This is a genomic window from Luteitalea sp., assembly GCF_022842525.1.
GTDB lineage: Bacteria > Acidobacteriota > Vicinamibacteria > Vicinamibacterales > Vicinamibacteraceae > Luteitalea.
Genome location: NZ_JALHPM010000022.1, coordinates 1 through 53,231 on the forward strand (window position 1 = coordinate 1; position 53,231 = coordinate 53,231).

Genomic DNA, 53,231 nt, shown 5'->3' on the forward strand with positions numbered 1-53,231 from the left:
CCGCCGCCCGCCCCGCCAGCCATCCCGCCGCCCGTCGCCGGTCAGCGGTCACGCCCGCGTCGGCACCGCCGTGCGCGCAGGCAGACCAGCTCTGGGCGTATCTGGACGGGGAGTTGCCCGCGGCTCGCGCCCGCGCCATCGCCCGGCATCTCGCCTCCTGTGAGCGCTGCGCCGCCCAGGCCCGCCGGCTGCGCGCGATGCTCGAGACCTGCCGCGCCGCCGGGTGCCGGGCGCTTCCGGCCGACGTCCGGGCGCGGGCCCGTGAGCGCGTGAAGGCCCTGATGGCCGCCGCCCGCAAGGATGTGTGAAGAAGTGCGCATATCCGAATCGGCGCCAGGGGTCGCGGCCCAAGGCCAGCGCGAATACTGATTCTGAGATTCGGTCTCAGGATTGATACAATGGGCGCGTTACACCGATGACGCCCCCGGTCACGTCCGCCGCCCCGCCCCGCCCCGCCGCCGCCGTCCCGCTCACCACGGTGCCCGTCGGAGTCGTGGCCACGCTGCACGAAGTGACCGACGCCGACTCGCGGCCGGTGCTGCGCTCGCTCGGTCTCACCGACGATTGTGTGCTGCGCCTCTGCCAGGTGGGCGATCCCTGCATCGTGCAGGTGAAGTCCACGCGCATCGGCCTGTCGAGCGCGGTGGCGCGCTGCCTCTACGTCGTGCCCGAGCCCGGCAACCGCTGACACGACGATGGTCCCGGCTGTCGAGACGCCCGATCGCGCGCCCTCGCCGCCGGCCGTGCCCGTGCGGCGCATCGCCCTCATCGGCAACCCGAACACCGGCAAGACCACGCTCTTCAACGCACTCTGCGGCGCGCGCGCGAAGACGTCGAACTTCCCGGGTACGACCACCGCGATGCGCACCGGGCATGCCGAGGCGTCCGGGCACGGCACGCTCGACGTGCTCGATCTGCCGGGCGTCTACGACCTCGAGATCGACGCCCCGGAATCGCGCATCGCCGCCTCGCTGCTCGACGGCGCGCGCGGCCCGGCGCCCGATGCGGTGGTCGTCATCGTGGATGCGTGCAACCTGCCGCGCAATCTCGTGCTCGTCGGCCAGCTCCTCGCGCGCCGTGTGCGCATGGTCGTCGCGCTCAACATGGTGGACCTGGCGGAACGGCGCGGCCTCGCAATCGACGTGGCGGCACTGGCCGCGCGGCTCGGCGTGCCGGTCGTGCCGATGGTGGCGCGCAGTGGACGCGGCCTCGATGACCTGCGGCAGGCGCTCGGTCGTATGCACCTCACGGACCCGTCCGGGGGGCAGACCGCCGCGGCCACGGTCAGCCGCTGGGCTGACGACATCGCGGCCGCCGTCTCGACCGACAGTGGATCTGCCCAGGCCCACGATCGCTTCACCGAGCGGCTCGACGGCGTGCTCACGCACCCCGTGTTCGGCCTTGCGGCGTTCATCGCCATCATGGGCACGCTCTTCTGGATCCTGTTCGCGCTGGCGACGGTGCCGATGGATCTCATCGAGGCCACGTTCGCCGAGCTGGGCACACTCGTCGAACGGCTGCTGCCGGAAGGGCCCGTGCGCGATCTCGTGGCGCAGGGCATCGTCGGCGGCATCGCCGGCACGGTCGTGTTCCTGCCGCAGATCTGCCTGCTCTTCTTCCTCATCACGCTGCTCGAAGACACGGGCTACCTGGCCCGCGCCGCCTTCGTGATGGACCGCTGGCTGTCGCGCTTCGGCCTGCCGGGCCATGCGTTCGTGCCGCTCCTCACCGCGCACGCCTGCGCGCTGCCGGGCATCATGAGCACGCGGCTCATTCCCGACATGCGCGACCGGCTCACGACGATCCTCGTGGCGCCATTCATGAGCTGCTCGGCCCGCCTGCCGGTGTACGTGCTGCTCACCACGCTGCTCTTCGCAGACCGGCCGGGGCTGGCCGGCCTCGCCTTTGCCGGCTGTTACCTGCTCGGGGGGCTCGCCGCGCTCTTCACCGCGAAACTCTTCGGCAGCACGATCCTCAAGGGCCGCGCCAAGCCGATGATTCTCGAGCTGCCGTCCTACAAGACGCCCTCGTTGCGCAATGCGCTGCTCACCGCGCGCGACCAGGGACTGTCGTTCCTCTCGACGGCCGGCACCGTCATCGTCGCCATCTGCATCGTGATGTGGTGGCTGAGCGCGTATCCGAAGGTGGAGCCGCCGCCCGAGGCCGCGCGGCTGCGCGCCGCCGCCGAGGCGCCGGCGCTGCCGAACGAAGAGGCCGCGGCACTGCTTGCCGAAGCCGACGCGCTCGAGGTGAAGTCGGCGCAGGCCGGCAGCTTCGCCGGCCGCATCGGCCACACGCTCGCGCCGGCCTTCGAACCGCTCGGCTTCGACTGGCAGCTCACCGTGGGGGTGCTCACGAGCTTCCTGGCGCGTGAGGTGTTCGTGTCGACCATGTCGGTGCTCGCGGCCGGTCAGGCGGCAGACGACGTGGACGACGGCGTGGTGGCGAAGATCCGCGGCATGACCCGCGACGACGGGCGGCCCGTGTTCACGCCGGCCACCGCGGCCTCGGCCCTCGTGTTCTTCGTGCTGGCGATGCAGTGCCTGCCGACGCTCACCGTGACGCGGAAGGAAACCGGTGGGCTCAAGTACGCGGCGCTGCAGCTCGGCTATATGTCGGGCTTGGCCTACGCCGTCGCGTTCGTGCTCTACCAGAGCCTGCGCGCGGCAGGTGTGGCATAACAGGGATGACGACGATGTCGCCCATGCTGATACAGGACGTGATCGTGGCCCTGACGGCGCTTGCCGCCGCGTGGGTCGTGGCCCGCCGCGTCATCGGCTTCGCGGCCGCGGAGCGGTCGCCGAAGTGCGCGAGCTGCGAGTCGGGCGGATGCGCGCCAGCCGCGCCGTCCGCCGGCTCGGTGGGCCGGCCCGCCGAACATCCGCTCGTCTTCGTCCGCCCCACTGAGCGCTGACGCGCCACGCCGACGCTTACGCGCCGGGCAGCGCGTCCACGTAGTCGGCCATGCGCTTGCGCATCGCCGCATCCGGCAGCCGGCCCAGACCGCCGCCGATGTTGTCGGCCATGTTCTTCGCCTGGCTCGTGGCCGGCGTCGTCGCGGTGATGGCCGGGTGGCTCACGACGAACTTCAGGAAGAACTGCGCCCACGTCGTGGCGTCGAATTCCTTCGCGAAATCTGGCACCGGGCGGTTGCCCACGCGCTTGAAGAGGCGCGTGCGGCCGAACGGCGCATAGGCGAAGACGCCCATCTTGCGCTCCTGTGCGAGCGGCAGGATGGTGGCTTCGGCGTGGCGGTTGTCGATCGCGTAATCGACGCCGATGAAGTCGAGCGTCTCCTTGCGCATGGTGGCCACGAGGTCCGCGTACTGGTTCTCGAAGGTCGTCGTGAGGCCGATGTAGCGGATGCGGCCCTGCTGCTTGTACTCGCGCAGGATCGGGATCTGCACGCCGACGTCACCCATGTTGTGCACCTGGATGAGGTCGATCTTCGCCTTCTTCACCCGGGCGAACGACGTCTCGACCTGCTGGCGGGCCGCCGCCGGGTCGGCACCGCCGCCGCCGCGTCCGGCCACGTTCAGCTTGGTCGCCCAGAAGAGCTTGTCGGCGATCTTCAGCTCGTTCACGATCTTCCCGGACGCCTCTTCCGAGGCGCCGTAGCCGGGCGCGGTGTCGAACACGGTGGCGCCGCCCTCGACGAGCGCCTTGAACACTTCGCGGAGCGCCGTCAGGTCTTCGCTGCGCGCGACCGAGGCGAACGTGGCGGAGCTGCCGAGGCCGATGACCGGCAGGCGTTCGCCGCTCGACGGAATCGCCTTGGTGTTCATCTTCCCCTGCGCCAGCAGCACGCGCGGATCGAAGGAGAGCGTGGCGCCGGCGCCCATGGTGAGCGCGAGCCAGTCGCGGCGGGTCAGTTTCGAAGTCACGGTCGGTCCTCCGCTGCCATCGTTTCCTGCCGGCGGCCGAGCCACCAGGCGTTGGCCACCCACGCGAGCGCGAGCGGCACCGCGGCCCAGGCGATGGCGCCCGTGCCGAGGCCGGCCATGGCGACCAGGCTCGACGCCCACGCGCCCACCTGATCGCCGAGGCGATAGACCACAGTATCGATGAAGTTCTTCGCCTTGTACTTGTCTTCGCGGCTCACCACCGTGAAGAGCACTTCGCGCGACGGCCGCGCGAAGGCGAAGTTGCCCGAGCGGCGCAGCATCAGGAAGCCCACGACCACCGCCACCGTGGGCGCAAGACCCAGCCACAGGAAGCCGACGGCGGTAATCGCCGGCACGACCGTGAGCGTGGCCGGCACGCCGAGCCCGCGCGTGACGCGGCCGGTCAGGAACACCTGCGCGCCGAGCGTGAGCACGTTCACCCAGAAGTCCACCCGCGCGAAGAACACGCGCCGCGCCGCCCGATCCGCGAACGACGCATCCACGATCGCCGCCTGCTGGAAATACAGGAAGGTCGACAGGATCGTGTAGAGCAGCATGTAGAGGCAGATGTTCAGCAGGTAGGGCGAGCTCAGCGCGTGCGTGAGACCGCTCAGCACGCCGCCGCCAATCACCTTCGTGCCCGCGTCGGCAGCCGGCGCCGGCTCGACGCCCTTCGCCGGCGTGGCCAGCGCCGGGGCAATCGCGCCCAGCCGCTTCGAGGCGAAGACGCCGAGCTCGAGGAGCAGGGCGGCGCCGAGGAGCAGCGCCGGCACACCCAGCGACTCGACCGCGCTCGCGGTCACGTACGAGCCGACGATGCCGCCCACGGTGGCCGCCGCGGCGATGAAGCCGAACACGCGCTTGCCCTGTTCGTTCGTGAACAGGTCGGCCATGAACGACCAGAAGACCGAGACCACGAACAGGTTGAAGACCGACGTCCAGATGAAGAACGCGCGGCCCACCCACACGTTGGCGTCACCAGTGGCGACCTGGAAGAGCACCAGGAACACCGCCAGGTTCAGCATGAAGAACCGGTAGGTGAGCCCGATGAAGCGCTTGCGGGGCAGCGAGGCGACGAGCGCGGCAAACGGCGGGTTCACCGCCATCATCGCGACGAGCGTGCCCGAGAAGAGCCACGCCAGGTTCTCGACGCCGCCCGCCACGCCGGCTTCGTCGCGGATCGGCCGGATGACGTAGTACGCCGTGAAGACCGAGAACAGGTAGAGCCACGCCCAGGCCACGAGGGCGCCTTCGCCCGGACGGAGCGAGACGACGCGGCTCAGCAGTGACGGCGAGGCGGCAGGCGACGGTTCGGCCATGGGTGGGTCGGGCGCGCGGCCCGCACAGGGTATCCCACTCCCATTACGATCCACGCGGCCGGCTGCTTACCGGCGCATGCGCGCCTGGAGGGCGGCCCATGACGGCGGCGCATTCCGCACCGGATGGACTTGACAGCACATCATCCGCCGCCGGAAAGTTCCCCCACCCCCATGCGTCCGGACACCCCCGGCGAGACCGGCAGCCTCGCACGCCTTCAGCATCTGCCGCAGTTCCAGAGCTACGCCCTCGGGCAGGCCTGGGACGAGATGTTCGACGGCCGCGGCGTGACGCGCGAGCACTACGCCGCCCTCTACGAACGGCTCGGCGCCGTCGATCCGCAGGAACTCCGCCAGCGCCAGACGGCGGCCGACCTGGCCTTCCTGCACCAGGGCATCACCTTCACCGTCTACGGACAGAACGAGGGCACGGAGCGGATCTTTCCCTACGACCTCATCCCGCGCATCCTGACGGCCGGCGAGTGGGACACGATCGAGCGCGGCCTCACGCAGCGCATCACCGCGCTCAACCTCTTCCTGAAGGACCTCTACGGCGACGCGAAGGTGCTCGACGACGGCATCGTGCCGCGCGAGCTCGTCTACAGCTGCAAGCACTTCCGACGCGAGATGCAGGGCGTGGCCGTGCGCCACGACATCTACGTGTCGGTCGCCGGCACGGACCTGGTGCGCCTGCCCGACGGCAGCTTCGCCGTGCTCGAAGACAACCTGCGCGTGCCGAGCGGCGTGAGCTACATGCTCACGAACCGGCAGGTCATCAAGCGCATCTTCCCGCTGCTCTTCAGCAGCTACGACGTGCGGCCGGTGGATCACTACGGGCAGTCGCTGCTCGCGACGCTGCGGGCGCTGGCCCCGGCGCACCGGCCCGACCCGACGATCGTGCTGCTCACGCCGGGTGTCTTCAACTCGGCCTACTTCGAGCACACGTTCCTGGCCCGGCAGATGGGCATCGCGCTCGTCGAGGGCCGCGACCTCTTCGTGCATGACAACGTCGTCTACATGCGCACGACCGCCGGGCCGCAGCGCGTCGACGTCATCTACCGGCGCGTCGACGACGACTTCATCGATCCGCTGGCGTTCCGCGCCGATTCGACGCTCGGCGTGCCCGGGCTCTTCAACGCCTACCGCTCGGGCAACGTGGCCCTCACGAACGCCATCGGGACGGGCGTGGCCGACGACAAGGCGCTCTACGTCTACGTGCCGCGCCTCATCAAGTACTACCTCGATCAGGATCCGATCCTCGCCAACATCGAGACGTGGCAGATGTCGAACGACCACGAGCGCCAGCACGTGCTCGATCGTCTCGATGAGGTGGTCGTGAAGGCGGTGGGCGAATCCGGCGGCTACGGCATGCTCATCGGCCCGCACAGCACGGCCGCCCAGCGTGACGAGTTCCGGCAGGCGATCCTGGCCGACCCGCGCAACTACATCGCCCAGCCCACGCTGGCGCTCTCGGCGGCGCCGTGCTTCGTGGACGGCAGGGTGGAATCGCGCCACGTGGATCTGCGCCCCTACATCCTCTCGGGCGAGCAGGTCGTCATCGTGCCCGGCGGTCTCACGCGCGTGGCGCTCAAGAAGGGCTCGCTCGTCGTCAACTCGTCGCAGGGCGGCGGCAGCAAGGACACCTGGGTGCTGCACGCCAACGCCGCGCCGCGCCCGGGCACGTCGCCGGCAGGAGGCCTCTAGTCATGCTCTCGCGCGTGGCCGACAGCCTCTACTGGATGAGCCGGTATCTCGAGCGCGCCGAACACACGGCCCGTCTCGTGAACGTGAACCTCAACCTCACGCTCGATCGCGCGCCGGCCGGTGCCGCGCGCCACTGGGGCCGGCTGCTCGCCAGCCTGCCGCAGCCGCCCACCTGGCAGATCCGCGCCACGCCAGACGTGGTCGAACGCGCCACGGTGGATCTGGCCAATCGCGAGTCGATTGCCGCCTGCGTGGGCGCCGCCCGCGAGAACGCCCGCCAGGTGCGTGAAGAGATCAGCTCCGAGATGTGGGAAGAGATCAACCGGCTCTACCTGGCGGTGCAGAAGCGCCAGCCGGTGGATTCCGAGTGGACGGCCGGCACCCACGAGTTCCTGAGCGCGACCATCAACGGCGTGCACCAGATCCAGGGCGTGACCGACGCCACGATGACGCACGGCGAAGGCTGGCACTACATCGAGCTCGGGCGCTACCTCGAACGCGCGAGCGCCACGGCGTCCCTGCTCGACGTGCAGTTCCGCGAGGCGCCGCCCGATGCCGGCGGCCTGCCGGGCGTGAGCGAGTTCGTCGAGTGGGTCGGCCTGCTGAAGAGCTGTTGCGCCTTCGAGGCCTACTGCCGGCACTACACGGCCGATGTGCGGCCGCAGCGCATCGCCGAGTTCCTGGTGCTGAACCCGGAGTTCCCGCGCAGCATCCACTTCGCCGCCGCGCGCGTGCAGGCGGCGCTCAAGGCCATCGCCGGCCTCACCGGCCGCACGAATGGCCGCAGCGAACGGCTGGCCGGCCGGCTGCTCGCCTCGCTCGACTACGGGCAGATCGACGAGATCATCGGGGAGCTTCCGTCGTATCTTCAGGACATCGTGCGGCAGGCGGCGCTCATCAACTCGGCGGTGCACCAGCAGTACATCGCGTATCCGATCGACATCGGGCTCGCCTGATCCCCTTCGTGGCCACCCACTACGCCATCCGGCATCTGACCCGCTTCACCTATGCCTCGCCGGTGAGCGAGAGCGTGATGGAGCTGCGCATGCGTCCGGCCTCGGATGCCACGCAGCGCTGCCTGCAGTTCGAGGTGGACCTGCAGCCGCGGGCGCGGGTCTTCGCCTACCGCGACTTCCTCGGCAACTGGGTGCATCACTTCGACCTGCCGCGGCGCCACCTGCGGCTGGCCGTCACCGCGCGGGCACAAGTGCAGCTCGATCCGCCGCCCGAGCGCCCCGCCGCGCTCGGCATGGAGGCCTGGCGCGAGGTGGACCAGTGGGCCGATCGCGGCGACCACTGGGACTTCCGGCAGCCGAGCCACTTCGCGGTGTGGAGCGACGCGCTCGTCGGCTTCGCGGAGGAACTCGGGCCGCTCGCCTCGCGGGCCGCCGACCCGCTCGGCACCGTGCGGGCCCTGAGCGGCGCCATGCATCGCGCGTTCGCCTACGCGCCGAACACGACGCGCGTCGACTCGCCGATCGGCGAGGCGCTGGCGTCGCGTCGCGGCGTCTGCCAGGACTTCACGCACATCATGCTGGCGCTGCTGCGCCGGCTCGGGCTGCCGTGCCGTTACGTGAGCGGCTACATCGCGCCGCGCGCCCTCGGTGAAGACGACGGCCCCACCACCATCGCCACGCATGCCTGGGTGGAAGTGCTGCTGCCAGGACTCGGCTGGGTGGGCATCGACCCGACGAACGATATCGAGGCCGGCCTGCGCCACGTGCGCGTGGCCGTGGGGCGTGACTACGCCGACGTGCCGCCGACGCGCGGCGTCTACAAGGGCGGCGCCGCCAGCAGTCTCGAGGTGAACGTCGAGGTCACGCCCGGCGAGGCACTGCCCACGCTCGACACGGCGGTCGTCACGGCGGCGTGGGTCTCGGAGGTCGCGGCGCCGGAGGCGACCGCCGACCGGCTCCAGCACGAGCAGCAGCAACAGCAGCAGTAGGCCGCGGCGCCCGGCGTGAGGCGCGGCCGGTGCAGCCACGCGTGTGATTGTAGAACCGTGGGTCGATGCCGGTCATGGCGCGCACGGCCGAATCCTCACTTCACGTGTCCGGTCCGCCAGATGCGATAGTCTGTCACCTCATGGCTCGGCCCATTCAAGACCTGCGTATCACCGGTGTCAGGCCGCTCATTCCTCCCGCCATCCTGATCGAAGAGCTGCCCATCGGGGAATCTGCCGCCGAGCTCGTGGCCGACACGCGCCTGGCGATCTCCCGGGTGATTCGCGGCGTGGACCCTCGCCTCGTCGTCGTCGTCGGTCCCTGCTCCATCCACGACACCGGCGCGGCCACGGACTACGCCGAGAAGCTCAAGACCCTCGCCGATCGCTACCGGGAGGCGCTCATCGTCGTGCTTCGTTGCTACTTCGAAAAGCCACGGACGACCGTGGGTTGGAAGGGGCTCATCAACGACCCTGACCTCGACGGCAGTTTTCGGGTCAACAAGGGCCTGCGGATGGCGCGCAAGCTGCTCCTCGACGTGAACGACATCGGGCTGCCGACCGCCTGCGAGTTCCTCGATACCCAGATCCCGCAGTACATCGACGGCCTGACGTCCTGGGCGGCCATCGGCGCGCGAACCACCGAAAGCCAGGTGCATCGGGAACTGGCCTCGGGGCTCTCGATGCCCGTGGGCTTCAAGAACAGCACCGATGGCAATGTGCAGCCCGCTGTTGATGCCGTCAGCGTGGCGGCGTCTCCCCACTGGTTTCCGGGAGTGACCGTGCAGGGCGTCTCGGCCCTCTTCCACACGGCCGGCAACGACACGTGCCACGTGATCCTGCGAGGCGGGTCACAGGCCGGTCCGAACTACACGGCGGCGCACGTCGACGACGTCTGCGCGCGCCTCGCCAGCCGAAACGTGCCGCAGTCGGTCATGATCGACTGCTCGCACGGCAACAGCCAGAAGGACTTCCGGCGCCAGCCCGAGGTGGCGATGTCGGTTGCCGAGCAGGTCGCGTCGGGCTCGTGGCGTGTGTTCGGCACGATGCTCGAGAGCTTCCTCGTCGAGGGGCGCCAGGACTACGTGCCTGGACAGGCGGCGCGGTTCGGGCAGAGCATCACCGACGGGTGCCTGTCCCTCGAGGCGACGGAGCCGCTTCTCGAGCGGCTGGCGGAGGCGCAGCATCGGCGCGGCAGCAGGCGGGAGGCCGCCGCCGGGCGCTGACCTCGACATCGCGTCCGCCACGAACGGCGGGCGCCAGGGAGACGAATGATGACGCGCAGAATCTGGACAGGACTCGTGATGGGGCTCGCGTTCGTGCCGGCGCTGGCCTTCGCGCAGGCGCCGGCGGCCCCGGCCGCCCCGCCCCGGCCGCCCCTCACACTGACCACCACTGCCTTCCCCGACGGCGGCATCATCCCGAACAAGTACACGCAGGCCGGCGAGCAGGTGTCGCCGGCGCTCGCGTGGAGCAACGTGCCGGCCGGCACGTTGAGTTTCGTGCTGCACATGCGCGACCCGGACGTCGCGCGCAACAAGACCACCGAGGATCAGGTGCACTGGCTCGTCTGGGGCATTCCCGGCACCGCGACCGGCATGGCGGAAGGGCAGCCGAAGGGCGCGACGCTGCCCGACGGCAGCCGGCAGGTGAGCGCCAGCGGCGAGGTCTACCGCGGGCCTGGCGCGCCGGCCACTGGCCCGCTGCACCACTACACGTTCGAGCTCTTCGCGCTCGACACGAAGATCGACGTCCCGGCCGGCGCCGATGCCTGGGCCACGCGCACGGCGGTCTACAACGCCATGCAGGGCCACATTCTCGGCAAGGCGGTCTACGTCGGCCTCTTCCGGCGACCGCAGTAGACCGTGGCGAGTGACAATAGGCCGATGATCGTCGTTGGTGCGAGCGGAGGACGGCGCAGCGCGGCTGCGGCCGTGGTGCAGGCCGGGCGGCTCGCCGGCGTGTGCGCGCAAGAACGGGTGACCCGGGAGCGCAACGCTGGCGTGAATCGCTCGGGGCTGCCCGACGAAGCGCTCGACGTGCTGCTGTACCGCCTGGGCCTCATGCGCGGTTCGGTGGGCCGCTGGCTGGCCGCGACGGGCGACGGAGACAGCTTGCCCTCGCAGGTCGAGCGCGTGGAGCACCACTTTGCTCACGCCGCCACCGCGTACCTGACATCGCCGCATGCTTCGGCCGCCTTCGTGGTCTGCGACCACGACGCGCCCGAGGTGAGCGTGTGGACCGGCGAGGGCGCGACGCTGTCGCGCGTCGAGTGGCCGTGGACGGGGCCCGGCTTCGCGCGGGTGCTGTCGCGCGCCGGCGGCGCGCTTGGCCTCACGCCCACGGACGTCGACCGCCGTCTCGCGGCCCTTGCCCAGCTGCGCCCATCGAGCCGCGACGCGCGTGTCGATGCGCTCGTCACGCGCGGCGCCGACGGGCTGGTGCTCGCGGACGATTTCGACCAGCGGATCCGGACGCTGGCCCAGGCCGAGGGTCCAGTGCCCGCCGCGCTCGCCGCCAGTGTGCTGGCGCGCGTCACGGAGCTGCTCGTGGAGTTCCTGGGCGAGGTGCGCGCGCGCACGGGGCACGCCCACCTGTGTGTGGGCGGCACGCTCTTCTACAGCCCGTCGGTGAATACGCGCGTGAAGGCGTGCGGACACTTTGCCGGCGTCTTCGTACCGCCGGATCCGGGCGACAGCGGCAACGCCGTCGGCGCGGCGCTGTCGGCGAGTGGCGTCCGCATCCCCGGCGCGTCGCCGTTCGTCGGACCGTCCTATTCGGCGCAGGAAACCAAGGAAGTGCTCGACAACTGCAAGCTGCAGTACGAATGGGTGTCGGAAGACGGCGCCATCGCCGCGGCGCTCAAGGGCATCGAGCAGGGCCACCTCGTGGGCTGGTTCCAGGGCGCGATGGAGTGGGGCCCGCGAGCCCTCGGCGCCCGCAGCATCCTGGCCAATCCGCAGGCGCCGTACGTGCTCGAGAACCTCAACCGCTTCCTGAAGCAGCGCGAGAACTGGCGCGGCTACGCGGTGAGCGGCCTGCAGGAGGCGGTGGCCGACCATTTTGTCGGTCCGGCCGAGTCACCGTTCATGGAGTGCGACTACGTGCCGCGCGCTCCGGCCACGTTCCGCAACCTGCTGCCGGAGCACGACGCGGCGATGCGCGTGCACACCGTGGCGGCCGACGCGCATCCCATGTTCCGCCGCCTGCTCGAGGCGCAGGGGCAGGCCACCGGCCTGCCATTCCTCGTGAACACGTCGTTCAACGGCTTCCACGAGCCGATCGTCTGCAGCCCGCGCGATGCGGTGCGCGTGTTCTACGGCTCGGGTCTCGACTTGCTCGTGCTGAACCAGTTCGTCATCCGCAAGTAGCACGACGCTGCTCAGTGCCGAGACACCCTGTTGCAGATATGCCCAAGAGCCGACACTTCGTGCATGTGCGGCCAGCGCCAGGCACGGTGAGCAGGGACGTGCACTTCACGTCGCGGAAGGCGTGGCGATGACGGGACGCCTCGATGGCTTGACCATCCTGAGATTCGCCCGCGCCTACGAACAGGGCGGCGGCGTCGAAGGACACTTGGCCGATCTGAATCGAGCACTGGGACGCAGAAACCGGCTGACCACCATCCAGATGCAATTGGCGGTCGATCCTGCCCGGCTGGCGCCGACCGAACAGGTGCTCGGCGCCGGGCGTCTCATCACCGTTCCCCTCCTTGAGAGGGGAGAAGCACTGGCGTTGACGCGGGCCTCTCGACTGAAGTCGCGACTGCTCGACATCCTGCTTCCAACCGATCGCCTCAACACGCTCGCCATGCGACAACTGTCGAAGTGGCGGAAGGTGCCACGACGCCCTGGGTGTGCTGTCGACGCCGGATCGAGGGCCGCGGCGCTCCTGCGACAGTACCCGGTCGACCTCGTCGTCCTGCACGCGTGCGGCGGCGCTGACGCGTCGGAGATCATCGACGTGGCTGCCGCGGCCGGGACGCCCGTCGTCATCGTGCACCACTTCTCCAATGCCAGGCTCGGCGACTTGAGCGTCCGTCAACAGGTATCGCGTGTTCACGGAGTGGCTGGCGCGTCCGCGGTGGGTGTGCCGCGATACCTTCGCGGCGCATTCCGCAACCTGTCTGACTCCGTGGACACCGAGTTCTACAGTCGCGCGAATGCAACGCCGCTCGACGTGGACACTGCTGATGGGCTGATCTACGCGCCGGGTCGGCTGACGCCCGACAAGGGCCAGACAGCGGTCATCGACGTGGCGTATCGATTGAAGCAGCGGGGACTCGCCGTCAAGGTCGTGTTCGCGGGAAGAGCGGACGTTCCCGACTTCGAGGCGCACCTGCGACGCCTGGTCGCCGAACGCGGATTGTCAGGCGCCGTGACGTTCCTCGGGGCACTATCCCTGGAGTCCTACCGCGACTGGTATGGGCCGGCGACGGTGATGGTCATGCCCACCCGACACAGCGAAGGCATGCCTCGCACGCTCATCGAGGCCCAGTCGATGCAGGTGCCCCCGGTGGTTTATGACATCGGCGGCACGAGCGAGGGCGTGCGCCACGGGCACACCGGCTTCGTCATCAACATAGGCGATATAGAGGCAATGACGACAGCCGTCGAATCGCTGCTTCGCCAACCGGCGCTGCAACGGACGATGGGCGAGGAGGGCCGGAGATTCGTGGTGAACTCATTCAGCCCGGCGGCGCTGGCGGCGCGGCACGAAGAGTTCTACACAGACGCATTGGCAACCCGCGCGTCGCTCCGCTCCCGATAGCTCTCCAGCCAGTGCAGCGGGGTCAGATCCGCACGAGCGGCGCCTTCCGGATCGGCAGTTCGCGGACGCGGATGCCGGTGGCGGCGTGAATCGCGTTCGTGAGCGCCGGAGCGAGGGGCGGTACACACGGCTCGCCCAGGCCGCCAAGCGGCGCGTCGGAGCGGACGAAGGCGGTCGTTACCTTCGGCGCGTCCTTCAGGTGGATCATCGGGTAATCGCGGAAGTTCGTTTCGACCACGCGGCCGCCCTCGATCGTGATCTCGCTCAGGAGCGCCGCCGAGAGCGCGAAGACGATGCTGCCTTCGACCTGCGCCGTGGCGCCGTCGAGATGCACGACATCGCCGCAATCCACCGCGGCGTAGACGTGCAGCACCTTCAGCACGCCGTCGGGTGACACGGCCACGTGCGCCACTTCGGCCACGATCGTGCCGAAGCTTTCGCAGATGGCGATGCCGCGGCCTTCGCCGGGCGGGAGCGGTGTACCCCAGCCCGAGATCTCGGCCGCCTTCTCGAGCACGGCCTTGACGCGCGGCTGCCCGGTGAGCAGCGCGCGGCGGAAGCCGAACGGATCGACGCCGGCGGCGTGCGCCATCTCGTCGATGAACGATTCCTTGAAGAAGCCGTGCTGCGAGTTGAGCACCGACCGCCACTGCCCGGGCCGGATCGGGTGCTTCGCCTCCTTCTCTTCGGCGGTCTTCTCGGCAATCGCGTACGGCATCGCCACCGCCTCGCCATTGCCGCCACCGGTGTAGAAGGAATGGGCGGCCAGGGGCACGCCGCTCGCATCGAGCGCGCCGGCATGTCGCGACAGCGCGGCGCCGCGGTAGTAGTCGTGCTGGATGTCGTTCTCGCGCGACCAGATGGTCTTGACCGGCACGGGCGCCATGGCGCGCGCGATGCGCACGCCGAGGTCCACGTAGTCGAAGGTGAAGGGCAGGCGACGGCCGAAGCCGCCGCCGAGCAGGAAGTTCGTGAGCGTCACCTGCTCGACGTCGATGTCGAGGGCCTTGGCGGCGACCTTGCGCGCGTTCAGCGGATCCTGCACGCCGGTCCACACCTCCACCCGATCGCCCTCGACCTTCGCCGTGCACACCATCGGCTCCATCGTGGCGTGGGCGAGGAAGGGCACCTTGTAGTCGGCGGTCACCACCTTCGCGGCGCCGGCGGGCACCTCGGGCGCGGCACCGATGGCGGCATCGAAGGCCGCGAAGATCGACGCCGTGGAGACGCCGCCGTGCCCCGCGTCCGTGAACTCCGGCGCCAGCGCGGCGAGCGCCTTCCTGGCGCGCCAGAAGCTGTCGGCCACGACGGCCACGGCCTCCTTGAGCTGCACCACCTTCTTCACGCCGGGCATGGCTTCGGCCGGCGCCGGATCCACCGAGACGAGCGTGCCGCCGTGCACCGGCGCCATGCTGATGGCGGCGTAGAGCATGCCCGGCACGGTCACATCGATGGCGTAATTCGCCGTGCCGTTCACCTTCGCCGGGATGTCGAGGCGTCCGGGCGACGTGCGGCGCAGCGTGAAGCCGTCCGGCGCCTTGAGCGCCGGGCTCGTGGGCACCTTCTGCCCGGCCGCCGCGCGTGCCAGCTCGCCGTAGGTGGCGCTGCGGTTCGAGGCGGCGTGGGTGATGCGCGAGCCCTTCGCCACGCACTCCGATGCGGCCACGCCCCACTCGGCGGCCGCGGCCTGCACGAGCATCTCCTTCGCGGCGGCGCCGGCCACGCGCATGCCGTATTCGCCGGTGCTGCGCACGGCGGTCGAGCCGCCGGTGACCTGGAAGCCGAACCATTCGGCGAGCTTGAAGGCGGAGTAGTCGATGCCGCGTCCGAGCATCGCCGGCACGTAGTCGCCGCTTGCCGCGCGCACGATGTAGCCGTTGGCGTAGGCGTCGAGCGCGGGCGCTTCCTGCACGCGCACGAGCGCCCAGTCTGCCTCGAGTTCCTCGGCCGCCATCATCGCGAGCGCGGTTGGCGTGCCCTGGCCCATCTCGCAGTGCGGAATGAGGATCGTAACCGTGTTGTCGGGTGCGACGGTGATCCACGTGGTGAGCTGGCCGTGCGCCGCCGCGTCGTCGGCGACGAGCGAATGGCGGCTCGGCGCCAGCGCGAAGCCGGCCACGCCGAGCAGGAAGCCGCCGCCGGTGATCGTGCCGGCGCCGATGAAGGCGCGCCGTGTCCACTTGTTCACGACGTCGCCCCGGCCTTCACCGCGTCGTGGATGGCGGCGCGCACGCGGGTGAACGTGCCGCAGCGGCAGATGTTCGTGATGCGCGCGTCGATCTCGTCATCGGTGGGCGCGGGTGACTGCGCGAGCAGGCCGGCCACGGCCATGATGAGGCCCGACTGGCAGTAGCCGCACTGCGGCACCTGATGCGCCACCCAGGCCTGCTGCACCGCGTGCAGCGCGCCGCCGGCCGCGAGCCCTTCGATGGTCGTGACGCTCTTGCCCTCGGCCGCCGACACCGGCAGCACGCACGACCGCACGGCACGGCCGTCGAGGTGCACCGTGCAGGCGCCGCAGGCGGCGATGCCGCAGCCGAACTTCGTGCCCGTGAGCCCGAGCTGCTCGCGCAGCGCCCAGAGCAGCGGCATGTCGGGCTCGACGTCGAGCGACTGCGGCGTGCCGTTGACGGTGGTCGTGATAGCCATGGCTCTCCTGATTGACGTAGGCAAACTAACCCTGTATGGTCGAGCCAGGTTCCGACTGAAGCGATCCTGCGCAGCTTTTCGACACCCCAGTGCCTCCGACGGAATCGCGTATCGCGGTTCGGCGACCTGAACACGGCCCTGTGCCGTCGTCGCCGGCCCTCATCGAATGTACGAACCAGTCCTCTTCGGCGTGTAGCTCCGAGAACGCCCGGCCGATACAGATGTAGTAGGCGATGCCAGGAGGTCGAGCAACCGGAAAGTGCCAACCTGTGGCACCGCTCGCCGATTGGAACTCGCGTTGGGCGCCGTAGGCTGTCACAATGAATACCTCCGCCAACGAGCGGAAGCAACTCTGGCGATGAGCGACCAGTATATTCTCGGCATCTCAGCCTTCTACCATGACAGCGCCGCCGCCCTCCTGAGGAACGGCGCCATCGTGGCGGCCGTGTCGGAAGACCGCTTCACCCGCAAGAAGGGCGACGCGACCTTCCCGCACCGAGCGGTCGAGTTCTGCCTGAAGCAGGCGAAGATCGATGTCGGCGACCTCGCGGGTGTCGGTTTCTACGACAAGCCGCTGCTCAAGTTCGAGCGCATCCTCGAGACCTATCTCGGCGTCGTGCCGGCCGGCTTCAGATCGTTCCTGATGGCCGGGCCGCTCTGGATCAAGGACAAGCTCTACATCGATCGTCAGCTGCACGAAGAGCTCGGCTACACCGGCCGGATCTACTACTGCGAGCACCACGAGTCGCACGCCGCCAGCGCCTACTTTCCGTCACCGTTCGAGGAAGCCGCGGTCCTCACGATGGACGGCGTGGGCGAGTGGGCCACTGCCTCGATTGGCCACGGCAAGGGCAACGACTTCGAGATTCTCGACGAGTTGCACTGGCCCGACTCGCTCGGCCTGCTCTACTCGGCCTTCACCTACTACACCGGCTTCAAGGTCAACTCCGGCGAATACAAGGTCATGGGCCTGGCGCCGTACGGCGAACCGAAGTACGTCGACCTCATCTACAAGGAGCTGATGGACCTGAAGGAAGACGGCTCCTTTCGGCTCAATCAGAAGTACTTCGAGTATCTGACCGGCCTGACGATGACCAACGACGCGTTCAGCGCGCTGTTCGGCGCGCCGCCGCGGCAACCCGAAAGCAAGCTGACGCAGCGTGAGATGGACCTCGCGCGCTCGGTGCAGGTGGTGTGCGAGGAAATCATGCTGCGGATGGCGCGCACGGCGCACAAACGCACGGGCTCTTCGAACCTCTGTATGGCCGGCGGCGTCGCGCTCAACTGCGTCGGCAACGGCCGGCTGCTCCGCGAAGGTCCGTTCAAGAACCTGTGGATTCAGCCTGCCGCGGGTGACGCCGGAGGCGCGCTCGGCGTCGCGCAATTGGTCCACCATCGCGAACACAAGGCGCCTCGGGTTGTCGTTCCCGGCAGAGACAGCATGCAAGGGTCGTATCTCGGGCCGGCGTTCTCGCCCGAGGAGATCGAAACCTATCTGAAGTCGGTGGGTGCGAAGTACGAACGCGTGGAGGACCCGGAGCAGTTCGAGCGCGTCGCCGGCTACCTCGCCGACGAAAAGATCATCGGCTGGTTCAACGGCCGCATGGAGTTCGGTCCGCGGTCGCTCGGTGCCCGCAGTATCCTCGGCGATCCGCGCAGCCCGAAGATGCAGGCCGACATGAACCTCAAGATCAAGTTCCGTGAGAGCTTCAGGCCGTTTGCGCCCTCGGTGCTGCGGGAACGCGTGGCCGACTACTTCGAACTCGACACTGACTCGCCCTACATGCTGCTGGTGGCTCCTGTCAACAAGGATCGCTGCATTCCGCTCACTGACGAGCAGCACAAGCTGTGGGGCATCGACAAGCTCAACGTGCCGCGTTCAGACCTGCCGGCCATTACGCACATCGACTATTCAGCGCGCGTGCAGACCGTGACGAAGGAGGCGAACGGCCGCTACTACGACCTGCTCAAGGCCTTCGACGAGAAGACCGGGTGCGCGGTGCTCGTCAATACCTCGTTCAACGTGCGTGGCGAACCGATCGTGTGCACGCCGGAAGACGCCTATCGATGCTTCATGAGGACCCACATCGACGTGCTGGTGCTGGGACCGTTCGTTCTGGAAAAGGGCTGGCAGCCCGAATGGCAGGAGTCCGCGGCATGGCAGCAGGAGTTCCAGCTCGACTGACGGCGGCGCAGGGGCGCCGCTTCGGGCTGACAGTTGGTGGCGCGTTCCTGCTCTTTGCGGCGATCGCCTGGTGGCGTGGTCATCCGACCACGACAACGGTGCTCGGGTCGCTCGGCGGTGCGCTGTCGCTGGCGGGTCTCGTCATCCCGACCCTGCTGGGGCCGGTTGAGCGCGCCTGGATGAGGCTGGCGCATCTGATGTCGAAGGTCACGACGCCCATCGTGATGGGCGTGATGTACCTGCTGGTCCTGACCCCGGTCGGGCTTCTCAGGCGCACGATCGGCGGCAACCCGATGGTGCATGCACCTGAGGGCGGCACCTACTGGAAGTCGCGACCCGAGGGCCGGCGCGCAGGCAACCTGAGTCGGCAGTACTAGGAGAGCGACGAATGAGTCTGATGGGTGAGCTGTGGGGGTTCATGCGGGAGCGGAAGAAGTGGTGGCTGCTTCCTGTGATCATCGTAATGGTCGTCGTGGGCACGCTGTTGGTGTTCGCGCAGGGGTCCGTGCTCGCGCCGTTCATCTATACAGTGTTTTAGTCGCCGCTGGGCCGCGAGGGTGGGCGGCCCGCTTCACCTGAGTGCACATGGCCAGCCAGCTTTCGGCAAGAGGTTCCATCAGGCCGTCGCGGCGGGTAAAGGTGCTGCTGGCCATCGATGGTCTCGGCATCGGCGGCGCGGAGATGGTGGTGCGCGACCTCGCCCACCGTCTCGACAGGTGCCGCTTCGACGTGGCCGTGTGCTGCACCAAAAGCCTCGGCACGACCGCCGAGGCGATGCGTCGCGACGGGATCGACGTGTTCGCCCTGCCGCAGCGGACCGACGGTAGAGTCGACTATTTCACGCCGCTCAAACTACGGCGCGCAGTCATCGATGGCGACATCGACATCGTCCATTCCCACGCCCCGGCGGCTTTCTGGGACGCGGCGAGCTGTAAGGTGCTGCTGCCCCGTCTGAGAGTGGTCAACACTTTCCACTTCGGAAACTACCCACATCTTGTTCCGTCCGTACGCCGGCTCGAGTGGGCGGGCTCGCGGATAGTCGACCGCCTTATCGCCGTTGGGATCGCGCAGCGTGAGCGGATCATCGCCACGCACAACCTTCCGGCCCGGTTGGTCGACATGGTCTGGAACGGCATCGCGGAGCCGCGGGTCGAAGACACGCGGCCGTTCGTGGAGCAGGTCGCTGCCGGCGCGCACCTGATCGTTGGCACGATCGCCAAACTGATTCCACAGAAGGGGCTCGACGATCTGCTGCAGGTCGCCAAACGGTGCCGAGATCGCGGCGCCCCACTGCGATTCGCCATCCTGGGCGAGGGGCCGCTGCGGGCGGATCTCGAACGGCGCCGCCACGAACTCGGCCTCGACCAGATCGTGCATCTGACCGGCTGGTTCGAAAACGCCGCGGGCCGGGCGTTGCCAGCCATCGACGTGTTCTTCCAGTCGTCGCATTGGGAGGCGATGTCGATCGCCGTACTTGAGGCGATGGCGACCAGTCGTGCCATCGTCGCTACCCGCGTCGGCGACAACCCGTTCGTGCTGCAGCACGGGACGACGGGCCTCCTCGCCGACGTCGGAGACATCGACGGCATGGCAGATGCCCTGTGTGGCCTCGTCGATGCGGAGCGGCGCCAGCGGCTCGGCCGCGCGGCGCGTGAAGACTATGAGCGGCGATTCACCGTGAATCATATGGTTCGCGCCTACGAACGGGTCTACACCGAGCTGGTGAGTGGGTGACTATGACCACGATGAACGTCCCGGGCGCACCGAACCCCGTCCGGGCGGAGCCGGGCTGGCCTCCAGCAGTGATCGCCGGCGCCTACCAGACGGGTGTCCTTGGTGTGCGCGGCCTCCTGCGGCGCGGCGTGCGCGCGGTGTGCTTCGACAGCAACCCACGCAACCCCGGCTTCAAATCGGTCTACGGACCCGCGAGGCTCAGTCCCAACCCGGACGCCGACGGCGAGGCATGGCTGGGTTTCATGCTCGACTTGGCCAGTGGATTCGAGCAGCGCCCGGTGCTCATCCCGAGCTCCGACCAGTTCGTGACGGCCATCGCGCGCTACGCCACTTCGCTGCGCGACGCCTACGTGTTGTCGCCAGGCGCCGAACTCCAGGGCCTGCTGGCCGACAAGCAGACGCAGTACGGGCTTGCCGCTCGCCATGGTATGCCCATGCCGGTCACCGCGGAGGTTGAAGCTGCCGCGGACGTGGAGACTTTCGGGCGTCAGACGACGTTTCCGTGCCTGATCAAGCCGAAGCACTTCCGCGAGTGGCAGCGGTTGCCCCACGACCACGCGTGCTTCGATCGCAAGATCGCCATTGCTTCCACGGCCGCCGAACTCCTCGCGCTCTATCGGGCTGTTGAGCCTTACACCCCGCACGTGATCCTGCAGGAAATCATTCAAGGCCCCGACACTGCCAAGCGCATCTACCTGGCGGCGTATGACGCCTCGAGTCGCAGAATCGCCAGCGCCATGTTCACCGAGCTGCGGTGCGAGCCGGTCGGATTCGGTCCGGCCAGCGTCACCGAACCGGTGCGCGACGATGAGACCGACGACGTGTGCGATCAGTTCCTGAGGGCCATCGGCTACGTGGGCATCTGCGAGATTGAGATGAAGCGCGACACCGTCGACGGCCGCGTCAAACTGATCGAGGCCAATCCACGCCTCTCCGGGAGCGGCGATGCCGCGCCCTATGCCGGCGTCGACCTGTGTTGGCTGCACTACCTCGACCTGATCGGGCAGCACGTAGCACCAACGACGCCCAGTCGGTGGGACTTCCGTCACGTGGTAGTGCGTGCCGACGGTCGCGCCGTGCCGGCTTACTGGCGCGCAGGCTTGCTCGGCGTAGGTGACCTGCTTCGTTCCTACCGTCCGCCGCTCGCGTTTTACGATCTCGATCCGCGCGACTGGCGTTACTCGGCGCGTACCATCATGAGCGCAAGTGGCGCGTTCCTGCGCGGTGTGCTGACGGGATCTCGCCAATGACCAGGGTGCGCCCGCAGAAGTCCGTTGTGATGGGACTCAATACCGTCGTGCTCCCGAACGCCGCAGTCCGAGCGGTGGTCCTGCCAGCGGTCCTTGTGTCGCTTGTCGAAGTCCCACCAGACGCACCTCACGACGATGCCCGGGCTGGCGCATCCCTGCGCATGCGCCATGACCGCGACGCCTTCTCTGTCTGCGTTGGTGTTCCTGCCATACGGCGGCTGGGCGCGACGTTTACGTCGCGGTACTGGAGCCATGCCCGAACGTGCCGAAACAGATGGATGAGGCCGTCCGAAGCGGTCGCGCCGCGCAGTTGCTGCCGCAGCAGGAGTTCGTGACCACCGTGACCGTGACCCTGACCATGACCTGTGGAACCGAGGGCGCCTGATGCGCGCCATCGCCGTCATCCCAGCCCGTATGGGCGCGTCCCGCTTTCCGGGTAAGCCGCTCGCTCCGCTCGGCGGCCGGCCGATGATCGAACACGTCTACAGAGGCACTGTCGCCTGTCCATACCTGGACGAGGTGCTCGTGGCCACCTGCGACCGCGTCATTCATGACGCCGTCGTCGGCTTTGGCGGCCAGGTCGCGCTCACGGCCGCGTCGCACGTGCGGGCCAGCGACCGTGTCGCCGAGGTCAGCGCCCGAGATCCGGCGGAGATCGTCGTCATGGTGCAGGGCGACGAGCCGATGGTCGAACCAGAGATGGTCAGTGCCGCTATCGACGGGCTGGTCCGCACGCCGGACGTCGGCTGCGTGAATCTCATGGCCCCCATCGACGGCGAACGCGACGCGCGCGACCCGAACACGATCAAGGTGGTTACGTCGGCGACTGGCCGCGCCTTGTTCCTCTCCAGAGCCATGGTGCCGTCGCGGTTCGCGCCCGGGACCCTGCACAAGCAGGTGTGCGTCATCGCCTTCCGGCGGGCTGCGCTGGCCCGCTTCGCGGCGCTGTCGCCCGGCCCGCTCGAGCGACTCGAGTCAATCGACATGCTTCGTTTCCTCGAACACGACCTGCCTGTACAGATGATTCCGACGATCGCTAGAACCCAGGCTGTCGACACCCGCGAGGACCTGGCGCGCGTCAGTCGCCTGATGGGGTTCGCGTGATGGCGGCCACGTCTACCGTCCTCGTGACCGCGCCGCGCGCCTGCCAGTCCATCGACAGCTATCGAGCAGCGTTCGAGCCCCGCGGCTGGCGTTTAGTGCTGCACCCACCCGTAGAACGCCATGACGAGGAGGCACTGCTGCCGTTGGTGACGGACGCTGATGCGCTCATCTGCGGCGACGACCAGGTGACCGACCGTGTACTGGCCGTGGCGCCCCGTCTCAAGATCATCGCCAAGTGGGGCACCGGCATCGACTCCATCGATCTCGACGCCGCCCGCCGACGAGGCGTGGTGGTCGCAAACACTCCCGACGCGTTCAGCGCGCCAGTCGCCGATTCGGTGCTGGCCTACCTGTTGCTGTTCGCCCGGCGACCCGATGCGATGACCGCCGACGTGCGGGCCGGGCGTTGGCACCGCCTGCCGCTGGTCGCACTGAACGAGTTGACTCTCGGTATCGTCGGCTTCGGGAATATCGGCCGCGCCGTGGCGTGTCGTGCAGCTGCCTTCGGCATGTCGCTGCTGGCGCACGACCGCTGCTCGATCGAGGACGAAGCGGCCCGTTACGGTGCGCGCGTTACGACACTCGAGGAACTATTGGCGTCGAGCGACTGTGTCACGCTCCATGCCAATTCGCGCCCCGACAATCGCCACCTCATCAACAAAGCCGCGCTCGCCCTTATGAAGCCCACCGCAATACTGGTGAACACCGCACGCGGGGCACTCGTCGATGAACAGGCGCTGATTTCGGCGCTCGTAACCGGCCGCCTGGCCGGTGCGGCACTCGATGTCTTCGACGACGAACCCTTGTCGCCTGGGAGCCCACTCACAACGCTCCCAAACGTCTACCTGGCCCCTCACAACTCCAACAGTAGCCCCGCCGCCGCGGCGCGCGTCCACGCCAATACGATCGGCCATGTCGTGCGGGTGCTCGACACCAGCACATCATGAGCACGCAGCACTCACCCGAGACCAGCGTCATCATCCGGGCGTTCAACGAGGAACGCTGGTTGCCAGAAGTGCTGACAGCCCTCGAGCGACAGGTCTACCGAGATTTCGAGGTTCTCCTTGTCGACTCGGGCTCGGTGGATCGCACACGCGACATCGCAACCGCGCGCGGGGCGCGGATCGTGCGGTTGCGTCCTGAGGATTTCACCTTCGGGCACTCGCTGAACGTAGGTATTCGTGGGGCACGCGGCCGGTTCATGGCGATCGTTTCGGCACATGCGATTCCCGCCGACGAACACTGGCTTGAGAAGCTGATCGCACCGCTCCGCGATGACGCGGTTGCAATGGTCTACGGCGGCCAGCGCGGACACGCAATCTCCAAGTTCGCGGAATGTCGAGACTTCGAGCGCCTCTTTCCAGACGTCGCGCACGAAGTCGAGCCTGATAAGCCGTTCGCCAACAACGCCAACTCGGCGGTGACGAAGGCCCTATGGGAACAGCATGCCTTCGACGAGGGGCTGCCGGGGCTCGAGGACATCGAATGGGCGAAGTACTGGACGAAGCAGGGACGGAAGGTCGTCTACGAGCCGGCGGCTTGCGTCATCCACGTCCACACCGAAACTTGGTCACAGGTTCGACGGAGGTATCACCGCGAAGGGATGGCGGCGCGCTGGGTCGGAATCCGTATCCTGCGCCACATCCCCAGCGAGATCTGGCGGGAAGTCTCTTGGGGGCTTCACGACCTGTGGTTGGCCGCGAGGGCCGGGCGGCTCCTGGCTCTGACAGAGTCGATACTGCGCTTCCGTTACGAGAAGCTTCGTGGCACCGTCAGCGGCATCGTGGATAGCCGGGGCATCGCCAATCCTGCTCGTCGCGCGGAGATGTTTTTTCAGACTGGATTCCCGGCAGTCGTCGTCCATGGCCCGCACCGCGCGAAGTTGGAAGAGCGAGCGGTTCCGAGCCTTAAGCCCGGCGAGGTGCTCGTGCGGGTGTCGCACGTCGGTATCTGCGGCACCGACCTCGAGATTCTAGAGGGTACACTTGGATACTATCGGTCTGGCATGGCGAACTACCCGATCGTGCCAGGTCACGAGTCGTCAGGCACCATCGTCGCGGCTGGACCTCGAGTGACCGAATTCTCAGAAAACGACCGGGTCGTCGTCGAGTGCATCCAGGGTTGCGGCGAGTGTCCTGCCTGTGCGCGCGACGAGGCCATACGTTGCCGCGAACGTCGCGAGGTTGGCGTCGTCGGGCAGGACGGCGCCTACGCGGCATATCTGGTTGCTCGGGCTCGACACGTGCATCGAGTGCCGGAGGGAATCAGCCTGGCGCAAGCCGCACTCACCGAGCCGCTCGCGGTCGTCATCAAGGGCCTTCGGCGTCTCGGCGCGACCGGCGCGACCAGTAGCGGTCGTCGCTGTGCCGTTGTCGGTGCTGGTCCCATCGGGCAGCTCGCGGCTCGTGTGTTGAGGCTCTGGGGCCACGCGGTCACTGCAATCGATCAGGATCGACGTCGGCTCTCGCTGTTGAACGGTATCGCCGAGACGAGCGAGTCGCTGGTGGGCATCGACAGTTACGACTGGATCGTGGAAGCGACCGGCGACCAGCGGGTGCTGACCGAGCTCCTTGAGCGCTCAGCAACCGGCGCGACGCTGCTGCTGCTGGGCCTGCCCTATTCGGCGCAGGTCTTCAGCTTCGAGTCAATCGTGTCGTTCGACCGCACCGTCGTCGGCTCGGTCGGCAGCAGCGGCGCCGATTTCGAGCAGGCGCTCGCGACTCTGCCTCTGATAGACACAGCGCCCTTTCTGCAGGCGTCCTTTCCGCTCGCCCAGTTCGAGCAGGCCTGGCAGGAGTTTCGAAGCCGCGCAGCCCTGAAGGTGATGCTGAAGGCCGACGATCTGGCGACATGACCAGCGGGTATCGACAACTTCGCGCTGGCGTGACGTCGGGGAAAACCCCGGTGGGCCAGCTGGTTCTCGACGTCGGGCACGGAATCTCTGCCTGTAGAGAGGACCAGCCAATCGCGGCGGCCGATCCTTGCCACGGCGGACGGCTCTGTCGGGTTGGCGCAATTCCGTGAAGTACGGGACTGACTCGCGCACAGTGCTTCGCAGGCGGTCGCTTCTGTGGCCCAGAGCCAACGCGACGGCACCATCCGGCAGTAGAATAGGAGTGCTATGCAGCTTGGCCGAAGACGCTTCCAGCAAGGCCTGATCGTCGGCTTGGTCCTAGTCCTCGTTTCGCGATTCGCCCTGGAAGAAAGCCCGCTAGCAGACTGGCTGGTGTCGCCGTTGCTGGTCAGCAACGACCATCCCGAGACCGCCGACATGATCGTGGTGGCCGGTGCTGGGGTCGTCGGTCCCTGTCAACCGAATCTGTCGGCCGTGCGGCGCGTGCTTAGCGCGGTCAGCCTGTGGGATGGTCGGCACGCCCCACTCCTCATGTTTACTGGCGGCGCACCTGAAGGTCTGGACTGCGCAGTGTCCGTTGTCATGGCGGATCTCGCTGCCAGGCTCGGTGTTCCGCGCGATCGACTTCTGACAGAGACGAAGTCCCGCAGCACTCGCGAGAATGCCGTCCAGGCGGATCAGATGCTCCGACCCCTGGGTGTTCGGCACTTGATCCTGGTCACCGACCAACTGCACATGTTCCGTGCCAGCCGGACGTTCGAGGCCCTCGGCTACGCAGTCAGCCGGGCCTCGGTGCCCGTGTACGCGACGCACCGGGGCAATTTCGACATGCTGACCAGCGCAGTCCGCGAATCCGCATCCATCGCCTACTACTGGAGCCGCGGCTGGCTCGCTTCGCCTCGCGACGCGCGTGCTTCGACCCTCCGCTCGTCAACGGCCACCTCGGGTCGTCACTTCTCGGTAAAGTCGCCCGGTCGAGAACCCGATAATCGCTGCGCGCTCAATCCAGAGCGGCGTGTGCCGACATGTGCTCTGGAGAGACGGCTTGCATCTTCGCCTCTTCGGGTCTCCTGAAATGACCTCAAGCCCAATCAGCTGTTACATCATCGGCTCCGAAGCTCTTCTCCTCGCTTGTGCGAGTGAATTGATGGCTTCGGGGCACACGATTCTTGGCGTCATCAGCGACACCCCCGCCATTGCCTCGTGGTGCGCCGAACATCGGATCCGCCTTGTCCCCCAGAAGTCCGACTACACAACGGTGCTGGCTGAGCGGCCGTTTGACTACCTGCTCAGCATCACCAACCTCACGATCGTTCCGGCAGGCGCTCTCAAGCTTCCTCGCCGGGGCGCCGTGAACTTCCACGACGGCCCGCTTCCCAGCTTCGGAGGCCTCTACTCGCCGGCGTGGGCCTTGATGGCCGGCGAACGCGAGCATGGCATCACTTGGCACCGGATGACCGATGCTGTGGACGAGGGCGATATCGTCCTACAGCGGCGCTTTCCTGTCGCAGACGGAGAAACGTCGCTCACGCTGAACACGCGGTGCTTCGAGGCTGGCGTCGAGTCCTTCCCAGAGCTCGTGCGCCTATTGGCTGCATCCGATGTCCCGAGTGCGAAGCACGCCCTCGAGAAGCACACCTATCACGGGCTCGGCGATCGCCCTAAAGCGCTGGCCGTTCTTGATTGGCAACGTCCGGCGGCAGAACTCGCGGCGTTGGTGCGCGCCTTGGACTTTGGCCAGTATCCGAACCCGCTGGCATTGCCAAAGATATCAGGAAGCTCCGGAGTGGTTCTGGCCGGGATGCTGCACGCCGTCGAGGAGTCGAGCGCCACGCCGGGCACGGTGCTTGGCGCCGAAGGCGACATCCTTCGCGTGGCAGCGACGGACGGAGCGCTCGCGCTTACGAAGCTGATGTCCCCCGACGGAAGGTCGCTGACTGGCGCCGATGCGCTGCGTGCTCTCGGCGGTTCAGTCGGGGCCGTGCTCCCAGCCTTCGACGCATCAGCGGCGGCGGAGCTCGACGCCTTTACCGCGCGCGCGGCACGCTTCGCCGGTTTCTGGGTTGAGCGCCTCTCGTCATTGGTACCGCTCGACCTGCCCTACGCGGAACGCGTCACGGCCGATCCGCCACGGTATGAGCTTCATGATCTCCCCCTGGCCGCGGATCGCGACGCGACGGTAAGGGCGTTCGCGCTCTTTCTCGCGCGTCTGAGCGGACGTACTGCCTTCGATCTCGGATTCCGGGAAGTCGGCCCTGACGAGGCGTCGGAGACCTTCTCGCGGATAGTCGCGCCCCGCGTCCCTTTTCGCGTCGCACTCGACACCTCCGCGAGCACTGCCGTCGCGCACACCAGCCTGGCGCGTGAACTCGAGCTCGTGCGGAAGCGCGTCGGGTTCGCGCGCGACGAGGTGGCACGGCGTCCGGCCCTCAAGGGACTGGCCGGACGTGAATTCGCGCTTCCTGTGGGCGTCGAGCTCGTCGAGTCGTTCGCCGATCGCCTCCCGCCGCAAGGCGACCTGACGCTCGTGATTGCGCGCGACGGCCGGTGCTGCTGGGTGTTTGACGCCAGCGTTCTCGCCGAGCAGCAGATCGCCGCGATGGCGCGCCAGTTCGCCGCGGTCGTTGCTGCCGATGCGGAGACCGAGTGGACCGCCATCCCGTTGCTGACGGCCGACCAGTCGCGTCAGGTGCTCAGAGAATGGAACGGGCAGCCGGTCCCTGTTGACCCCGAGCAGACGGTGTCGCGACTGATCGAAGCGCAGGTGGCGCGCACGCCTGATGCGATCGCGGCCGTCTTCGAGGACAGCCACCTGACGTACAGCGAGCTCGACGCGCGTGCCAACCAGCTCGCGCGTCATCTGCGCACTCTCGGCGCTGGCCCCGACACGCTGGTGGGTCTCTGTTGCGAGCGCTCGCTTGACATGATGGTCGCGCTACTGGGCATCCATAAGGCCGGCGCAGCGTACGTGCCCATGGACTCGGCGTATCCGCCGGACCGCCTCGCGCTCATGCTCGACGATGCCCAGGTGCAGATCCTGGTGACGCAAGAGTCGGTGCTCGGCGAACTTCCAGACTCGCGTGCCACGGTCGTCTGTGTCGATCGCGACTGGCCGCTCATCGGCACGCTCGATGCCGCACCATTCGCCAGTGGCGCCACGGGCGCGAACCTGGCGTACTGCATCTACACCTCGGGCTCCACTGGTCGTCCCAAGGGCGTATTGGTGGAGCACCGCAATGTGGTGAACTTCTTTGCGGCGATGGACCTGCGGCTCGGCACCGAGCCCGGCACCTGGCTCGCTGTGACCAGCCTCTCCTTTGACATCTCGGTGCTCGAGCTCCTGTGGACGCTCACACGCGGCTATAAGGTCGTCTTGTACGCCGACGAGAATCGCGCCGCGAGCCGGGCTCTCGATCTCGCCAACCAGCACAAGGGGGTCGGCTTCTCACTGTTCTACTTCTCGGCGAACGAGAATGAGAACGCGCGCGACCGCTATCGGATCCTGATGGAGGGGGCGCGATTCGGCGACAAGCACGGGTTCACCGCCGTCTGGACCCCCGAACGCCACTTCCACGCCTTCGGCGGCCTGTATCCGAACCCGTCGGTCACGGGCGCGGCCGTCGCCGCCGTCACAACCCGTATCGGTGTGCGGGCGGGCAGCTGTGTGCTGCCGCTGCATCACCCGGTACGCGTGGTGGAAGAGTGGTCCGTCGTTGACAACCTCTCTAACGGCAGGGTGGGCGTATCAGTTGCCGCGGGATGGCAGCCCAACGACTTCGTCCTGATGCCGGAGAACTACGCCGACTCCAAGAAAAAGACCGTCGACATGATCGACACGGTGCGGCGGCTCTGGCGCGGCGAGACGCTTACGTTCCCGGGTCCGCGGGGCGATGTCGCGGTGCGCACGTTGCCGCGGCCGGTTCAGCCGGAATTGCCGCTGTGGTTCACGACGGCGGGCAACCCCGAGTCGTACGAAATCGCGGGCACACTTGGCGTCAACGTGCTTACGCACCTGCTTGGACAATCCGTCGACGAGCTCGCCGACAAGATCACCCTCTACCGCAAGGCGCGGAAGGCCGCCGGTCACAAGGGCGACGGGCAGATCTCGCTGATGCTGCACACCTTCGTCGGCGATGACGATGCGGAGGTGAAGGCGGTCGTGAAGGCGCCGATGAAGGCGTATCTGGCGACCAGCATCTCGCTCATCAAGGGTTACGCCGCCGCCTTTCCGACCTTCAAGAAGGGAAAGGATGGCAAGACGCCGGAGCTCGACTTCCAGAGTCTGTCGACCGAGGAAATGGACGCGCTGCTCGACTACTCGTTCGAGCGCTACTACGAGAGCAGCGGTCTCTTCGGCACGGTCGAGACCTGCGCGGCGTTCGTCGACCGCCTGAAGGGGATCGGCGTTGACGAGATCGCGTGTCTGGTCGACTTCGGCGTGGAATCGGAACTGGTGCTGCGCCACCTGCCCTTCCTGAACAGACTACGTACCTTGACGAGTCGAGCGCGTACCGCCTTCGCGGACTACTCGATCGCCGCGCAGATCGGGCGTCATCATGTCACGCACCTCCAGTGCACGCCGTCGATGGCGGGGATGATCGTCTCCAACGACCGAAGCCGCGATGCGCTTCGGAGTTTGCGCACGGTCTGTGTCGGCGGCGAAGCGTTTCCGCCGGCACTGGCAACGGAGCTCCAGCGGCTCGTGCCAGGCGACGTTCACAACATGTACGGTCCGACCGAGACGACGATTTGGTCCTCGATGCATACGCTCGACGGCACCGCGGGTCCCGTTCCACTTGGAACTCCGCTCGCGAACAACGAGCTTTACGTGCTCGACAGCTTCCAGCAACCTGTACCCCCCGGCGTACCGGGCGAGTTGTACATCGGCGGCCGAAGCGTGGTGCGCGGGTACTGGCGCCGTCCCGAACTGACCGCCGAGCGGTTCGTTCCGAATCCGTTTCGTCGCGATCCGACGGCGCGCATGTATCGCACCGGCGATCTGGTGCGCTGGCGCGACAACGGTATCCTCGAGTTTCTGGGCCGTGTGGACTTCCAGGTGAAGATCCGCGGCTACCGGATCGAGCTCGGCGAAATCGAGGCGGCGCTCACAGCGATGCCCAGCGTGCGCGAAGCGGTCGTCGTTGCCCGAGATGAGGGCGGGGGAGACAAGCGGCTCGTGGCCTACGTGGTCTGGCGTGAGGCGCCGCCCGAGGGGGTGAGCGGGCTCCGTGCCCATCTCCGTAGCCTTCTCCCGGAGTTCATGGTGCCGTCCAACTTCATCGTTCTCCGCGACCTGCCGCGGACGCCGAACGCGAAGATCGACCGCAATGCCCTGCCTGCGCCCGAGAGCGTCGACCCGGTCGTCGTTCCGGCGGCAGCGCCGGTCGCGCCGGCAGGCCAGTTGGAAGGCATCATTGCGGGCATCTGGCGCGAGGTGCTCAAGGTGCCCGCGGTTGGCGTGGAGGACAACTTCTTCGATCTGGGCGGGCACTCGCTGCTCGCGGTGCAGGTGCATTCGCGACTCAGGAAGTCGCTTGAGCGCGATCTGTCAATCACCGACCTTTTCCGATTCCCGACCATTCGCGGTCTGGCCGGCTATCTGGGCGGCGAGGTCGACCACGCGACGGTACAGAGTGGCCTTAACCGGGCGGCGCAGCGACGCGACATGGCAGCGCGACGGCTGCGGCGCCCCACGACTTGATCGTCTGAGATTCTGGAATGAGCGAACCGAGAGACCTCAGCGGCAGCGAGATCGCGATCGTCGGGATGGCCGGACGCTTCCCGGATGCGCGTACACTGACCGAGTTCTGGCGGAACCTCGAGGGCGGAGTTGAATCGATCCGCGTCCTCGATGAAGCGCAGCTGCGCGCGGCTGGTGCGACAGAAGCACAGCTCGCCGATCCGCGCTATGTACGCGCTGCTGCCATCCTCGACGACATGGAGTGGTGGGATGCGCCCTTCTGGGGCTTCACGCCACTCGACGCGTCGATCATGGACCCGCAGCATCGTCTCTTCCTCGAGTGCGCTTGGGAGGCGTTCGAGGATGCAGGACACGCTCCCCAGGCCTTCGGTGGCGCGATCGGTGTTTTCGCCGGCTGCGGGATGCAAGCCTACCTGGCGCAGAACCTGCTGCCGAATCGCAAGCTGATGGATGGCACGGGTTTCTTCCTCGTCCGCCACACAGGAAACGACAAGGATTTTCTCGCGACGCGGGTCTCGTATCAGATGAACCTGCGTGGCCCGAGCGTGAGCGTGCAGACGGCATGCTCGACATCGCTCGTCGCGATCCACTATGCGTCGCAGAGTCTGCTTTCCGGCGAGTGCGACATGGCGCTCGCAGGCGGCGTGACGATTGAACTCCCGCATCGCCTCGGGTACACCTACAAGGAGAACGAGATCCTGTCGCCCGATGGCCACTGTCGGCCGTTCGACGCAGACTCTAAGGGCACGGTCTTCGGTTCAGGCGCCGGCGTCGTGGTCTTGCGTCGACTGAGCGACGCGATACGGGACGGCGATCGTATTCATGCGATCATCCGAGGTTCGGCGATCAACAACGACGGGTCGCGCAAGGTCAGCTATCTCGCGCCCAGTGTCGACGGCCAGGCGGCCTCAATCGTCGAGGCGCTCGCTGTCGCGGGCGCGAGCCCGGATTCGATCAGCTATGTCGAGACGCATGGCACCGGAACTCCGGTCGGCGACCCGATTGAGGTCGCGGCCCTCACGCAGGCGTTTCGGACGGGCACCGACAAGAATGCGTTCTGCGGCATCGGATCGCTCAAGAGCAACATCGGGCATCTGGACACGGCCGCTGGCGTCGCCAGCCTCATCAAGACGGTCCTGGCGATGCAGCACCGCAAGCTGCCGCCGAGTCTGCACTTCAGATCGCCGAATCCTGCGATCGACTTTGCCGCCAGCCCGTTTTACGTCAACGCGTCAGTCAAAGAGTGGAAGAGCCTCGGTCCGCGCCGCGCCGGCGTCAGCTCGCTCGGTGTGGGTGGCACGAACGCCCACGTGATCCTGGAGGAGGCGATCGAGCGCCCGGCATCCGGGACATCGCGGCCCTGGCAGCTGCTGACCGTCTCCGCGCGCACCAAGAGCGCCCTTGACACCGCGTCGGCGAATCTCGCGGATCATCTGAACGCGCACCCGGAAGTCCCCCTCGCCGATGCCGCGTTTACGCTCTCGGTCGGCCGGCAGGGGCTCAAGGAACGCCGCATCGTAGCCGCCCGAAGCGCCGAGGAGGCGCGGCAGCTGCTCGATACGCACGCCAAGGAGCGCGTCTTCTCTGACACCGTCGCCGAGAACGCGTCCGTGGCGTTCATGTTCGCCGGCGGCGGAGCACAGTTTGCCGCGATGGGGGCGGATCTGCACGCCAGCGAGCCCGCCTACCGGGAGGCGTTGGACGAATGCCTGGCACACCTCGAGCCGGCGACGGCGAGCCGGGTACGAGCACTCCTGCTTCCCGCGGCGGGCCAGGAAGCGGAGGGGTCGACTACGCTCGAGCAACCCTCGCTCGCCTTGCCGGCGCTCTTCAGCACGCAATACGCGATGGCCAAGCTCCTTGAGTCGTGGGGCATCGTTCCAGCGGCCATGATCGGTCATTCGATGGGCGAGTACACAGCCGCGCACTTGGCCGGCGTCTTCTCGCTTCGCGACGCAGTCCGGCTCGTGGCTCTGAGAGGGCGTCTGTTCGAGAAGGTACCGCCGGGCGCGATGCTGAGCGTGCCTCTCTCCGAAGACGAACTCGCGCCGCTACTCGGCGGCGACCTCTCGCTCGCGGCGGTCAACGCTCCTCAGCTCAGCCTGGCCTCCGGCCCGATTGCGGCCATCGAGGCGTTGCAGCAAACACTCGCCGCGCGAGAGATCGACGCCAAGCGCCTGCACATCGCGGTCGCCGCACATTCGGCCATGCTCGAGCCGATCCTCGGGGAGTTCGGCGCCTTCTTCCGGACCATCGAGATGCACGCGCCCGTGCGACGCTTCGTCTCGAACGAGTCCGGCACCTGGATCACCGCCGAACAGGCCACGGACGCGAACTACTGGGTGCGCCATCTGCGCAACACCGTCCGGTTTGCCGACGGCGTGCGGGAACTCGTGCGCGACCCTCAACTCGTTCTGCTTGAAGTGGGGCCAGGGCGTGTGCTTGCCACACTTGCGCGTCAGCATCCTGATCGCCAGGCATCACAACTGGTGATGACGTCGATGCGCTCTGCCGGCGATGAGGACGGCGATCAGGGCGTTGCGTTGACAGCGCTCGGACGGCTTTGGGCCCGTGGCGTGCGTCCGGACTGGAGGGCGTTCTGGGCCGACGAGAAACGCCTGCGGGTCGGTCTGCCCACGTATCCTTGGGAGCGGCAACGGCACTGGATAGACGCGCCGGTCGCCACTACCAGCGCCGTGCCGGACGATGCGCGGCGTTCCCGCGTCGAGGATTGGTTCGCTCGTCCCTCGTGGCGCCAGACTCTGCCTCCCGCGCCTCTTGCCAGGCTCGAGGAGCGCGTGCTCGTGTTCGTGGACGCGCTTGGCTTCGCCGAGAATGTCGCCCGGCGACTCGAAGCCACGGGGTGTCGCGTGTTCCGTGTCAGCGTTGGCACGACGTGGACGCGCGACGGTGACCGGTTCACCGTGCGCCCTGAAGCCGGCGCCGACCACACACAGCTTCTCGCCGCTTTGGTGGCGGACGGAGGACTACCTGATCGCATCGTGCACGCGTGGGGCATCACAGACGCGGCGCAGCCGGCGGCACTCGATGTCGTGACGAACCTTGGTTTTCACTCGCTGCTCGGTTTCGCGCAGGCGCTGAACAACGAGGAGCCAGACGCCGCGATCACCGTCAACGTGCTGACGACGAACCTGCAGCGTATCGGCGGAGAGCTGGTGCTTGAGCCAGCGAAGGCGCTCGCGCTCGGTCCGGCACGCGTAATGCCGCGCGAGTTTCCGAACGTGCGCTCGCGTGCCATCGACCTCGTGCTGCCCGCCACGGAGTCGAAGCTGAATGCGCTCGCGGCCCTCGTGGCCGCCGAGGTCACGAGCGAGCCGGTAGACGAGAACGTCGCGTTCCGCGGCCCCGATCGCTACGTGCATGAGCTCGTGCCAGTCCGCCTCGACCCTGTGCACGATCGGCTCCGACACGGCGGTGCCTATCTGATCACCGGTGGCATGGGCGGGATTGGCTACACGCTGGCGGCACATCTTGCGTCGACGTGCAAGGCCCGCCTCGTTCTGGTAGGACGTGGCGCGACGCCGGCTCGAGCCAAGGCCCGAAAAGAAGCGCTCGAAGCGCTCGGTGCCGAGGTCGAAGTGGTGCAGGCGGACGTGACGAATCACGAGCAGATGACCGCCGTCGTCGCCAGAGCGAAAGCACGGTTCGGCGTGCTGAGCGGAGTCTTCCACGCCGCCGGCACATTGGGCGACAGCTTGATGCCTCTCAAGACCCGAGACGATGCGGAGCGGGTGCTCGGACCGAAGGTGCGCGGTACATTGGCGCTCGACGCCGCCATCGGCGAGGCACCGCTGGACCTCTTCGTGCTCTTCTCCTCCGTGTCCGCGCTCGCGGGCCTTGCCGGTCAGGCCGACTACGCGGCCGCCAACGCTTTTCTTGACGCATTCGCTCAGGAACGCAGCGCGCGCACGGGGCAATTCACCGTTGCGGTGGGGTGGAGCGCGTGGCGGGATGTAGGCATGGCCACGCAGCTCGCCACCGGAGCGAACGCCGGAGATGGTGTGGGCGAAGAAGTCCATCCCGTGCTCGGTCGTCGCGTTTCGGCGAGCCGCGATGCTGAGGTCTTCTCGGCCGAGCTATCGGTAGATGCGCAGTGGGTGCTCGCGGAGCACAGGCTTCGGGGTGGACGCTCGCTGCTGCCAGGCACCGCGTATCTCGAGATCGCCCGTGCCGCAGTTCAGGCTCGACCTGAGGGCCGCACGCTCGAGATGAGCGACATAGCGTTCATGTCGCCCTTTGTCGTTGAGGATCACGCGCCCAGAGAAATGCGTGTGCATCTCACGCGCGGGGAAGGTCGGCAGACCCTCGTCATCGCCGGGCGCACCACGACGGATGACGGCTCCACAGCATGGCAGGAGCATGTCACGGCGACGGTAGGCTACTGCGACGAACAGGCACCCGCACCCCTTGACCTGGCCGCACTCAGTGCTCGCTGCAACGTCCGCGAGGCGTTCTTCACAGGCGAGGAAGAGAACGCACATCTCGACTTCGGCAGGCGCTGGAAGAACCTCAAGTCCATACGATACGGAGAGAAGGAGGCATTGGCGCGTCTCGAGCTCGCCGAGGAGTTCGTCGACGACCTCGAGGCCTTTCACCTTCATCCCGCACTCATGGACATGGCCACGGCGTGTGCCGAGGCGCTCGCGCCAGGCTTCAACGCTGCAAGCGACTTCTACGTGCCGCTGTCGTACACCAGGCTCCGCATGTACGCGCCCCTGTCGGCGCGCATTCGCAGCCATGTGCGCCTGGTTCCCAGCGACTTCGACCCGAAGGAGATCGTCGTTTTCGACGTGACGATTTCCGATGAGACCGGGAAGGTCCTCGTGGACATCACCGAGTTTCTGATGACCCGGGTGGCCGACACAGCGCAGCTGCAGGGTGCAGGTTCGCGCACGGCGATGCGTCGCACACACGCCAACTTCGAGCCCGCGCCAACTCCAAGCCACGCCCCGCCGCTCGTGCAGGGGTTGGACGAGGCGATCACCTCCGAGGAGGGAATGCGCGCACTCGATCGAATCATCGGCGGCCCCGCCATCTCGCAGGTGTTCGCAACGCCGAAGGACGTGCGCGCACTGCTCGTTGAGCTGCGAAACGCTCAGGCGCCTCGGCCGGCCGTGCGCCAGGCGCTCACCGCCCTGCCGACGGTGCCGCTAGCTGACATCGAAGCGGCCCTCGCGACCCACGAGGCCGTCGGTCGCTGTGTGGTGATGCAACGGCTCAATCGGCCGGGAGAACTCAAGTTGGTCGCCTATGTCGTGTTCGCGCCCGGGGAAAGCGCCACAGTCAGCGACATGCGTCGCTTCCTCAAGGCGAAGTTGTCAGAGCACCTTGTGCCGAGCAACTTCGTCGATCTCGACGAGTTGCCGACCAGATCCGATGGAACAGTGGATCGTAGCGCGCTCCCCGATCCGTTTGGTGCCGCCGACGACTTCGTCGCGCCACGGACCGAAACTGAGTCGATCGTCGCCGAGATCTGGAAGGAGGTTCTCGGCGTGCCGCGAGTCAGCGTCTACGACAATTTCTTCGACATTGGCGGACATTCTCTGCTGGCCGTGCGGATCGTCACACGCCTCGACAAGAAGATCGGCGTGCGGCTCAATCAGGCGGTGATGGTGCTGCAAACACTCGAGCAGATCGCCGCCGAATGCGACAAGCGGCGTGGCGGTCCTGATGGCGCCGTGGCGCCGTCCAGCACGACGTCCCCGTCCCCGTCCCCGGCCCCCTCGAGTCAGGGACTCGGCCAGAAGCTATTCAACGCCCTGCGGCGCAGGTGAGAAGACAGTGAATCCGATGTTTTTCGGTCGTGCCCCGAAGTCGCTGTTCGGGGTCTATCACCCGCCCAAGGCTGCTCACGCGCGGGCGGTCGGCATCGTGCTCTGCTACCCGTTCGGTCAAGAGTACATGCGGGCGCACCGCGCCTTCCGTCAGATGGCTCTACTGCTTTCCAAGGCGGGATTCCATGTGCTGCGCTTCGATTATTTCGGCACCGGGGACTCCTCTGGAGAGACGGATGCCGTGAGCCTCTCGCAATGGGTCGACGATGCAGGCGTCGCCGCGGACGAGCTCAGGGACACGGCGGGCATCACGCGCATCGCGTTCGTGGGACTGCGGCTCGGTGCGGCCGTCGCAGCACTGGCAGCGGCGAAGCGTTCGGATGTCGCCGAGGCGGTGCTGTGGGATCCTGCCGTGCGCGGCTCCGACTACCTTGCAGAAATCTTCGAGAAACGACACGACAGCGTCGGTGGCTCGCACAGTGCGGTCGCCAACGAGGAGACGGCGGGCGTGATGGGTTTTCCGGTCACGCAACGTTTGCGTGCCGACCTCGAGCAGCTCGACCTCATGACGTGTGCTGCACCGCCGGGCAGCGGGCGACTGGTGATCGCATCGCACGACCGACCAGAGTACCAGCAGCTGGGCGCGATGCAGACTGCCGGCGCGAAGTCACGCTACCAAGTGGTGCCCAGCGAGGGGAGCTGGAACGAGGTAGATGACAACGGCGGTGCACTCATCCCGGTGTTTCTCATGCAGGCGATCGTGCTGCATCTGACGCAGGAGGTCCAATGACAGCGGCGCCTTACGGAAAGGAGAAGGGGGTTCGATTTGGAACCACGGCTTCGCTCGTCGGTGTGCTGACCGAAGCTGCGAGCCCGGTGAGCTCAGATCGCCCCGCCGTGCTCTTCCTCAACTCCGGGATCCTCCACCGGGTCGGTACCTGTCGCTTGCACGTGCGACTCGCGCGGGCGCTCTCGGCCTCCGGTTTCCACTGTCTACGTTTCGACTTCTCCGGCATCGGAGACAGCGACCAGCGGCGCGATTCACTCTCCTTCGAGGAAAGCGCCGTGGTTGAGACGCGCGAGGCGATGGATTACCTCGCGAAGACGAAGGGGTCGAAGCGGTTCATCCTCATGGGGCTCTGTTCGGGCGCCGATATGGCGCACGACACGGCGGCGGCGGATACGCGGGTCACGGGTCTCGTCCTCCTCGATGCGTGGGCCTACAAGACGTTGGGGTACAAGCTGCGGCGATACGGACCCAAGCTGCTGGACCTCGGGGCCTGGCGCAACTCCCTTCGTCTCCGTTGGCGACATTTTCGCGGGACTTATGTCGACAGGCGGACCAGCGTGGAGAAGGCGGAGGGGGTGGAGTACGACGTGCCGAAGTATGTGCGAGTCTTCCCGCCTCGCGAGCGCGTGGCGAACGATATCCAGGGATTCGTGGCCAGGGGTATTCAGATGTACTACCTCTGGACCGGTGGACTCGAGGAGTACAATCACAGTGGTCAGCATCGGGCGACGTTTCGCGACGTGAGGTTCGGCTCGCTGCTCCGCGAAGAGCACTTGCCAGACGCGACACATATCCTGACCGGGCTGTCACATCAGGAATACGTCGTACGCAATGTCGTGCAGTGGGCCGAGCAGTTCAACGAAGCCGAACGGCAGGTAGCTCCTGAACGTGTCTGATGCAGAACGCTCGTGAAGCTCAACGCGACCGCCGTGGCCTGGCTCTCCGAGCCGTCCTGTCGACGCGGACCTTCTGAGAAGCCGGGTGGCCAACTACGTTGTGAGGTTCACCGGTCCACGCGCGTGCGCGGAGATCCTTCACGACCATGTCGAGTCCGCAGCAGTCGGCACAGTTCTGCTGGACGAGCACCGCGTCACGCTCACAGGCGGCAACCAAATAGCCATTAGGGCCTACTCAGAGCGCTGTCGGCCCCGCACTTTCGAGGGGATCTGCGTGCCCGGTGTCGCCTCAACCAGCCGCGCCCCTGTTGTATCATTCCGAGCCACACTGCCATGAACAGCACGTCATCGCCCAGGCGAATTCTGTACTGCGAAAACAACACGGACGGCACGATTGGCGGCTCACACTATTGTCTGCTGAATCTCGTGGAGCGGCTCGACACCCGTCGCTATGCTCCCGTAACGATGTTCTATCAGGAACATGCGCTGATTCCCAAATTCAGCGCCGTGTCGGAAGTGGTCGTGCGTCCGCCGCATGCTCCGTGGAAGGTCAGCACCGCGATGACCGGCGCACTGGGGCGGTTGCTCAAGCTGCCTTTGTTGCTCGTACGCCGTTCGGTGAACTTCTGGAAGCTCATGGCACTGGTGCGCGAGGAGGCACGCTGGCTTCGAGAACAACGAATCGCGCTCGTCCACCTCAACAACGCCGTGACTCGGCATCACGACTGGATGCTCGCCGCCATGATGAGCGGCATACCGTGCGTCTCGCACGAACGTGGGATGAATGAGCCGTACACGGCGGTCGACCGCTTCCTGGCACGTCGTCTCGCACTCATCGTCCCGATGGCTCGGTGGATGCGGGACGAGATGGTGGCCCGCGGAGTCCCGCCCGACAACATCCGCGTGATGTACGACGGGTTGGATCCGAGCCGGCTCGTCGTCACACGTGAGGCGAGCGCTATGCGCCAGGAATGGAACGTCGGCCCCGAACAGCCAGTGATCGGTATCGTCGGGAACATTCGTGCCTGGAAGGGGCAGGAGGTAGTCGTCCGGGCGATGAGCGACATCGTGAAGCATCGGCCGAACGTCGTGTGCTTCTTCGTAGGTGCCTCCACGCCCGGGGACCAGCCCTACGTGGACAAGCTCAACGCGCTGGTGCGCGACTTCGGCCTCGAGGCAAACGTTCGCTTCACCGGGTATCAGAACCGTGTGCCCGACTTCGTCAACATGATGTCTGTCGTGATCCACGCCTCCGTCGAGCCCGAACCTTTCGGCATGGTTGTGCTCGAGGCGATGGCCCTCCGGAAGCCGGTCGTTGGCTCGGCCGCGGGAGGCGTCATCGAGATGGTCGTCGAAGGCGTCACCGGGTATACCTTTCCCCCGGGCGATCCTCGGGTGCTCGCAGCCCGCGTGCTGGAGCTCATCGCGGCGCCTGAGAAAGCTTGCGCCATGGGGGAGGCGGGATACAGACGGGTCGTGCAGGACTTTCCGCTGGATCGATACGTGTCCGATATCCAGGAAGCGTACGATCGGATTCTTGATCCAAAGTAGGAGAGCGGGTCGTCGGCGCCTTAGCGGCCGGGCACGATCATCGAAGCCTCAAGGACGTCTTTACATACTGCGCCTGCAGTTTTGACAGTTCCAAGGTGGCGCCTGCGACAAAGATGCCTTGAAACCTCGCGGATTCAGGCGTGCGCGATCGGCTCACTTTTTGCTTCATGTGCTTCTGGAGCACGCCAATGATTCGAGTGAAGTCAGTCGCCGTTGTCGTTTTCGCGGCATCGTTGAGCTGGACGGGGCCAGTTTCTGCACAGGTCTTCTTCAATACGGACTATTCAGCCGCCGCCGCACCGGCTGCCGGGTGGCCCAACGGAGCCGTGCCAACAACTGCGACTCACGACCGCGTCCGGGTGGCCGAAGCAGGTCCACAGGGCGAAGACGTGTATGAGCTGAACCAGCGCCACACCGGCTCTGCCGCGTCGGGCTTTGGTGGTGAGTTCTACTGGGGCTGGAATGGCAACATCGAGCCCAGCGACCCGCCGCAGGGCGCGCGTCGCTTCTATCGATGGCGCATGCGATTCTCGCCCCAGACAAATTTTCGCGGCCTCCAATGGCAGGACGGCTCGCCGACCACTCTGACCAACAAGATTCTGATGGTGGGCGACGGCTGCGGTCGGAATAACTGCCGGGTTATCGTTTCCTACCGCGGCACCGGGGGGCAGACAGCCAGCCTGACTGTTGCCATCGACGGTGGTGCGTCTCCAACACCGGGCGTGATACTCCCGGTTGGGCAGTGGCTGGATGTCCAGGTTGAAGCTGATTCGGCGACCACCACCTCCAGCAGGGATGGTGCCTTCAAGTTGTGGATCAACAGCAACGACTACGCGCGGCCAACGGCACAGATCACGGGTATTCAGTTGAACCCGGTGAACTGGCGGTACGTGTTCTTCGGTGCCTACAACAACAACGGCCTTGCGTCCAACGGTGTTCACTCGTTCCGGCAGGCGGGCTTTCAGGCCTCGACGACCTTCGACGCGAACTGGTCGCGTGCCGCTACACTGCCGAGCACGCCGAACAATCTCCGCATCATTCCTCCGTACTAGGCCGCGTCTTCCCCCGTGCCTGATGGAGCCAGCAAGCCGGGGCACGTGCGTATCGGGATGCGAGCGGTATGCCGCAAGGCTCGATCCGTCATGCCGTTCCTGAAGGGACCAGGCTCGCCACCCCCACTTGGGCTCGGCGATGGACGGCAGGCGGACGCGACACTAGTTCTTGACCACTGATGACGTCAGAGAAAAGACCATGAAAACTCTTGATCTCCTCGCCCGGCTGGCAATCATGGCAGCGGGAATCGTGCTCTGGATGAGCAACGCCATCGCGCAGGCGCCGGTCAGTGGAGTATTCTTCTCTGAGGGATGGGAGTCCGGGGCGACCGGGGCGACCTTCAACAGCCGGAATTATGGTAGCACGACGAGCCCTCAGTTCCGGGTCCAGAGCGCTGTCAGGGCTTCGGGCGGTTTCGCCTTGGAGCACGTGCTGACCGCCGGACTGGGCGCCGGCTCGATTCACTACGCGACGCAGCACTTCGGCGATGCCGTCAGCGGCCCCGTCCACCCGGTGGGTCAGGGGCAGCACTTCTTCGACCTCTACGTCCAGTTCAGGGTCTACTACTCCCCAAACTTCGACGTCACGAACTCACGGCCGAAGCAATTCATCATTGGCACCCAAGACGAACGCAGACACGACGCGACGTGCTGCAACCCTTGGGTGTCGAACTACCTGACGATTTTTCCACCGGGGCCGACCTGGGGCATCACAGTGGGCGAAGCGAACGCCAAGCAGGCGACGAGCGGCCAGTTCGCGGGTTTGGTCCAGAATCGCGGCGGCTACAGTGCCGCAAATCCGTTCGTTACGCAGACGGGCCGGTGGTACACAGTCGAGGTCCGGCGACGCCTCAACGATCCGGGCGTGAGGAACGGCGTATTTCAGATGTGGGTCGACGGAGCCCTGATCGCCGAGTACGCCTCAGTTCTCTATCGCGTGCCTTTCGACGGAACGTTCGGCTCCAACATGGCGTACGGCACCAACTTCGCCATGATTTCCGACTACATGGCCAACGGTTCCAATCGCGATCAGAGTATCTTCTACGATGACGTCAAGTTCAGCACGACGCCTATCGGCGTGGGGAGCACCCTGCCCACTGCGCCGACGAACCTGCGAATCATCGTGCCACCTGGCCCCTCGGATCTACTGGGAAGCAGCTATCTGAAGTAGCTTGTGGTCCGCGCATGGCCGCGTGTCGCAAGCTCCTGCTGCGGTGCAACCGTCCGTGGTCGCCGAGCGGCACAAGCAGGGTGACGGGCGTCGCGGATATCGGCACGGGACGCGGCTGCGCACCACGTCTGCGGGACGCCCCACTCCGCGACCAGGCAATCCGTTGAATGCAAATCGCTTAGTTCATCACGCGCCGCTCTGCAGCCGGGGTGGGTGATGGGCCGACCCTACCGCTTTGGGGCCAGAGCGCAATACCGCAGCCAGGGCCGCAAGCGCAGACGTTGCACCTGCGCGGTGGCATACGGCTTGTCTGTGCGTCCAGTCGCGCAGGAGGGTCCGGCGTGGGCCGAGCATGAGCGCAGGTTTACGGAGGCTGCCTACCATGATAACCTTGCGCCATGCGTCAAGTAGCCTTGCCCTGGAAACAGATCGGAGTCATCCTCGTTGGGGGCGTCACCCTTCTCTCGGCGACGCGTCCGGCTAGCGCCCAGACTACCAGCTGTGCGGTAGCAGGAGAGTACGTTCTGGCAGCGACGTTACTGAGTCCTCCTGGTCCAAGTCAGACTGCCGGGGTGTTCGTGTTCACGCCGGCCGCCGGGTGCCAAGTCGGAGCTGCGGGCACAGTGGCCATCAACGTCGTGATCGCGAATCCGGGCGGCGCGGTGCCATATCAGGCGACAGTGCCGTACACCGTTCAAGGCACGGACGTGAGCATTGCCAACGGCCTCATCTTCGGGTCAACGGGCGGCACCATCGGAGGTGTTGCAACCTCGATGCAGCTGGTTGGCGGTGCCGGGCTGCGATTTACGGGCTCACTCGTACGCAGGAGCATTGACGCCGCTGGCCCTGCCGGCCCTGCCGGCCCTGCCGGCCCCGCCGGCCCCGCCGGCCCTGCCGGAGTCACTGGTCCTGCCGGAGCCACCGGCCCTGCCGGAGCCACCGGCCCCGCCGGCGCGACTGGACCTCAAGGCCCTGCTGGTGCGGCCGGCCCGGCGGGCCCTATCGGTCCCCAGGGTGTGCAAGGATCGCCCGGTGCCTCTGGCCCCGCCGGTCCGGCCGGCCCTGCCGGCCCTGCCGGCCCCGCCGGTGCAGCGATAACCTTGCTGACGGGTGGCACCGGAAACACCATCGCTGCCGGTGATCCGATTCTCTACGGCGGCCCTGGTGCTCCCAACGTCAGCGCGGCGGTCCACCGAGTTTGGATTCCCCTGCCAGCGGGAACGTTGTCCTCCCTGCGCGTTCGGACAGAGTTGAGCAGCTTCGTGGGTTCGACGGTCATAGTTACCGTAAACGTGAATGGTCTGGATACGGCCATCACCTGCTCTATTACTGGCGCCAGTAACTCATGCGTTGACGCGGTAAACACCGTCGCTGTCGCCGCTGGCGATGTCGTGGCACTCCGTCTGGAGCAGACGGGCGCTGCTGCTCCCACCCGAATCAACTATTCTCTGCAGCTGCAGCTGCAGTAACCCGCTGAGAGCACGTGGTGAGGCTGCGGCCTTGGATCCGTCCCGAGGCTGGAGCAAGAGTTCTAGAGGACTTGACTTTCTGCTGTGGCATGGCGAGGACTCTGCCGCTTCAGGCGGCCTGCGACCACTTCCCTTGGCGAAGAACGGCGCGAGCGCGGTGCGGCCGTCGATTTTGCTGAGCCGACGTGGCCAGGGGCGACGCGGGTTGATTCCGGCCCTCCTCGAGCGAGCGACCGACGGGATTAACGTCGTTCAATTCCTCCAGACACGCCTCCGTAGGCGGCGCGCGGCGAGCCTGTAGTCGGTATGGCTGAAGCGACGATAGTCGCGCTACAGCTCCCGGACATGCCTGCATCAGGCACCTGTCCGCGTTGCGCTACTTGGGCGTGGTGCAGCGCGTAGCCGCACTGCCGGCCAGGCCGCCAGCCCCTTCTTCAGCCGCGGTGTGGCCGTCGGGTCACGACGACAAGCGGCGCCGCGAGGTCCCGCGCCTGGAGATCGCCGACAAGGTGGCCCAGGGGCGGGGCTGGCTTTGCCGCCGCGAGCTGCACGCGATCAGCGTTTCTGGCCGTCTGTGACACCGAAGAGCGACCAGGACGTGTACCGCGTACTTGGCCCGCCCGCCCGCGCCGGTGGAAGCTTTGAGGCAGACGATGCCATACCCTCCCGGTCGAGGGGCCTGGTCTGCCAGCGGGCGGGAGACCGCTCAACCGTGCACGCACTACATTCGTCACGGTCCCGCGGGTGATGTCACTGCCTCCGTGGAACAACCCTGCGCCAAGGAGCTGCCGAGGACGATCGCGCTCGACCGCTGGCACACCTGCGCTCGAAGAGGCAGCACTCTAAGGGGGCGTCCTGCCCAGCCGAAACGCCAGGCGAGACCTTGTTTAGGAGCGGCCCACTCGCTACACTAACTGGCGTCCCAGGGCTTCAGCACGCCGATCGCGGTGCGAGAATCGATTGATGGCGATGCTTGGAACAAGCGGTCATGGCACGCTGGGACCTAATCAGTCAACTGCTTTGCCCGAACCTGCGAAAGTGGCCGCGCGCATCGCTGCGGTGACACCCCAGCGAAAGGCGACACATGTCAACGCGCGCTACCCAGGCGACAGCAGGACGCGCACGGTTCTATCTGGGCAGCAGTTGATCTCGCGTGTCCTTGGCGTGGTGTCCGCGAGAACCCACTGCACGCGATCGACGTCGCTCGACCCACTGGCTGCGACGCGAAAGGTGGTGTTCATGCAGAAGCGCCGGCGCCACACGAACGTTGCGTCGAAGTCTTGAGGGTGTAACCCGTTGGCGGCCGCCTGGAAGGATAGCCGGGGTGAGGCGCCAAAAGCGGACAGAAGCCGTGACCATGGCACACACAGCAATCGATTCGGGAAACAGGATTGACAGGCAGCCGATCGCCGCCCGGCCGTGCCGGACGAACTTGGCCGGGCACTGCACTGTCAGGAGGATCCTGTGGAAGCCGTGCACGGCGTAGCGCCGATCGACGGTCGCGTGAACGTCCTGCACCTGCGAGACACGTCGCGCATATGCGGGCCTGGAAAGACGATCATCGAAACAGCCTGTGCCGTCGACCGACGCCACTATCACACGCTGGTCGGCGTCTTTTCGGTTATCGGAAGAACCAACGTCTATGTCGAGGCCGTCCGTGCTCGGGGTATCGAGGTCCATGCGTTGTCCGCGCGAACAGGGCTCGATCCCAGGCTGCTTCTTCAGGTCTCGAAGCTCATCACAGAACGGCGTGTACAAATCGTGCATTCGCACGACTACCTGTCCGACATCGTCGCCAGAGTAGTGTCGTCGTGGCTGGGCGTGGCAACGATGAGCACGGTGCACGGTTGGATAGAGAACAACGCCCGAAGCCGTCTATACATCAAGGCGTCGCAGTGGGCATTGAGGGGACTCGACCACGTCGTGGCGGTTTCTGAAGAAACCCGGAACAGAGTCTTGAAGGCCGGGGTTTCTGAAGGTCGCTTGAGCGTGATACACAACGCCATCGTTGAGGCCAATTATCGGCCGGCAAACTTCGAGATCGGCGAATTCAGGCGTAGCGCAGGCATCGGACCAGAGTCGGTTGTGGTCGGCAACGTGGGCCGTTTGAGTCCAGAAAAAGGGCAGGCAGATTTTCTGCGTGCTGCCGCCAGGCTGGCGGCCGCGGAACCGAAACTCCGACTCGTGCTGGCCGGTGACGGCCCGGACGAGCAGGCCTTACGCGGCCTCGCAGACGCACTCGGGCTCAAGGACCGGGTGGTCTTTACGGGGCATCTGACGGACGTGAGGCCGCTTTACCGCGACCTCGACGTCCTCGCCCTGACGTCGTACACGGAAGGCTTCCCCAACGTCCTTCTCGAAGCGCTATGTATGGGCGTTCCGGTACTCGCGACGGATGTCGGCGGTGTGCGCGAGATCATCACAGACGCCGAAACGGGCGTTCTCGTCAACGCGGGCAGCACCGCCCAGATATACGAAGGCCTTCGACGCCTGGTTGGCGACAGGCCCTGGGCGACATTGCTGGCGAGGCGAGGAAAGGCGCGTGTGATGGAAGAATTCGAGTTCGCCGCCCGCACGCCGAAAGAAGAGGCGATCTATCGGCGGCTTCTCAGCCAGCGCCATGGTTGATCCTATCCCCATGGACGCGCCTTCTCCGTCAACGTTCGCTCTCATCGTGCCGATGAAGGACGCGATGCGCTTCCTTCCCGTCTGCCTGCCGGCCCTCCTGGGCGCAGCGACCAGACGTGGGGCCGAGGTCGTGCTGGTCGATAACGGTTCGGTAGATGGGACTCGCCAGTGGGCCGCACGGATTGGCGGTCCGTTGGTGCGGATGGTGGATGCCCCAGGCGCCACTATCTCGGCCGCCCGGAACCGCGGAGTTGCGGCATGCTCTGCCGACATCCTGGTGTTCGTGGATGCGGATTGCGAGATCGCATTGGATCACCTCGACCAGGTAGCCGCCGCCTTCGCGGAGTCTGGCGCCGATGCTGTTGGTGCACCCTACGATCTGCCTGCCGAACCTCACTGGGTCGAGGACGTCTGGCAGCGTCTACACGCAACGATGGCGGATGGTCCGACCCACCACCTCCCAGCCGGGAACCTGGCCGTGCGTCGGTCGACGTTCGTGGCCATTGGGGGCTTCGACGAGTCTCTCACGACAGGTGAAGACGCCGAGCTGTGTCAGCGGCTTCGCCGATCTTGTGCCCGGATCGAGCGGCACTCGCGTATCCACGTCGTGCATCACGGCAATCCGAAATCACTGAGGGCCTTCTTCGCCAAGCAGTGCTGGCACGCGCATGGAATGTACGGCACGACTGGTCGGGGCGAGATCGACAAGCCTGTCGTCATGATGTTCCTGCACGCCGCACTCGGCGCGTCAGCACTGATGCTTCCACTCCTTGCTTCGATGCGGACGCCAGCCGGCATCGCCGCAGCATTCGCCGCGTTGAATGCAGTGCCGGTGGCTGCGGTCGTCTACAGACGCCGACGGCGGATACTCGGCGGCCCTTCGTACCTGCGATCCGTAGTTCTCTATCACGTCTACTTCGCCGCGCGGATCGCAGCGGCAGCGCGCCTCTCCCTCGGAAAAGAGATCTACCGTGGATGAACGCGTGTTGGCCTTTGCCGGGTTGCGCCGTCGAGGCACCTGAAGAACGAACGTCGCATGGACCGACCGGCCTGCTGAGCGCGGACGCGGACGGCGCGACCCGTGCCGCGGTGACGACGATGCGGATGCGGGCTTCCGAACAGAGAGCAGACGACACCAAGATCATCCGTTGTCGCTGCCACCGGCGACACCAGAGGCGCGCGCCGCCGGACGCTTCAGCAGCCCGAGCGACAGGTTGCTGCGGTGCTCGGCATCGAAGCACAGGAACAAGCCCGCAATCCCGAAGACAGGCAGCGTGCCGGCGACCGTGAGTGCGAGCGTCACGAGCGACTCAGGCGGCTTCATCCGGACCACCGCGAACAGCACCAGCGCGTAAGGAATCGCGGCCGCGAGCGGCGGCAGCACTGAGCGCCAGAGGTAAGTTCGCCAGCTGATGTCCAGCGACCTGTTCGTGTACCAAGGCTGCACCGCACCGTGCAGCACGAGAATAGGAATGGCACCGCCAACTGCTACGCCCGTCAGGCCGTACCAGCGACCGAACAGCAAGCTGCCGGCCACGCTCAGCACACCGGCGACGAGATTCAAGGTGGTGGGCACCCGGTGCCGGCTCATGCCCAACAACACCTCGTAAGAGCCAGCCTGACTGAGGTGTACGAGCCGCGCCAGAGTCAGCAGGGTCAGCAGCGGTCCAGCGATACGCCCGTACTCCGGCCCCATCCACAGGCTGATGAAGCGCTCGCCAAGAACTACCACCGTCACCGTGATCGGAAGGCCCACGAGCAGCGAGAGCCGGGTGCCCATGAGCGCGGCGCTACGCAGGCCTTCGGTACTCCCCTTGGCGTGCTGCGCCGCCGCGTGCGGGTGGAGCACCTGAGCCATGGTCACTACGATCTGCTGCATGTATTGGGCGACAGTTCCAGAGATGGCGTAGTAGGTGACCGCCACAGTGCCTAGTAACGAGCCGACGACGACTTCGCTGGAGCCGAAGAGGAGTACCCGCCCGACGTTGTTGACGAGGACGAACGCGCTGTAGCTCCACAGCTGCTTGGCCGTCTCGAGCGACATCAGCCGCCGCTCCAGTCGCAGCGTCGGGCATTCGAGGCGCGCCGACCGCCAAGTCAGGACGCCGTTGAGGACCTGCGAGCACAGATGTACTAACGCCAGCGCGGCGATGCCGAAACCGGCCGACACCAAGGCGACGATTGCCAACGTGCGGAACACCAGCGTCTTGATGCCGGCGGCCGACGACAGGTCGTAGCGCTGGAGCCCCGCCAGGACACCGCCAGGGATGCTCACGACGAGAGTGGCAGCTACGTTGATCCCGGCAAGCAGGAGCACAACACGCGCCGTGTCAGCGTCGCTGCCTTGAATCGCGAACAAGCGGCTGAAGAACCGCTCGATGACGACGGTGATGAGCACGATGAGCAGCCCGACGCCGCCATAGATCGCCAGCGCAGTGCTGGCGACGCGATTGAGACCTTCGAAGTCCCTTGTCGCGGACAACTGTGAGACGTATTTGACGACTGACACCTTCAGGCCGACATCGAGCAGGCCCATGTATCCCGTCACGGAGATGATGAGCACCCACAGCCCGTACTGATGGTCGCCCAGTCTGTGAACAAGAAACGGCGACATGAAGAACGCCGTCGCCATGCCGACCGCCATGCCGGCCCAGTTGGATAGAACGTTCTTCAGAAACCTGTTCACACGTCACCTGGAGAAGGGCTGCCCGGCCAGCACTCACGATATCGACGAAGGTGTGCTGTCACTCGAAGGACGTCAGAACGTCATTGGTCCGCTCGGCCACACGGACGTCGAGCTCATGACGATGCGCCGCGAGGACGGCGAATCGCACTGTGGCGCCCGTTCTTGGGGCGATAAACTACGGTCGCCATCGCCAACTCTCGAAACGGTCGATCTGCCTCCAGGAAGTCACCTCGAAGGTGGGTCGGACAAAGCAAGGCGAATCGTGTCAGCATGTGCAGCCATCAGCGTTTCGAAGGCGACCAGATCTCCTGCCGCGTCCCGGCGACGTACTTCAGCCAAGCCAACAGGGTGGCCACATTGGCAGCACTGAAGTAGGTGGCCACGCGGCCGATCGAGCCGAGGCCTGGCGGCAGACGCCCGGCAAAGCCGACAAGCGCCACGGCGTAGAACAGCAGCTGGAGGCCAGACATCAATGCGTAAAACCAGGAGTCAGCGGCAAGAACCAGGCTCGCCGCCAGCATGACGACGAGAAAGAATGGCACGAGCCAGCGCATCAACTTGTGAGAGATGAGCTCGAACGAAAACAGTGGGTAGCGGAGCGGGTGGAGCAGTCTAGCGTGCAGACCCAGCGTCGTCATGCCGCGAAGGATCGTGCGAACCTTGCGGTCGAACTCTCCCCGTGGGTCGTCGAGGGCCGTCATCAGCCCCACTGCAGCTGGTTCGCTGACCGCGCGGAAGCCCCCCTCGACAGTCCGCAGGACCGACAGGAAGTCCGGCGCCACGTTCGGCACGAACTCACCGCACAAGTTCCGGCGTTGAGCGTAGAACGACCCACTCGCGCCAACAATTGAGTGCAGGCGTGACTCCTGTCGCCGCAGGAACATCTCGTAGCGGCCATAGAGCCCCTCGCCACCGCCGCCCATGATGCGGTCTTCGCCGGAGACGCAGCCGACGTCAGGCAATCGGAACGGCCGCACTATCGCTCGAATCGCACCGGACTCGAGCAAGATCGCTGCGTCGGTGAACACCACGATTGGCGAATCGGCAAGTACCAGACCCGCATTGAGAGCCGCCGCTTTACCACCACGCTCCGGCTGCACGACCAGCCGGACGCGGCCGCTCTGGGCCGCCGCGATGATCTCGGGAGTGCCATCGGTGGAGCCATCCGAGACGAAAATGGCCTTCAGCGCTTCCGGCGGATAGTCAAGAGCCTCGGTGTTCGCAAGCTTTTCGGCAATGGTGGTTCGTTCGTTGTGGACTGGCACCACGATCGTGACATCGGGCAGATCCGAGTCGCTCACATCCGGAGGGACAGTCATCGGCAGACGGCTGGCCAGCCACCAGACGAGCAGCGGATAACCCACGTAGGCATACGCTACGCCTGCCGCCGATAACCAGAACAGCCACGTCAGGAGGTCTACCACGACGGCGTACATCGCGTTCAACCGACCACTCGTGGGCGCGGCAGATAGTGCGTCGCCCCACGGGACTTCACGCGCGGCGAGAGAAGCCGCGGTGACGAAATGTGCCGCGCCGCCAGAGCCGGCGTCGGCGAGTCGGACCCGCCGTCGGCGGTCATGCGGCGACAGGCCACCGTGAGCCCGGACAGCAAGTAGATGTGCGGGTAGGTGAGACCGCCGAGGAACGCGCCGGCGACCACGTAGCCCACGAGGCCGAAGTTGAGTGACGCCGGCCAGAGGCCGTCGATGCGGCAACGGTCTGGGCGCAATCGTGAAGCACGCATAGACGCGGCGTTGTCTCGGAAGTTCGAGGTCAGCAGGCCGAGCAACAGGAACAAGCCGACGAAGCCAGATTCGCCGAGCACCTTGAAGTAGATGCTGTGGGCGGAGATCCAGCGTCTTGAACTGAAGGTCTCGTCGGGGTCGCCGATGTAGAAGCGTCCATAGGCCGAATTGAAGCTCCCGGCTCCAACCCCCAGCGGGTAGTCGATCGCCATCTTGGTCGCCGCTGTCCACGCCCTGATGCGTCCCTGAGCAGAGGCGTCATCCGATACCTCCGTGTCGGTGACACGTGTGAGGTAGCCGGCAGGGGCGAAGGCCAACGTAACGAGCGCCAGTGCAACGACAACGACCAGCCCGGCAAGGCGGCGGCGGCTCATGAAGAACAGGTAATAGAGTGCAGCCGCCGTGATGCCGAGGGTTGCGCCTCGGGACTGAGTGCCAGCGACGGCGAACGCCGCGGCCGAGACACCGGCAAGACCGAACAGACGCGAGAGGACGCCGTGTCTGCCCAGCATGAGATATAAAGGCATTGGCATCAACGCGATGAGGCCCCACGCGAAATCGTTACCATCGCCCATGAAGACGTTCGCCCTGAACGCACCGACCCGCACGCCTGACGTCAGCAGGTCGAGATTTCGGAGCACCAGTGCGAGCACGACGCCTGTCGTTGTGACGGCTAGCCCCTTCACACGTGACTGGCGATCGACGACAGCTGCAGCAGTCACGAACAAGGCGAAGTAGTCAACGTGCGAACGCAGGACAGCGGGCACGTAGGCGCGCACGACAGCGTAAAGAATGGAAATGGCAGCCATGCCGAACAGGCCAAGCAGCCAGCGACCCTGTCGTGATGTCGCCGCGGGCGCGAAGCCGCCGTAGGCAATGACCACGAGGAACGTTCCGTATGCGAACAGCGTCGAGATGCGAAGCGCTCGCAGCACTCCGAACTCGGCCGCGAGCCCGAGGTACTCGATCAGGATCACCAGCAGCAGGCCGCTGTAGGCAATGGCGGGTGTACTGACGCCCCGCCAGGCGCTGACAACACCCGTCTTGTCGGCCGCAATCTCCATTGTCAGAACACCCCCAGCAGACGCGCCCGCAGGAATGCATCGTCTGCAGTCACGGCTTCGTGAATGTTGACGCGGCTCATCGACCACGCGGGCGCATCAACGCGCGTGGGTCCACGATCCATCGAGAACCCGATCGTGAAGCCCAGTGTTCGCACGAGCGTTGCCACCTCTTCAGTCCAGCCTCCATTAGGATAGCTCATCGATGTCACGCGCGTGCCAAGCTCGCGTTCGAGAATGCTCCGGGCGGTCGTCAATTCGTCAGACACCTCTCGCGCCGAGAGCGTCGACAGTATGCGATGTGTGTGCCCATGGACGCCGAAAGCGACTCCGGCGCCTGCCAGCTCTCGAATCTGGTCCCACGACATGAATCGGTCGCCGTGCTCGGTCAAGGCGCGTGGGCCGAGCAGGTTCGACAGTCTGGTAATGGCGGACCAGGGATCTGCTGCCAGGTTGAGCTTCTGCCCACGGACGCCGTCGAGAATCGTGAACCGGTCGCCAGTCGTCACGGCATCGCACAGAGGATCCAGATGGCTTGCTCGCAGCGCGTCCATCAATGGCGGACCGAATGAACGCTCGTGTCTGAACACCGCCGCCGCTTCGCACAAGAGTCGGCTCAAGTGCTCCTGCCAGAACGTGCCGTTCGAACCAATGAGCTTCGTCGGCAGATAGACGACCGCTGGAACGTCGAAGCGTCGCAGGATTGGCCACGCCGCAGTGAAAAAGTCGATCCACCCGTCGTCGAACGTGACGAGACACGATCCAGGCTCGAAGGGTGTGCGAGTGACGACATGCGCTTCGAACTCCTGCAGGGAAAGAATGCGGAAGTCTCTCCTGAGCAGCCGCATGTGACGTTCGAAGGTGGCGGGCGTTACCACGATGCCCGGATGGGAGCAGGTGTCGGCCCCTCTGGGGAGGACCCGGTGGTACGCCAGCACCACGGCCTGGTTGCCGAGGGCCTTGAGCCCCCGTCGCATTCCAGGGTCTGAAATGCTCAGCGCGTGGGCTGCGACCCACTTCGCCGAGTACACCAGGGCATCGCGCATGGTCGTTGCGTTCACGGATGTATCCCGTATGTCATCTCGCGACCCACGTCGCCCGCGCGTACGCGTCCGTCACGACGTTCAACATCGTCTGGACGTCGGCCGAGGTCACGAACGGGTGGGTGGGCAGGGTCAAGATGCGGCTTGCGACATCGGCAGCGACGACTGTGCCCCGTGTGCCCGATGCGTGCGCGACGCCGGGGAGATCCGCGATCGATCTCGGATACGACCCGGTCGCGCCAATGCCGGCC

The 53,231-nt window shown here is 66.4% G+C and carries 39 protein-coding genes and 1 pseudogene; 31 read left to right on the top strand and 9 right to left on the bottom strand.

Annotated elements, in window-relative coordinates; translation table 11 throughout:
• From Q0C41_RS06745 to Q0C41_RS06760, 4 genes are all read left to right on the top strand, one after another.
• The coding region (locus Q0C41_RS06745; RefSeq protein WP_291982134.1) for an anti-sigma factor at window positions 1-308 on the top strand (308 nt) is incomplete at its 5' end.
• Window positions 309-415: 107 nt separating this feature from the next.
• Window positions 416-688 (top strand): FeoA family protein, encoded by a 273-nt coding sequence (locus Q0C41_RS06750; RefSeq protein WP_291982136.1) that lies wholly within the window; start codon window positions 416-418, stop codon window positions 686-688.
• Window positions 689-695: 7 nt separating this feature from the next.
• Window positions 696-2,681, top strand: a complete 1,986-nt coding sequence (locus Q0C41_RS06755) for a ferrous iron transporter B (RefSeq protein ID WP_291982137.1) — start codon at window positions 696-698, stop codon at window positions 2,679-2,681.
• A gap of 23 nt (window positions 2,682-2,704) precedes the next feature.
• Window positions 2,705-2,914, top strand: coding sequence for a hypothetical protein (locus tag Q0C41_RS06760; RefSeq protein WP_291982138.1), 210 nt, complete (start codon window positions 2,705-2,707; stop codon window positions 2,912-2,914).
• Between the two features lie 16 nt (window positions 2,915-2,930).
• Here Q0C41_RS06760 and Q0C41_RS06765 read toward each other — a convergent pair whose 3' ends face one another.
• Together Q0C41_RS06765 and Q0C41_RS06770 are read right to left on the bottom strand one after the other, a co-directional pair.
• Window positions 2,931-3,884 (bottom strand): aldo/keto reductase, encoded by a 954-nt coding sequence (locus Q0C41_RS06765; RefSeq protein WP_291982139.1) that lies wholly within the window; start codon window positions 3,882-3,884, stop codon window positions 2,931-2,933.
• Complete coding sequence (locus Q0C41_RS06770) at window positions 3,881-5,203, bottom strand: hypothetical protein (RefSeq protein ID WP_291982140.1); 1,323 nt, start codon at window positions 5,201-5,203, stop codon at window positions 3,881-3,883. Before Q0C41_RS06770 ends, Q0C41_RS06765 begins: the two co-directional genes overlap by 4 nt.
• 171 nt (window positions 5,204-5,374) lie before the next feature.
• On the opposite strand from Q0C41_RS06770, the gene Q0C41_RS06775 reads away from it, so the two are divergent.
• From Q0C41_RS06775 to Q0C41_RS06805, 7 genes are all read left to right on the top strand, one after another.
• The gene (locus Q0C41_RS06775; protein WP_291982142.1) at window positions 5,375-6,904 is read left to right on the top strand and encodes a circularly permuted type 2 ATP-grasp protein; all 1,530 of its coding nucleotides are present in this window, start codon (window positions 5,375-5,377) and stop codon (window positions 6,902-6,904) included.
• A gap of 2 nt (window positions 6,905-6,906) precedes the next feature.
• Window positions 6,907-7,860, top strand: coding sequence for an alpha-E domain-containing protein (locus tag Q0C41_RS06780; RefSeq protein WP_291982144.1), 954 nt, complete (start codon window positions 6,907-6,909; stop codon window positions 7,858-7,860).
• Between the two features lie 8 nt (window positions 7,861-7,868).
• Window positions 7,869-8,849 (top strand): transglutaminase family protein, encoded by a 981-nt coding sequence (locus Q0C41_RS06785; RefSeq protein ID WP_291982145.1) that lies wholly within the window; start codon window positions 7,869-7,871, stop codon window positions 8,847-8,849.
• 140 nt (window positions 8,850-8,989) lie between these two features.
• Entirely contained in the window at window positions 8,990-10,072 is a 1,083-nt protein-coding gene (locus tag Q0C41_RS06790) for a 3-deoxy-7-phosphoheptulonate synthase (RefSeq protein WP_291982147.1), read from the top strand.
• Between the two features lie 48 nt (window positions 10,073-10,120).
• Window positions 10,121-10,708, top strand: coding sequence for a YbhB/YbcL family Raf kinase inhibitor-like protein (locus Q0C41_RS06795; RefSeq protein WP_291982149.1), 588 nt, complete (start codon window positions 10,121-10,123; stop codon window positions 10,706-10,708).
• A 24-nt stretch (window positions 10,709-10,732) separates the two neighbouring features.
• Window positions 10,733-12,217, top strand: a complete 1,485-nt coding sequence (locus tag Q0C41_RS06800; RefSeq protein WP_291982151.1) for a carbamoyltransferase C-terminal domain-containing protein — start codon at window positions 10,733-10,735, stop codon at window positions 12,215-12,217.
• 127 nt (window positions 12,218-12,344) lie between these two features.
• Window positions 12,345-13,616, top strand: a complete 1,272-nt coding sequence (locus Q0C41_RS06805) for a glycosyltransferase family 4 protein (RefSeq protein ID WP_291982153.1) — start codon at window positions 12,345-12,347, stop codon at window positions 13,614-13,616.
• A 22-nt stretch (window positions 13,617-13,638) separates the two neighbouring features.
• Here the strand turns inward: Q0C41_RS06805 and Q0C41_RS06810 are convergent, their stop codons facing one another.
• Window positions 13,639-15,804, bottom strand: coding sequence for a molybdopterin cofactor-binding domain-containing protein (locus tag Q0C41_RS06810; RefSeq protein ID WP_291982155.1), 2,166 nt, complete (start codon window positions 15,802-15,804; stop codon window positions 13,639-13,641).
• A complete protein-coding gene (locus tag Q0C41_RS06815; protein WP_291982157.1) occupies window positions 15,801-16,265 on the bottom strand; it encodes a (2Fe-2S)-binding protein in 465 nt (154 codons plus the stop codon). The genes Q0C41_RS06810 and Q0C41_RS06815 overlap by 4 nt, the downstream gene beginning before the upstream one ends.
• Before the next feature lie 358 nt (window positions 16,266-16,623).
• On the opposite strand from Q0C41_RS06815, the gene Q0C41_RS06820 reads away from it, so the two are divergent.
• The 20 genes from Q0C41_RS06820 to Q0C41_RS06915 all read left to right on the top strand — a co-directional run bounded on the left by Q0C41_RS06820 (window position 16,624) and on the right by Q0C41_RS06915 (window position 47,424).
• The gene (locus tag Q0C41_RS06820) at window positions 16,624-18,450 is read left to right on the top strand and encodes a carbamoyltransferase (RefSeq protein WP_291982159.1); all 1,827 of its coding nucleotides are present in this window, start codon (window positions 16,624-16,626) and stop codon (window positions 18,448-18,450) included.
• Window positions 18,423-18,827 carry an SxtJ family membrane protein gene (locus Q0C41_RS06825; RefSeq protein WP_291982161.1) on the top strand — a complete coding sequence of 135 codons (405 nt, stop codon included), beginning with the start codon at window positions 18,423-18,425 and terminating at the stop codon, window positions 18,825-18,827. The genes Q0C41_RS06820 and Q0C41_RS06825 overlap by 28 nt, the downstream gene beginning before the upstream one ends.
• Before the next feature lie 11 nt (window positions 18,828-18,838).
• A complete protein-coding gene (locus tag Q0C41_RS06830) occupies window positions 18,839-18,988 on the top strand; it encodes a DUF5989 family protein (protein WP_291982163.1) in 150 nt (49 codons plus the stop codon).
• Between the two features lie 47 nt (window positions 18,989-19,035).
• A complete protein-coding gene (locus Q0C41_RS06835) occupies window positions 19,036-20,184 on the top strand; it encodes a glycosyltransferase family 4 protein (protein WP_291982165.1) in 1,149 nt (382 codons plus the stop codon).
• A gap of 2 nt (window positions 20,185-20,186) precedes the next feature.
• Complete coding sequence (locus Q0C41_RS06840) at window positions 20,187-21,434, top strand: hypothetical protein (protein ID WP_291982167.1); 1,248 nt, start codon at window positions 20,187-20,189, stop codon at window positions 21,432-21,434.
• Window positions 21,435-21,696: 262 nt separating this feature from the next.
• The gene (locus Q0C41_RS06845; RefSeq protein WP_291982169.1) at window positions 21,697-21,819 is read left to right on the top strand and encodes a hypothetical protein; all 123 of its coding nucleotides are present in this window, start codon (window positions 21,697-21,699) and stop codon (window positions 21,817-21,819) included.
• Window positions 21,819-22,538, top strand: a complete 720-nt coding sequence (locus Q0C41_RS06850; protein ID WP_291982171.1) for a 3-deoxy-manno-octulosonate cytidylyltransferase — start codon at window positions 21,819-21,821, stop codon at window positions 22,536-22,538. Before Q0C41_RS06845 ends, Q0C41_RS06850 begins: the two co-directional genes overlap by 1 nt.
• Window positions 22,538-23,485 carry a phosphoglycerate dehydrogenase gene (locus Q0C41_RS06855; RefSeq protein ID WP_291982173.1) on the top strand — a complete coding sequence of 316 codons (948 nt, stop codon included), beginning with the start codon at window positions 22,538-22,540 and terminating at the stop codon, window positions 23,483-23,485. The genes Q0C41_RS06850 and Q0C41_RS06855 overlap by 1 nt, the downstream gene beginning before the upstream one ends.
• Complete coding sequence (locus Q0C41_RS06860) at window positions 23,482-25,392, top strand: alcohol dehydrogenase catalytic domain-containing protein (protein WP_291982175.1); 1,911 nt, start codon at window positions 23,482-23,484, stop codon at window positions 25,390-25,392. The genes Q0C41_RS06855 and Q0C41_RS06860 overlap by 4 nt, the downstream gene beginning before the upstream one ends.
• A 267-nt stretch (window positions 25,393-25,659) precedes the next feature.
• Complete coding sequence (locus Q0C41_RS06865; RefSeq protein ID WP_291982177.1) at window positions 25,660-26,466, top strand: YdcF family protein; 807 nt, start codon at window positions 25,660-25,662, stop codon at window positions 26,464-26,466.
• Between the two features lie 73 nt (window positions 26,467-26,539).
• Window positions 26,540-31,093 carry a MupA/Atu3671 family FMN-dependent luciferase-like monooxygenase gene (locus Q0C41_RS06870; protein ID WP_291982179.1) on the top strand — a complete coding sequence of 1,518 codons (4,554 nt, stop codon included), beginning with the start codon at window positions 26,540-26,542 and terminating at the stop codon, window positions 31,091-31,093.
• A 17-nt stretch (window positions 31,094-31,110) separates the two neighbouring features.
• Window positions 31,111-36,888 carry a type I polyketide synthase gene (locus tag Q0C41_RS06875; RefSeq protein ID WP_291982181.1) on the top strand — a complete coding sequence of 1,926 codons (5,778 nt, stop codon included), beginning with the start codon at window positions 31,111-31,113 and terminating at the stop codon, window positions 36,886-36,888.
• Window positions 36,889-36,904: 16 nt separating this feature from the next.
• A complete protein-coding gene (locus tag Q0C41_RS06880) occupies window positions 36,905-37,678 on the top strand; it encodes an alpha/beta fold hydrolase (protein ID WP_291982205.1) in 774 nt (257 codons plus the stop codon).
• Window positions 37,675-38,574 carry an alpha/beta fold hydrolase gene (locus tag Q0C41_RS06885; protein ID WP_291982183.1) on the top strand — a complete coding sequence of 300 codons (900 nt, stop codon included), beginning with the start codon at window positions 37,675-37,677 and terminating at the stop codon, window positions 38,572-38,574. Before Q0C41_RS06880 ends, Q0C41_RS06885 begins: the two co-directional genes overlap by 4 nt.
• A gap of 333 nt (window positions 38,575-38,907) precedes the next feature.
• On the top strand, window positions 38,908-40,125 hold the full coding sequence (locus Q0C41_RS06890; RefSeq protein WP_291982185.1) for a glycosyltransferase family 4 protein: 1,218 nt from the start codon (window positions 38,908-38,910) through the stop codon (window positions 40,123-40,125).
• A gap of 188 nt (window positions 40,126-40,313) precedes the next feature.
• The gene (locus tag Q0C41_RS06895) at window positions 40,314-41,177 is read left to right on the top strand and encodes a hypothetical protein (protein WP_291982187.1); all 864 of its coding nucleotides are present in this window, start codon (window positions 40,314-40,316) and stop codon (window positions 41,175-41,177) included.
• 199 nt (window positions 41,178-41,376) lie between these two features.
• Window positions 41,377-42,348 (top strand): hypothetical protein, encoded by a 972-nt coding sequence (locus Q0C41_RS06900; RefSeq protein WP_291982189.1) that lies wholly within the window; start codon window positions 41,377-41,379, stop codon window positions 42,346-42,348.
• Window positions 42,349-43,179: 831 nt separating this feature from the next.
• Window positions 43,180-43,446, top strand: a complete 267-nt coding sequence (locus Q0C41_RS06905) for a hypothetical protein (RefSeq protein ID WP_291982191.1) — start codon at window positions 43,180-43,182, stop codon at window positions 43,444-43,446.
• Window positions 43,447-45,281: 1,835 nt separating this feature from the next.
• Window positions 45,282-46,445, top strand: coding sequence for a glycosyltransferase (locus Q0C41_RS06910; RefSeq protein ID WP_291982193.1), 1,164 nt, complete (start codon window positions 45,282-45,284; stop codon window positions 46,443-46,445).
• Between the two features lie 10 nt (window positions 46,446-46,455).
• Window positions 46,456-47,424, top strand: coding sequence for a glycosyltransferase (locus Q0C41_RS06915; protein ID WP_291982194.1), 969 nt, complete (start codon window positions 46,456-46,458; stop codon window positions 47,422-47,424).
• Window positions 47,425-47,586: 162 nt separating this feature from the next.
• Here Q0C41_RS06915 and Q0C41_RS06920 read toward each other — a convergent pair whose 3' ends face one another.
• The 5 genes and pseudogenes from Q0C41_RS06920 to Q0C41_RS06940 all read right to left on the bottom strand — a co-directional run.
• Window positions 47,587-49,131: a lipopolysaccharide biosynthesis protein gene (locus tag Q0C41_RS06920; RefSeq protein WP_291982197.1), complete on the bottom strand. Its 1,545-nt coding sequence runs from the start codon at window positions 49,129-49,131 to the stop codon at window positions 47,587-47,589.
• A gap of 281 nt (window positions 49,132-49,412) precedes the next feature.
• Complete coding sequence (locus Q0C41_RS06925; protein WP_291982207.1) at window positions 49,413-50,567, bottom strand: glycosyltransferase family 2 protein; 1,155 nt, start codon at window positions 50,565-50,567, stop codon at window positions 49,413-49,415.
• Between the two features lie 5 nt (window positions 50,568-50,572).
• Entirely contained in the window at window positions 50,573-51,940 is a 1,368-nt protein-coding gene (locus tag Q0C41_RS06930; RefSeq protein ID WP_291982199.1) for an O-antigen ligase family protein, read from the bottom strand.
• Window positions 51,941-51,942: 2 nt separating this feature from the next.
• Complete coding sequence (locus Q0C41_RS06935; protein ID WP_291982201.1) at window positions 51,943-52,998, bottom strand: polysaccharide deacetylase family protein; 1,056 nt, start codon at window positions 52,996-52,998, stop codon at window positions 51,943-51,945.
• Between the two features lie 16 nt (window positions 52,999-53,014).
• Window positions 53,015-53,231, bottom strand: a pseudogene (locus tag Q0C41_RS06940) (hypothetical protein); the annotation flags it as partial.

Coding starts and splice junctions, on each gene's coding strand:
- Q0C41_RS06815 (WP_291982157.1), bottom strand. CDS start 16,265: ATGGCTATCACGACCACCGTCAACGGCACGCCGCAGTCGCTCGACGTC.
- Q0C41_RS06870 (WP_291982179.1), top strand. CDS start 26,540: ATGGCTTCGGGGCACACGATTCTTGGCGTCATCAGCGACACCCCCGCC.
- Q0C41_RS06860 (WP_291982175.1), top strand. CDS start 23,482: ATGAGCACGCAGCACTCACCCGAGACCAGCGTCATCATCCGGGCGTTC.
- Q0C41_RS06885 (WP_291982183.1), top strand. CDS start 37,675: ATGACAGCGGCGCCTTACGGAAAGGAGAAGGGGGTTCGATTTGGAACC.
- Q0C41_RS06780 (WP_291982144.1), top strand. CDS start 6,907: ATGCTCTCGCGCGTGGCCGACAGCCTCTACTGGATGAGCCGGTATCTC.
- Q0C41_RS06775 (WP_291982142.1), top strand. CDS start 5,375: ATGCGTCCGGACACCCCCGGCGAGACCGGCAGCCTCGCACGCCTTCAG.
- Q0C41_RS06760 (WP_291982138.1), top strand. CDS start 2,705: ATGCTGATACAGGACGTGATCGTGGCCCTGACGGCGCTTGCCGCCGCG.
- Q0C41_RS06865 (WP_291982177.1), top strand. CDS start 25,660: ATGCAGCTTGGCCGAAGACGCTTCCAGCAAGGCCTGATCGTCGGCTTG.
- Q0C41_RS06835 (WP_291982165.1), top strand. CDS start 19,036: ATGGCCAGCCAGCTTTCGGCAAGAGGTTCCATCAGGCCGTCGCGGCGG.
- Q0C41_RS06925 (WP_291982207.1), bottom strand. CDS start 50,567: ATGTACGCCGTCGTGGTAGACCTCCTGACGTGGCTGTTCTGGTTATCG.
- Q0C41_RS06825 (WP_291982161.1), top strand. CDS start 18,423: ATGGCAGCAGGAGTTCCAGCTCGACTGACGGCGGCGCAGGGGCGCCGC.
- Q0C41_RS06790 (WP_291982147.1), top strand. CDS start 8,990: ATGGCTCGGCCCATTCAAGACCTGCGTATCACCGGTGTCAGGCCGCTC.
- Q0C41_RS06750 (WP_291982136.1), top strand. CDS start 416: ATGACGCCCCCGGTCACGTCCGCCGCCCCGCCCCGCCCCGCCGCCGCC.
- Q0C41_RS06855 (WP_291982173.1), top strand. CDS start 22,538: ATGGCGGCCACGTCTACCGTCCTCGTGACCGCGCCGCGCGCCTGCCAG.
- Q0C41_RS06850 (WP_291982171.1), top strand. CDS start 21,819: ATGCGCGCCATCGCCGTCATCCCAGCCCGTATGGGCGCGTCCCGCTTT.
- Q0C41_RS06875 (WP_291982181.1), top strand. CDS start 31,111: ATGAGCGAACCGAGAGACCTCAGCGGCAGCGAGATCGCGATCGTCGGG.
- Q0C41_RS06820 (WP_291982159.1), top strand. CDS start 16,624: ATGAGCGACCAGTATATTCTCGGCATCTCAGCCTTCTACCATGACAGC.
- Q0C41_RS06755 (WP_291982137.1), top strand. CDS start 696: ATGGTCCCGGCTGTCGAGACGCCCGATCGCGCGCCCTCGCCGCCGGCC.
- Q0C41_RS06880 (WP_291982205.1), top strand. CDS start 36,905: ATGTTTTTCGGTCGTGCCCCGAAGTCGCTGTTCGGGGTCTATCACCCG.
- Q0C41_RS06840 (WP_291982167.1), top strand. CDS start 20,187: ATGACCACGATGAACGTCCCGGGCGCACCGAACCCCGTCCGGGCGGAG.
- Q0C41_RS06805 (WP_291982153.1), top strand. CDS start 12,345: ATGACGGGACGCCTCGATGGCTTGACCATCCTGAGATTCGCCCGCGCC.
- Q0C41_RS06770 (WP_291982140.1), bottom strand. CDS start 5,203: ATGGCCGAACCGTCGCCTGCCGCCTCGCCGTCACTGCTGAGCCGCGTC.
- Q0C41_RS06895 (WP_291982187.1), top strand. CDS start 40,314: ATGATTCGAGTGAAGTCAGTCGCCGTTGTCGTTTTCGCGGCATCGTTG.
- Q0C41_RS06795 (WP_291982149.1), top strand. CDS start 10,121: ATGACGCGCAGAATCTGGACAGGACTCGTGATGGGGCTCGCGTTCGTG.
- Q0C41_RS06800 (WP_291982151.1), top strand. CDS start 10,733: ATGATCGTCGTTGGTGCGAGCGGAGGACGGCGCAGCGCGGCTGCGGCC.
- Q0C41_RS06900 (WP_291982189.1), top strand. CDS start 41,377: ATGAAAACTCTTGATCTCCTCGCCCGGCTGGCAATCATGGCAGCGGGA.
- Q0C41_RS06830 (WP_291982163.1), top strand. CDS start 18,839: ATGAGTCTGATGGGTGAGCTGTGGGGGTTCATGCGGGAGCGGAAGAAG.
- Q0C41_RS06890 (WP_291982185.1), top strand. CDS start 38,908: ATGAACAGCACGTCATCGCCCAGGCGAATTCTGTACTGCGAAAACAAC.
- Q0C41_RS06930 (WP_291982199.1), bottom strand. CDS start 51,940: ATGGAGATTGCGGCCGACAAGACGGGTGTTGTCAGCGCCTGGCGGGGC.
- Q0C41_RS06915 (WP_291982194.1), top strand. CDS start 46,456: ATGGACGCGCCTTCTCCGTCAACGTTCGCTCTCATCGTGCCGATGAAG.